Raw genomic sequence first — 57671 nt, forward strand, 5'->3', positions numbered from 1 at the left:
CGGCGCCCTCGGACAGCGCCATGTGCTTGCCCATCGGGGAGATGTCGGCCCACGGCTTGTACCACTTCATCCGTGCGGCCACATCCCACACGCTGAGCTGGTCGTCACCGAACGCGTGATGGAGATGGTCGAGTCGTTCCTCATGGTGTTCGATCAGCTCGCCGGCGCGACCCGCGACATCGTCGATGGGGATGCCGTGGGCGCCGAGACCGCGGGTGATCTCCATCTTCTGCACACGGCGCAGCGAGTCGAAGAACTCGGCCAGGGCATCGCGTTCCTCGAGGGGGTAGACGAAGTTGCCGACATGCGGGGTCGTCTTCTGCAGCACGTGGTCACCGGTGAACATGACGTCGGCGTCTTCGAGATAGAAGCAGACGTGCCCGGGTGTGTGGCCGGGGGTGTAGACGGCGCGCAGCCCTCTGCCGGTGAGGGCGATCAGTTCGTCGTCGACGAGAACGCGGTCGGGAGCCGAACTCGGGCCCGTGGGCGGCTCGGTGGTCGCCGCCTGCTCGAACGCCGCTACCTCGTCCGCGCCGGCGCCGGCACGGACCATGTTGAGCCGCTGAAACTCCAGCCACTCGTCGCTGCGACCCGAAGACATGTGCGCGAACAATTCGTGGTCGGACTCGTGCATCGCGATCCACGCACCCGACGCCTCCCGCACCCGTCCGCACAGCCCCGTGTGGTCGGGATGGAAGTGGGTGAGGACTACGCCCTCCACGTCCTTCACGGAGTGGCCGATCTCCTCCAGCCCGGAGGTGAGCCCGGCCCAGGCGTTGTCGTCGTCCCAACCGGCGTCGACGAGGATCAGTCCACCGGGGGATTCCATCGCGTAGACCAGTGTGTGACCGAGGGGGTTGTCCGTAATAGGGACAGGTATCTGGAAGATGCCATCACCGATGGCCGCCGCACCATTCATCTGCTTTACCTCGCACTAGAAACTGCTCTTGGGTTCCGAAACCAAATCGGTCTATCACTCCTTCATAGCCGCTGCAGACCGGTCGCGAACAGCCGGGTCCCGTTTAGCGGGCGTTCAGACTTTTCTCGATCCCTCGATCCGCCGCGGACCGGCAAACGCTGTGGGATGCTCCGAACCGACACGATCGATTGAGATCAGCCTGCGACGGGGGACGACTGACATGACAGATCAGCACACGAAAACACGGCGCCGCTGGTACGCGAGCGGGGTGTGCGGGATGGCCTTCGTCGGCGCATCCGCGCTGCTCGCGCCCAGTGTCGCCGTGGCCGCCCCGGCACTGCCGGCGGGTTGCGTGCAGGGGGCGGGCAGTGCGGTGACGTGCACCTTCACGTTCACCGGTGGTGCCCAGTCCTTCACGGTTCCTGAGGGCATCACGAGCCTCGACGTGACCGCTACGGGTGCTCGCGGTGGAAACGCCGGTTCCGTTCTCGGAGGCGTCGGCGCTGTCGCAACGCGCGCACTTCCCGTTACGCCCGGCGACGCCCTGTATGTGCTCGTCGGCGGCAACGGTGGTGACGGCACAGGCGCGGCCGGGTTCAACGGCGGCGGCATCGGTGGCACGGGTGCGGGCGGCGGTGGCGGCGCGTCCGACGTTCGGACCGGAACGGGTGAGCTGGCCGGTCGGCAGATCGTCGCGTCGGGTGGCGGCGGGGCAGGCGACACCTACATCGGTGGATCCGGCAACCTCGCTCCCAATGCGCCCGCGGGCCAGGCCGGTGGCGGGGGAGGAGCCGGGGGTGGCGGTCAGGCCGATGCGGGTGGTGTCGGCGGCAACGGTGGTGACAACCCCGACGGATCGGCTGGCCTCGTCGGCGCCGGCGGAGCGGGATCCGAGACCGGGGGCGGGGGCGGCGGCGGCTGGTTCGGCGGTGGCGGCGGCGCCGAGAACTTCGGTGGTGGCGGAGGCGGAGGTGGTTCGTCCTACGCACCGGACGGGACCATCGCTGCGGCGGGTGTCGACGCCGTCTCGTCCGTGGTGATCACCTACGGGACTGGCTCGGGAACCGGGTCGCTGGGCGGCTTGTTCGGTAGTAGCTGAACGACCACCGTCGCGGTAGTTCCGCCCTCGCAGCGGGCGGAAGTGACTGCGGCTCAATGACAACGGCAGCAGCCCGGACTTTTGTCCGGGCTGCTGCCGATGAAAAACGCTGGGTGATTACAAAACACGAACCGCCGAACTAGACAGCGACGGCGGTGGTTTCGTAGATCGATTCGATACGGCGTCTCGTGGCCTCGGGGGTCGTCTTCATGGCGAGGACGAGCTCGGAGATGACGAGCTGCATTGCGTGCTCGAGCTGGCGCTTCTCTCCGGCCGAGAGCGGCTTGGCCTGCGCACGCGTCATCAGATCGCGGATTACTTCACTCACCGTGAAGATGCCGCCGACGGTGATCTTTTCCTGGTTGGCCTTGAATCGCCTGGACCAGTTGGACGGGTCGTCGATCGTCGGACCCTGCAGGATCTCGAAGACGCGGCCGACTTCGTCGAGATTGATCGCGTTGCGCACACCGATCGCCTCGGCTTTCGCCACCGGGATCTCGATCGACAGCCCATTCTGGGCGACTTCGAACTGCACGTATGCAGTGGGTAGATCGTTGAACATCCGGGTCGTGAGCTTCGTTACCGTCACGGACCCATGGTGCGGGTACAGGAAGATTTCACCGATATTGAGATTCATTGACTACCACCCTTCCCTGTCATTATGGCACACGCTGCCATATTGACAACCGGTGACCAGATGGGAACGATGACCGGTGAGTGCCCCTACTGATTGCGAGGGCCGTTGATGACCAGACTTGGAACCCTCCCCGTGTCGCCTGACCTGCCTGCCGGCCCGCTCGGGCTGCGTGAGCGGCGGCGTGTGCAGACGAGTGTGGAGATCAGCGAGGCCGCACTCACCCTGTTCGAGAGCAAGGGTGTCGAGGCCACGACGGTCGGTGAGATCGCGCAGGCGGCGGGAGTGTCTCAGCGAACCTTCTTCCGATACTTCGCCACCAAGGAGGAGGCCGCGCTCCGGGATCACTGGGCCTTCGAGGCGATCCTTGGGGCGGGGCTCGATCGGCTCGATTCCGACGTCTCACCGAGGCTCGCGCTGGAAGCGTCCTTCGCTGCGGCCCTCACGGTGTACTCGGACAGTTCGTCGATCGCTTGCCAGCGACTGTTGCGGGTGAACAGGATCATTAAGAAGGAGCCGACGCTGCGTGCGGTGCTGGCGCGTGCGAGCGTGGCGCGGAACGCGACTCTGGTCGACGCAGTGTCGAAGCGATTCGACTGTTCCGAGCTGCAGATTCGACTGGCAGTCGATGTGTCGATCGCAGTACTCCGAGCTGCCCTGGAAACGTGGGTGGACCGTTCATCCACCGACGAGGCTGCCAACCTGCCCGAAACCTATTCCCTGGCAAGGACACTCGCGTACAAGTGACTGGGAGTTCGTCCCGGCGTCAGCTCATCCGGCGAGGAAGCTGAAGCGGACGCGGCGCACCGGGTTGTCGACGTTGGTGTCGACGAGGCACACGGATTGCCAGGTCCCAGTTGTGAGCGCGCCGTCGATGACGGGCACCGACGCGTAGGGCGGCAGGAACGCCGGCAGCACGTGGTCGCGGCCGTGTCCGTGGCTGCCGTGGCTGTGCCTCCAGCGGTCGTCGCGCGGAAGCATGTCGTCGATTGCCCGCAGGAGGTCGTCGTCGCTGCCCGCGCCGGTTTCAATGACGACGAGCCCCGCCGTGGCATGCGGCACCCACACATGCAGCAGGCCATCGCCGGCGCCTGCCGAGGCGAGGAACTTTTCGATCTCACGGGTCAGGTCGTGCACCACCGGCTCAGCGCCCGTGCGCACCTCGATCTCAGTACTGAACATGCTCCGACGTTAGCGCGGGTGCCGGCGACATTCGATTCGAAGCGGTGCAGCCCGCGCTGCTACTTGCGGCCGGCTGCCCATTTCATGCCCCAGCTGTAGGCCTTGTCGAGGTCGGCCTGGCTGCCTTCGATGTACTTCACTTCGCGGGTGACGGTGATGCCTTGTCCGGTGTTCTGCAGCATCGCGATGGCACAGATGCGAGCGGAGCTGTTCGACGAGTCGAGTCGAACTTCCACCTCGGGTCCGCTGGTGGGGTAGAGGGTGACGACGCCGTCCACTGCGGCCCAGTTGGGTGCACCGTCGTAGATCATCGCGAAGATGAGGATGCGCTTGAACATCTCCGGTCGATCGAGGTTGATGTGCATGTTCTCGCCCCCGGTCACGGTGCCGGTTCGGTCGTCCGCGTCGAGCTTGATGAACGGGGCGTCCTGCAGCGAACCGAACGTGTTGCCGAGTGCCTGGACTACGCCCTTCGATCCGTCGGCGAGTTCGTAGAGGCAGCCGAGGTCCAGGTCGATGCCGGTGTTGCCGCCTGCGGCGGCCGCGAGCTTCGCGAAGAAGCCGGTCTTCTTCGGTTGCGGCGCCGCGCCCGTCGACCAGTTGAGGTTGACCCGCATCGCGCCCTGCCGCTCACCCGACTTGGTGAGGCTGACCGAGGGTGCTGCCTTCGACAACGTCACCTTGCTCAGATTCACCCCGCCCTGCGGTGCGGCCGGGGTGGAGGGGCGACGGGTGTAGTCGATGGCCATGGGTAGAACCTTCCGTTTGACGACCGGGCGCCGTGCGGGATCGCTGTCCGATTTGCATGTTTTCGGTCCAGGGTAGTCATACGTTGGAAACTGCCCGACTCGACCTACACCGGGATCGGCCAGTCAGCTCCGCTTGTTCCACTCGATTGCCGGGCACGTATCCATCACCATGGCCAGTCCCTTTTCGGTCGTGCGTCGGAACGCTTCTTCGTCGATGACGCCGAGCTGGAACCACACGCCCTTCGCCCCCACCTGGACGGCTTGGTCGGCGAATTCCCCCGCAGCGTCGGACTGACGGAACACGTCCACGACATCGATGGAAAAAGGCACGTCCGCGAGAGTGGGGTAACCCTGCTCGCCCAGCACCGTCGGGGCGGACGGGTGGATGGGAACGATGCGTTTCCCGCGTTCCTGCAACAGCTGGGCGATGCGGTACGCCGTCCGGTCCGGGTTGCCGGAGAGTCCAACTATCGCCCACGTCTCCCAGTCGTCGAGCATCGACGAAACGGCGTCAGGGTTCTGCCATGGAGTGCTCATAGCCGCAAAGCTACTACTGGGGTGTCTCGAACAGGTGCCTCTGGAGGCATCCGGCTTCTTCGTGTATCTACCGTCCATCCGTGCTGAGCGCGTCGTAGAGTGCCATGACTTTAGAAGAGATGCTTCTTCTGGCGAGTGCGTTCGATCATGGACTGAACGATGTTGTTCGAAGCAATGAATGAGGTATCTCTTGCAGATAATCGACGACTCCATGCGATAATCCGGTCCGTCCATCCGTCCGTACTTTACCGATTTCGAGTGACGGACGCCGGATCGTCAATCCGCTGGCCGGGCGTGCAGTCCAGGATCGATACTCTTCCTAACAGTCCGCTACTGTCAGTCTGTTGCGGCGGAACTGAGTACGTGGAGGAACGGTTTATGGCGAATATCGCTTTGGGTACCGACGTCGCACCGGATTTTGACACACGCTTGCGCCGCGAGGCGATGAGATTTCTCGCAGTCCGCACGAATGACGGTCTCGATTCGATCAGCAGGCAGGAATTGCTTGACTTTTCTATCGACGGTGAGATGTTCCGACTAATGGATCCCACTCGCGGCATTCGAAAGCCACGTCAGCTTGCCTCCGCGTTGTCGATCAGTACCACGTATCGTCGCGCTGGTGAAGAACGACCGTACGAGGATACCGTCGGTGCAGATGGGCTCCTTCGCTACAAGTGGTCGGGAAAGGACCCCGAGAACATGGATAACCGGGGTCTTCGTGCGGCGATGGAGCTGAAGGTTCCGCTCATCTGGTTCTATGGCGTCGGTCCGAGCCGGTTTCAGCCGATCTACCCGGTATTCATTGTCGCCGAAGAAGCTGAGGCGCATCAATTCGTTGTCGCAACGGAAGTGGCGCGCGATTTGCACCGGACAGCATCGCCTGTGGAGGAGCATCTTCGCCGCTACATCGTGGCGGAGACCAAGCGGCGATTGCATCAGCCTGTCTTCCGGTCCACGGTGATGCGTGCCTATGACACCCGTTGTGCAGTTTGCGCGCTCGGGCACAGCGAGCTTCTCGATGCGGCACATATCGTTCCAGACTCTGACGAAGATGGGATCGCCTCCGTCCGAAATGGTCTTGCTATGTGCAAGATCCACCATGCAGCTTTCGATGCACACATTCTGGGTATCCGACCGGACCATGTTGTCGAAATTCGTCAGGATCTGCTGATAGAGATTGACGGACCGATGCTCGAATATGGGTTGAAGGAACGTCATGGTCAGAAGCTCATGGTAATTCCATCTGTGCGGGCCGAGCGGCCAGATAGAGAATTGCTAGAGGCCAGCTACCAAAAGTTCAGATCGGCGGGGTGACCGGTACCGATTCGGCTCAAATCTGTCGGATCCAGGTTCGCACGTCTGACCGCGTCGCTAGACCCATCGAAACGGAAGGGGATGCTTTCTGATCCGACGTCTGGGCGGCATAATCGAGGGGGCTGCGGACCCGAGAGTCTACGGACTCTGAGGAATGGTTGCCCAGTCGCAACTTTCCCTATGGCGGCGTAGAGCGTCGCGGTCCGGATGATGGCTTCGGTTCTCGGGCAGTCTTAAGACCTTGCCCTCGTGATTTCCGTACTCGGTATGAATGAGGTCGGGTCCGACCCGTATCCGCAGGTCCTGGTCAATGGTTATACGTTGGAGGTCGAACAGGGTGTGAATATCGGCGCGAAGTAATAGCCCGTTGGTCACATGATTTGTGTGGACCCCGTAGTAGCGGTCGATGTGCGCGGCCTCCAATACGGCGAGAACCGTTGATCCAGTAACTGCGCAGGTGCTGCCGTAAGAATTGACCAAGGAGTCGCGGAATTGCCCCTGCCCTTGACGCACTGCGATGTCTCTCTGCGCGCGCTTGCGCAGATCGTCACCGGGCGCATAGACAGCGAGTCCGTCCGGAAAAGCCTCATCAAATGCGGGCTTCTTCTTGAACAGATCGCGCAAATACGCCCGTCCCTTCGGATCCTTCACCTCGATGCGGCCATTGCTTGCCGGCACCGTGATTCCGGCAGACGCGGCCATCTCCTTCCACCGTGGCTGTCGTACCGGTGTGGAGCTCTGCGGCTCTAATGTGAAGCGCCACCGGTATCCGCCGGTGGCCACATCGTGCCAATGCGCAGGTGGATGGGACGAATGCAATTCGAAGGTTGCGGATGTCGCGCGTGCCCATCCGATGAGACCTGTGCCCGCCATCCAGAAGAAGATGTCATCAGCCGGTTCGATCTTGGTGCGGGGTCGAGTATCCCAAAAGCCATCTTTCTGTGCGAGGTCCCAGTGATCTGGATACTCCTTAGAAATAACCAATACCCATGCATTCAACGCTCATGCGCCTATCCGGTATCGCACCGGGTGGAGGCATGTCCTGAAGCGGAAGCCTGTCGGGCCGTGCTCGTGTGCAGTATTCTCTTCGGTAACGCTGTGGCTCAGTTGGTTTCGCTCACCAGTGCGTGAAGAGCGTCTCGTGTCTCTTCGTCCGTCGAGTAAATGATTGTGCCCACCATTCCGCGGGTGAGGAGCACCTTGTAGACATTTCGCACCAATTCGTTGAATCGCACATCGCCGACCTTCCTCACGTTCCGCATGTCGGGGTCGCGGTTAGCTGAGCGGACAGTCTTGAAGTGGTCATCGCGCCACACGAGATCGGGCCCGAGGATTACGCCATTCCAGTCGTATTCGAATCCCTGCGCGGTGTAAATGCATCCGACTTGATTGAAGCCACCGTCCTCGGTGGCCCACAACGGTGCTGGGGGTGCATCTCCGATGCGTCTGTCGCTCTTGCTGTTCCACGGCCGTGACCAGTTACCAATCTGAACGTCGGCAGGTAGCGAGCCATCCTTGTTTGCGTCGCTCCATGGCCAGCAGTATCCGGCTGTCATTCGTGCGGTGTAGCCGCGCTCTTGCTGATGCAAGAGGAGATGTTCTAGTTCTTGCGGTGTATCGGCAACGCGAACCGCGAACTGCGGATCGCCCCTCCAAGCGTACGGCCCACCCTCTACTAACCCGAGGAGGCGCTTCACCCAGAGCACGTACTCCTCACTGCCCCCGCAGCGAAATTGCTCGCCAAGATGGACGTGCTGTGTCTCGAGGCCGATGGACTTCGCGTGACGCTGGATTTGTTCGAGGGAACCCATTTCACCGGGACGAACCACCTGGTGCTCATCCAGGAGGAATACCGGAACGCGAGCAGCGGCGATCAGCTCGTCGATTTGAGGTCGGTCGGTTCGCAGTTCCGCCTTGGTATACCGGTCAACGGACGTTTCACGGATACGGTGGGCCTCGTCGAGAACGAGCACGTCGAGACCATTGCGATCTGCGGTCATGAACTGGTTAAAGTACTTGAACATCTTCTGCACTCGCGGGGCACGTGCCCCCGCGACCTTCCGGAGCGTCTGCGTGAAGGATCGGGATCCGGTCGCGTGCAGGACCGTCCGGCCACGGCGGGCAAGCTCGCCGACGAGAGACAGCGCAATCACACTCTTGCCACTGCCCGGCCCGCCCGTGACGACGATGATGCGTTTGCCATCGTTGGCGCGCGCCTGCTCGACGGAATGCAGCACCAGGTCGACGGCGAGCTGTTGCTCGCCGAGGAGGTGGAACTGTGGCCGCTCTTGAACTTCCGCAGCGGCAACCTTGAGAAGCTGCTGAGAGGGAGCCACCGCTGAGCGGATGAGGGTGTCACCTGCCGTGTGACCTGTGGCGGCGGACAAACGCGATTTGAGGAACGCGATCATGTCGCCCCGATCCGCGGCTGTATATAGTCGTGCGGTCGTAGTTACGGGGAAAGCGCGTAGATCGGCGACTGCGCCAGGATCTGTGGCGTTATGAAGGTACGCGATTCCTGCGAGCGCGTCAGGCTGATCTGCGAGCGCTTTTGCGAAGTCGGAGAGATAGTCACAGTATCCCTTCACCTGAGCGACGGGGTGCAGCTTCGGCCCTCCAGGCATACCTGGTACTTCTACGAGTTCCACGCTGTCCTCATAACGGTGGGCTGCTGACCACTGTTTGAGTTCAACGACCACATACGAGGGCGCCCCCGTTTTTGGGTGAGTGCCGGCGAGCACGACATCGGCCCGCTGTGAAGTCAGTGGAAGGTGATATTCGACGAGCATCTCCACACCGCCTAACCCTGCGTCGGCTAAGTCACGGGCTAAAACTGGGAGACTGCGTCTCCAGGACCTCTGCTCAGCGTCGCTCGCCCGGTGACCGGTCCGAAACAGCATCTGCTCGAGAAGCTGTTCAGCCAAGGACTCGGGATGAGCCATGCCGACGATTCTGTCGGCAGAGGTACGAAGCAAGGTCACAGTGAGGTCCCCCGGGCAGCACGAATCAGTTCGTGCGGGTGGGGGCATGTCCGTGGCTGTGAGTCACAGCGGAAGTCCGTCGGGCCGCAACACACAGATTAGCTGAGTTGGATCCGCTGCTGGTGCAGCGGTGTCTCGCCAGCCGAATGCGCGCGGAATTTAAGCCGTGGCTGATTGGTGGAAAGGTCGCGGCCTTTTCCGATCGCCACCTCAGTACATGGATTCCACTTCGTTGAATGTGTCACGGGTCGGCAGGCGATAGGAGGGACGCGTTTCGAGAATTCGACAACGGTCTGAAATATGCTGCCGGGCGAATTCGCCGGACGTCAGTCGATTCCCTCGATTTCCGATCATTTCGATGGAATGCGGTCGCCAGCGGAGTTGAGTCCGGACCTCGAACTCCGAGGCGTACTAGATATATGGTTGCATTTGATAAGTCTTGAGCGTCACGGGGCCGGAGTTGGCCCGGCAGGTACGCGACTAAACAAGGCGGTCCCGCGCGGCACCGACGTCGTCCAAATCTTCCCCGATCACGCCGGCCTCACTCGAGTCGTCCGAGCTATCCTCGCCGAACAGCACGGCTTGACGTACGCGCCCGACCAGAGCGAGACCCCCGCCGAGGCCGTCACATTTCGACAGGTTAAGCCGACACAAGCAGCAAGCGATACTGAATCAGGACTGTGTCTTGTGCGTTTCAGCCATGACTTGACCTGACTCGGAGCCAGTACGTTGCAGCACCACGAGCAGACTTCATCTTCCTAGCTGTGTGTGCTTCGTGGCCTTGCCCCGCGACTCTTCTTCGGGATACTTCTTGTCGTTCAACTCAACCTTCTTGCTCACGACTTCGGCGAGGTCGATGTCCAGCACCTCAGCGAGCCGCAGCAGGTAGATGAAGACATCGGCGACCTCTTCCTCGACATGCGCGCGCGCCTGCGCATCCTCCCCGACTGTTGCGCTTTGCTCCGGAGTCAGCCACTGAAAGATTTCGGTGAGTTCGCCGACTTCGCCGCTAAGCGCCATTACAAGGTTCTTTGGGGTGTGGAACTGGGACCAGTCTCGGCGCTCCGAGAAGTTCGACACTAGCGCCTGGAGGTCTTCGATTCCCATGCCAGAGTTTTATCATGCAGATCGAGTCTACCTGTGCGCAGACGCGGAACTGCCTCGATGCGCGGTGTCGTGTGGGCCATTATAGGTCCACATCGGTGCGATTCAACATCTGTAACGCGGAAATGTCGTGGTTCTTGGAGGCCTCAGGGTTCCGGAGCTGTCGGTTGCCGTGTCGAAGTGAGCAGGCAGGACCTGTCTGAAGTTCGGTCACAGACGATCAGCATCGAAAGAGAACCGCCCTCATTGGCGGAGTCACACGGGCGTGGAATTTCGGTGAAGGGATTTCCAAACGAGCGCCGTCAACGAAGTTGATCACGTCTAGGTCAAGTATGAGACCGGCCAACAACCGAACAACTTACTCAGTACCACTCGGCGACACCACCGTGGCCGGAGCACGTTCCACGCCTGCTCTCGCTGTACGAGTATGTGCCGTCCTTACAACGGGCACTTGCGCCGGTCGGTGACGCGCCGGGGACGGGTATGCAATTGCCGGCGGAATTTTCGTAATACCCCTCACCGCAGCCGTATCCTCCCCAAGGTTCTGGATCGGGCGCGGGAGCAGGTGCCGGCGGCGGGGGTGGTGGCGGAGGTGGTGCCGGCGCAACGGGCGCTGGTGGCGGCGCGATGGGCGCCACTCGGGGTACTTCCTGTTGAACCGAGGGAAGCGTTGTGGCTGGCGGGGGAGGCGGCGCAACGTTCGTAATCGTCTGTGCGACTGGGGGAGGTGGTGGCGGTGGAAGTGTCGCGCCACATCCACCGAGTACGCGCGCGATCGTGTCTCGTTCTTGTTGCGAAACCGCCAACCGGTAGATCGACTTGACATCCACCTGCTGTGCGACGTAGGTGCAGTGATAAGTCGCATTCGGAGGCAACCAGGCGGAGGCGTCGCGGCCTGCCTTTTGCCTGGATGCCGTGCCATCTACCGCCTGCAAATTACGGGGGTCGTTCGCCAGTGCGCGCACCGTCTGTTCGTCAAGCTGCTGAGCACCCGTCCGCCGAGCATCCGCGAGCGCGACAACACGGTCGATCTCTACCGTTGCAAAGGGGCCTTCGTTGTCGCTCGTGAAGGCCAGTATCTTACCCGAGTATGGGTCCTGCAGTTGGCCTGAACGTACGACGCAGCCGCGACTGCCTGGCACCAGCACGACCGTGGTGAGATCCCGTCTCAAAATGTCATTGCGGGTGTCACAACCGTTCCTTCCGCCCTCGACCGCAACGTCATCGGACCAGGTCGATAGCCCCGCGTCATCGAAACCTGTCATCGGCGCCGGTTCGGCGATGGCCAGGGCGTCGAGCTTTGCAAGTACTGCGTCGGCTGCCACCGATCCATCGATGGGCATGAATTTAGACGCGACCGCTAGAGGGCGCTCCGCAGTTGTAGTCGGCGCAGATGTCGGCGGCGCGCTCGTCGGTTCGGAGACTGCCGAGCCCGCGCTCTTGGTCGCCTGCTCGCTCTCATACAGTTCGGGGTGAATCGCCGAATCAAGGGCCGTCGAGGCTATGAATAACACTGCTACTGCGGTGCCCCACAGAATTCTCCTCCCGACGGGAGACTTGCCCGGATTCTGCTGCTTCCAGGCGCGAACCCGTGACGGCCGCACGGTGGCAAAATACAGGGCGCCTGCCGCGATGAGTAGGCAAACTACGTAAAACGCGATACTGACCTCGCCTTCCATCGCGGCGCCGATGAGACCGATCAGGAACATGATCCCTATAAGTCCAAACACGACGCGAATGACTGACGACAGTGTGCGACCGAATCCTCCGCGGCCGCGCTGGTCAACGGATGGATTTGTTGCGGGGTCGAGAGGGTCGTGCATGGGTATCTCCGAGGCATTGCTAGCAGTGACGCGTGGGCGTTGTTCCTGGTTATCGAGACTTTGTAGTGGACTGTTACGCACGCGTCGGGATAAGCGTCTCGATCTGCGTGCGAAGCGTCCTGCGGCCACTCTGAGTTGGGCCAAATGGATGGATTCCGGAGTCTGGAGTGAGGCGTCGTGTAGCAATCCGGTCGACGATGACGAGGTGTCCGGCGCGCCGTCGACGCTTCTGGAAGTGACGACCGACCGCGGGTTGGTGTAGGGAATAGGTTGGAAGAGCGGCTACATCTACCAGGGGTTCTCCTACCTCATATCGCAGACCCATAGAGGCGACGAACATCGGCGCGCCGAGGGCTTGATGCTCCATCCGGTCGTCGACGGACACTTCGACGAGCAGGTAGTCATTCAAGGGCGCCGAATTCTATCCGCGACGGCGGAATCCTCGCGCTGACGCACGATCGATCGCCGGCCAGTTCTCCGCTGTAACAAACACTGGTCTCAGCTCACTGACATGATTGTGCCGTTCCCGGAATCCGTCACCGTTTCGCGCAACAGCAGGTTCAATCCCCTTCGCCGCAATGGATTCCACCCCAGGTCGGCGAGACGTGCCTCCTCCACCGCGGCGAGGGATCTGTCACCCGCGAGGCCCGGGCGAAAAATTGGACGCAGCGCGCCACGTCATCTGGGTCGGTATCGAAGGTCGAGTCCAGGGTTAGCAGGTCGTCGACCTTCATTTCCGCGACGTAGCCCGACAGGCGGCGCTGAAAAGCCGACCAGGCCCGCTGCACACTGCGGTCGTAATCGAAGTCGTCCCAACAGGGCATCGGCACTCCCGGGGTTTCGTGAGAAGCGAGGCGATGACTGCGCCTCGCGATGATCGATAACTGAAATGTAGCGGCCGGCACCGACATGTTCGGGGCTATCGGGCTCGGCGCGCCCTTGTGCCGCCGAGAGAACTCAGGTCCCCGCGGTGCGCTCGGTTGAGAGCTGAAGTAACTTGATCGGGATACAGAAGTCGGCGTGTGCCGCTTCGAGCTGGTTCGAGTGGGGTTGTGCTTTGTCGATCGGGGTGAACTCGTTCTCTGCCGATGAGCTGAGCGAGACATTGTGGGTGGACCTGCTGCCCTGGTTGGACGACTATGTCTCCGACCGCGCGGTTCTGCTCGAGCCCCTCGCACCCTCACCGGACTGGTGGTTCAGCGAGTCGCCGTCGTTCACCGCACTCGAGGTCGACCTGGAGAAGGTCCTCGAAGAGCTGGCTGAGGTCTACGTCGCCCACCACGGGCCCGCTGTGCTTGCGGAGAGTTTCCCGGCGCTGGATGCTGATCTGCCGGTCGCCGCCTTGGCTCTCGACACCCGCGCCACCACCGCCCTGCGACGCCTGACGTCCGAGTCGACGCTCGCCTGCGTGCTGCCTCACACTGTCACCGATCTGTTCGGGGTCCGCGGCACCAGCGCCCAGACGGTGCAGGACATCGTCTATGGCCTCCTCGTCTGCACGGTGATGCGCGATCCGCGGGCCGGCATTGAGGACGACGCGACACCGGACGCCCCACCCGTCATCACGGCCCTCGTCGATGACCTCCGGCAACTCGCGGTCTGGCGGCGTGCCCGCGGCCAGGGTGACCGCCCCCTGGTCACGGTCGAAATCGACGACGAGTCACCCGAACCTATCCAGGAGCTTGCAGCACGAGTTTCCGCATTGACCCCCGCCGACCTCCCCGACAACGACCGCAACGACGCGGTCGACGAGATCGAGAATCTCGTCGCGCAGCTCGACGAGCGTGAGTCGTTGGTGCTTCGTGAGCGTCTCGTCGCTGTCGACCGCATGCGTCTCGGTGCTGTCGGCGCCAAACTCGCGGTCAGTGCTGGACGCGCCGGTCAGATCGAAGCCGACGTCAAAGCCAAGCTCAACGCGGCGTGCGGATTCGGAACCGGCGTCGGCAACCTGCTGGCGAGCCTGCGCGTCGAGATTCAGCCCGTCGCGTCCCTCGACCGCCTGCTGTCCGCCCACCCGGTCCTGGCCGCCGAAGTCCCCAGTCTCCACGTCCCGCTGTGGCTCGTCCTCGACCGCCTCGATGACTACTTCGAGGTCACTGACAGCTGGGCCGCCGCACCCAGCGTCTCGGCGGCAGTGAAGCGCACGCAGACCCTGCTCGAAGACTATGAGTCACCCAACGGTGTGGTCGCGCTCGACGACGTCGCCGCCGCGGTGTCGATGCCGCGCGCCGAACTGGAAGTATGGCTGACGCGCTGCGGGTTCACTGTCGTCGCCGACTCCGCTCTCACCCACTCCAAGCGGATCGCCGACCTTGCTGTCGGCGCGCTCGAGGCGATCGGTGCGCCGCGGTCGGCTGAGCAGCTGGTGGGTGCGCTTGCATCGGACCGGCCGGCACGGTCGGTCGACACTGCATTGAAGAACGACGAGCGGGTGATCCTTGAAGATGGAGTGTGGCGGCTCGCGGACTGGGAGACAGCGAAACCTGCCGCCGCCGAAGCAGAAGAAGCACCGAATTTTAGCGAGTTCGGCGTCCACGATGACGGTTCGCTGCGGCGCACGCGCGCTTCGAAAGGCAAGACACCGGAGCAGACGCGACAGCTTTACAGGTCGGGCGTCACCTGGTACTTCCGCATCAGGGTGACGGCCGATCAACTCCGCGGCTCGGGATTCGCGGTACCGGCCGGAGTCGCGGCGGTGGCCGGTTGCCGGCGAGGTGAGGTGGCAGAACTGTCCAGTGACCTCGGCGCACAGATGATCCGTTGGACCGGCGCCCAGCCGACGTTCGGCACTATCCGCCGATTCCTCCGCGCCCTGTCCGCCGACGTGGGTGATGTCGTGCTGCTCGAGTTCGGCCCCGAACGCAGCTTCGGCGTCCGTCGTCCGCCGACGGTGCCCGAGGACGCCGAGCCGTTGCGTCGTGCGCTCGCTGAGATGGGCCATCCAGAGCCATTGGAGGTCAGGGGTCGGGACCTACCGCGGGTGGTCGCCGATGCTATCGGCCTGTCCGGCGAGACGCGGCCACGCCGGATCCTCAGCGCCTACCGTGACCGCGGCGAGGACACCATCACCGAACTGCTGGAGCAGGCATGGGTGCACGGAACGGACACGACCGATGACTGACCAAAATGTGGATGTCGTCGACACGCGCACCCTGGCGCCTGACGAATCACTGTCCAGCGCACTCGGACTGCGCCACACCATTCCGACCGCGCTCGCCGACCTGGTCGACAACAGCGTCGACGCCGGCGCCCGCCACGTGCTGATCCGCTTCGTCAGCGAGGGCACCCGCATCGTGGCGATGCGGGTGATCGACGACGGTGCCGGCATGGACGGTGACACCATCGAAGCCGCGATGACTTACGGCCGCCGCCGTGAGTACGCGTCCGGCGATCTCGGGCATTTCGGGGTCGGGATGAAGGCGGCGTCGCTGAGTCAGGCGCGGATGTTGCGGGTGTGGTCGCGGGCTACCGGTCAGCTTGCTCAGGGCCGCATGATCGATACAACGGACGGTCAAGGGCGGCACACGGTGTCGGTGCTCGACTCGGCGCAAGTCGCCCAGCAGTTGGACGACACGGCGCCCCGCTTCCCGTTCACCACGGGCACGATCGTCGAGTGGCGGGGCATCAAATCGTTTCTGATGTCTGCCGACAGGGATGAGCAGGTCAGCTGGCTCGAGCAGACGATCAACGACGTGCGCAGTCACCTTGGCGTCGTGTTCCACCGGCTCATCGACGCCGAACGTGTCAGCATCACTGTCGACGTCTACGACACCGAGGCCGGTCGGGCGGGGGCACCGAGGACGGTCAATGCCCTCGACCCGTTCCGCTACCCGTACCCCGGCGACACCCAGTACCCGCGGCCGTTGACGCTGTCTCTCAGTGGGTCGTTGGCGACGGCTATGGCCCACCTGTGGCCGGCGCGCAGCAATGCTCCGGAGTTCCGGCTGCACGGTATTCCAGGCCGCGAGCATCAGGGGCTATACGTTTACCGTCACGACCGGCTATTGCAGGCCGGCGGCTGGAACGGCGTGGTGCGGGGCCGTCCCGATTACGGGCTCGCGCGCATCGCGATCGACCTCGACGCGCAGCTGATGCGGCACTTCACCATCAACCCGGAAAAGTCCGAGGTGACGCTGGACGCGACCGCGTCAGCCGCACTCGACCAGGCGGTCTTCGCCGACGGTGATGGGAACTTTCAGTCGTATCTCGCCGACGCCGAATCGGTGATGCGGTCGGCCCGCAAGCGGCAGCCGCGACCGATCAGCGTCGTCGAACCGGCCTCGGGCCTTCCTGAGGACGTTCTCGACTCCTTCAGCGATGCTTTGGAATTCACGGTCGCCGACGACCCGGTGTCAATCGGGTGGCGCTCGCTGGCGCGGGACAAGTTCTTCGAGGTCAACCTCGAGACCCGGACGCTGTGGCTCAACGCGCGCTTCCGGCGTGACCTCCTCGGCCGGCGCAGCCTCGACCCCACCGACGCCCCGGTTCTCAAGTCGCTACTCTTCCTGCTCACGAGCGAGATGTTCGAGGGCGTCCGGCATAGTGCCCGGCAGAAGGACAAGATGCAGGCGTGGCAAGAGGTGCTGCTCTCCGCGATGACTGCAGACAAGGGGCGGGTGGCGACGTGAGCGATGAGGTCTATTCGGCGATTGCCCGCGAACTCGGGGACGGCTTCCCGCCCGAGGACGTGCTGTATCCCGTCAACGCGCGTCTCCGCAAGAGCTATCCGAACGGTCTGACCATCGAAGACATCGTGAACGTCTTCCTCGACGAGGACGCGACCGCGGTCCGGACAGCGCTCCGAGCGCGGTTGCGGCAATGGGACGCCGAGAGTGCAGCGTCGTGGGTCGGTTTCACCACGCCGAACACGGACGACCGCCGCGCCATGATCTACGACCTCCTCGGCATCCCCGCCGAGGGACACGCAGCCCTCGACGAGGTGTATGCGCGAGACGGGGGACCGGTGGTAATCGCGGCGCCGCAGCCCTGGGCTCCCTGGTACACCCCGGAACGGCGAAACGAACACAACTTTTACTGGCGCGCCTACCGTCGAGTGCTCGAGGGCAAGAGCTGGGACGACGAGACGATCGGCAAACTCGATGTCGCGACCACCGAGGTGGTGCAACGGCTGGCCGACCCGAGCCGGCCGGAGCCCTACCAGTCGAAGGGCCTCGTCGTCGGATACGTGCAGAGCGGAAAGACCGCGAACTTCAGTGGCGTGGTCGCGAAGTCGATCGACGCCGGTTACCGGCTGATCATCGTGCTCACGGGCACCATCGAGATTTTGCGCAGCCAGACCCAGCGTCGCCTCGACATGGAGCTGGTCGGCAGGCAGAACATCAGCGCCGGTGTGGACGACGACTACGCCCACGACGAGGACTGGTTGCGTGGCAGGTTCCTCGAGCATGAGGTCGACCCGAACAAGACGCACGACGTCCCGGCGATCCGACGGCTCACGACGTCGACGTTCGACTACAAGAGCTTGCTGGCGGGCCTGAGCGCTCTGCACTTCGAGATCAGCGACCACGCGCTTCCGCTCCACGACCCGAAGAACCTGCATACCAGCAACGTCCGCATCGCCGTGATCAAGAAGAATGTGACGAGCTTGAAGAAGCTTGTAGCCGACCTGAAGAAAGTGCCCACCGAACTCGACCAGATTCCGGCTCTGATCATCGACGACGAGGCCGACCAGGCGTCGGTGAACACGATCGACCCGAAGAAGGCGGCGTCACTGGACCAAATCGAGCGCACCGCAATCAACGCGCAGATCGCCGAGATCCTCGGGTTGCTGAAGCGCGCCCAGTACGTCGGCTACACGGCCACTCCCTTCGCGAACGTCTTCGTCGACCCCGACGACAGTGTCAACGTGTTCCCGTCCGATTTCATCGTGAGCCTCGAACGCCCCGGTCCGTACATGGGAGGGGCGGACTTCCACGATTTCGAGGACGAATTCGATGACGCCGAGCGAACACCGGCGAATTCGAACGAGAAGGCCTACGTTCGCGATCTCCGCGCGGACAGTGACGAGGAGCGCACCGCCGAGCAGCTCTGTGCGCTCGATTCCTACGTGCTGGCCGGCGCAATTAAGCTGTTCCGCGAGTCGCGTGGTGCGTCGCCGTTCCGGCACCACACGATGCTCGTGCACGAATCGGTGAAACAGGCCGAGCACGAGGCGGTGGCCGACGAGTTCAAGGCGTTGTGGACGTCTGCCGGTTACAGCCAGCCGTCGAGCCTGGCGCGGCTCGAGAAGCTATGGATCGACGACTTCGCCCCGGTGAGCCTTGCCCGCGCGGAGGCAGGTTCTGCCATCCCGAAATCGTTTGAGGAGATCGAGCCGTTCATCGGCGCGGCCTACGACAAGATCTCCGAGGGCACGAGTCCGGTGATCATCGTGAACGGTGCAGCGGAGAAGGACTACACCCAGGATTCGCTCGACTTCCAAGAACGCGGTGTCTGGAAGATCCTCGTCGGCGGCACCAAGCTCAGCCGCGGGTTCACCGTCGAGGGACTGACGACAACGTACTACACGCGCCGAACCGGTCAAGCTGACACGCTGATGCAGATGGGCCGCTGGTTCGGCTTCCGGCCGGGATACCGGGACTTGGTGCGTCTCTTTATCGGTCGCAGTGTTCCCGGTGCGGCCGGCGCCGACTTCGACATGTACAAGGCGTTCGAGGCCGTCGTCCGGGACGAGGAGGAGTTCCGCGCGGAGCTCGCCCGGTTCAAGGGAACCAACGCCCAGGGTGAGCCGTGGGTAACACCGCGCGACGTGCCCCCAATGGTGTTCCAGCAACTGCCGTGGCTCAGGCCGACCGCCCGGAACAAGATGTTCAACGCGGAGCAAACATACCGGGGGATCGGTGGTGAAAGTTTCAGCTTCACAATGCAGCCGCCGCGAGGTGACGGCTCGAACAATGTCCGGCACTTCAACGCCGTCCGGCCCTTGCTACACAGTCTCACGGAGACGGGCAGTTTCGAGTTTGCCGACAAGGACGGCCGGCGCCGCAGCTTCTCTGCGCGACACGGCATTGTCCCGGCTTCGGTGGTGCTCGAGGCCGTCGACCAATTTGTCTGGGACCGAAAGTGGGACTTCGGTCCGCACCGCGAGGCATTGGTCAGCGCGATGGATCGCGGGCTGCTCGACGACTTCGCCATTCTCCTTCCGCTGCCGAAAACACGCTTGCCAGTCGACATCAAGGGGTGGCCGGAGCAGCTACCGATCGTCAACCGCAAGCGCCAGGAACGTGAGTATCGCACCGGTTTCACCGGAACCGCCGTGCGCGAGCGGGACGCCATCGAGCACATCGCGGGCAGCCCGGACAAGAACGGCGGCACGCAGGCACAGAAGCTGCACCGCCGAACGCGTGGCGCCCTGATATTGGTGTTCGCAAGCGACCCGGAGGCAGGGTCGCGCCAGATGAAGCGGGCGAAGACGGGGCCCGTCGATCCGAGCGACTTCGCGACGTTGTTCTCGTACGCGCTGCCCTATGCAGCGGAACCGCTCGGTCGGATCGGGTTCCGGGTCAAGAAGTCGGGAGCGGGAGCGATCGTCGATGCGCAGTAAGAGAAGGGCGGCCGACGGCCGCAGAAGGAACGGTGCCTGATGGCCAAGACGATTGCGACGATCAACCTCAAAGGTGGGGTCGGAAAGACGACGATCACCGCGGGGCTGGCAGAGTTCATGTCGCTCGAATTCGGTCAGCGGGTGCTGCTAATAGACCTCGATGCGCAGATCAACCTCACCACCATGATGATCAGCGAGGATACCTGGCTCGAGCTGAACAAGCAGGGCCGGACCATCGCGACCCTGTTCCGCGACGCCGTCGATGGCACCTCGCATTTCGACGTCAAAGAAGCAATCCAGCGTTCGGTGTCGCCGGTGAAGCGGGTGACGGGCGTCGATCTGCTGCCGTCTTCGCTCGACCTCATCGAACTGCAGGAGGAGATCAGCGCCCTGCGGGTGGCGGACCGATCGTCGACGAAGCCGGTGGAACTGCTGCGTGACGCGATCGCACCGGTCGCGGACTTCTATGACTACATCCTCATCGACTGCCCGCCGAACCTCGGACCCATCACTCTCAACGGACTGGCGATGGCGGAGGGCTACATCATCCCGACGATCCCGGACGTGTTGTCGACGTATGGCATTCCGCAGATCCAGACGCACATCGCGAAGTTCGGCAAGGAGATCGGCCGGGAGCTGTTCGAGCTCGGCTTGGTGATCACGAAATACAAGTCGAACTCCGCGGTGCACCGGACGACCGTGATGAATTTGCGGCGAGACCCCAACGTCCCGCATGTACTGCCCGAATACCTCGCGGAGTCCAACCAGATTGCCGCGTCGGCAGAGTTCCACCCCTACAGCACCCTGAAGGTGAAGTACGGGAATCAGGGTCAGTTCGACCAGATGCGTGCGATCACGCAGAACATTCTCACGGAAGCGCAGGCGAAGCTATGAGTGCCCAGATCGAAGAAGCCCGCCGACGGGTGCAGGTATCCGAAGCCAGTGCTGCGCTGCTCAAGCTCGATGCCACCAACTCATCCGCGTCGGTCCTACTCGCGAAGCTGGTTCAGGTGGTAGCCGAGGAGGCCGCGCGGACTCCGCGTTTCGCGAAGGCCATCGCCGAGGCGTTCGTCGTCCCGAAGTCGGAAGGTGCCGAGGCGCCCGCACCAGTCGTCGCGGCGCCCGCACCGCGACGGCGTGCGGCCGCCGCCCCGAAGGCCAAGCGTGCGGCGGGTGCGTTCGATCCCTTCGTCGTGTTCCGCGAGTCCGGCGAAGAGGTGTTGCTCGAACGACTCTCGGAACTGGACGCGGACGGCATCAAAGACATCATCGCCGAGCAGGAACTCGACACCCACAAGGAAACCGGGCGCAAGCGGAAAGTGGAAGTCCTCGCCGTCTGGACCGTTGAGCGTGTCAAGGCACTCTCATCGAAGGGGAGTGCGTTTCGCTAGCAGCGCAGGTCGAAGAATCGGCACTGACACTGTATCCGCAACAGGCATGGTTGGCGTGCGTTGGTGACGCACAGGGGGTCCAACCCGTGGCGGTCGGTCGGTCCCCTTGCAGTTGGCCGTGGTCATGTTGGGGAAACCATCGATCGGCTGTGGCATTGCGGCAGGGCGTCCGCCGCTTGGATCAGCTGATCAGGGACGTATGGGCTGTCGGCGTAGGGACCGGTAAAGCACGCAGGATCGCCGGACCTTCGCCTGCCTAGAGGCCCGACTCCAAGTGGCAACGCCGTCGTCAATAGCGGGCACTCAGAGGAGTCCGTCCGGTAGCCCCAATGAGGGAATAAACGACGCGAGATCGATGATTTCGATATGTGCGGCGGGTCCACCGGTAAATTCGGCGATGGTGAATCCTCCGCCAGGCCCGAACTTCTCTTCGAATCGGCGCCGAGTGTGGGGGGATGAGCGTGCCAAGGCCCATTCGGCTGTTGCTTTGGAGGAAGTGAGGAACTTCCTCGGGAGTGGTCCGACGATAAACATCTGCGCGCGCCGATCAGATTCGTCGAAAGCCAGGTGCACAAGGTCCGCGAACACTCCGCGCTTGCGCATTGTGTCAGCGCCCTTCCACTGTGCAACCTTGAATTCAGCCACTCGCCGGTCCGTTTCGACATCGAACGGTCTGCTGGGATCGTTGCCCGCACCGAGAGATGGCCTCACAGTCACCGTCTCACCTGGTTCGAGGATGAGCGGTAAGCAGCGCGCGATTACGGTCGCATGAATAACGTCACTGAGACGCCCGACATGCTGACGAATGGCCAAGGCGGCGTCGAGAAGATCCTCGCTGAAACGAAACTCGGTGACGACGTCGTTACAACCCGTGATCGCGGCACCAGCGAGTGCTTCCTCCGCGGATGCCAAGTGATTTGTGAGTTTGTGGTCGGTGAGAAACGAGAGCAGCGTCGCAAAGGACGCCGACAACTCACCGTCAATCGTCTGCGATTCAACGAGTGTGGCCTTGCGGTGGGGCCCATCCTTACGTGGTTGGTAAGTGCTGGTTGTGAAGCCCATTCTGCGGAGGCGCGCAAGAGCTAGATGTGACGTGAAGGTTGACCGGGGATCTCCGCTGAGTGCTTGGTACACCTGTTTCGGTGGATAGCGCACCCCGCCGGCATCTACCCAATGTTCTCGGATCGGTTCGGGCGTGTGGTTTCCGAGGAGTTTTGTTACTTCCTGAACATCTGCCGGTCCTTCAAGCTTGCCCGTGTATGTCACGTCGAAGATTGAACCATTGCGGGTTCAGGAGCCGGTCGTGCGGTAGGGGTTGCTCGTGGCGTGTTCCCCGTGAGCGGGACCAGCCAGTCCCGATTGGCTGAACCCCAACCTCGGCCCGCATCGACAGGGCGGGGACGCTGGCAATGGGGTGCCATTTCGCGGGATCGGAACCCGGCTCGTCGGTCGTAAGGATCGGCTCGTCATTCGTGAACGAATCTGATCAGACCCTGTCTATTCAACCCTGGTAGTGCTCCTGTCTTTGCGACACTGATTACAGGGATCGTCCGTCTCTACTGTGTCGGGGTGACATGAACGGGGCACCATGGCCCGGTTCCACCGCGTCAAGATTCGTGTGAGCCGGAAGTTGCGGACCCTCGCGGTCCTCGCGATCGCAGCGGGTGTCGCGCTGTTGAGTCCAGTCGCCGTCCAGGCCGCTCCCTCTGACTATCAGTTCCCGAGCCCGGTCTACGGGACCAGCGTAGTTCCGAGCGTCGGCTGCTCAGCTTCGGTGGCGGTTGGGTCGTAGCGCGAACTGATCCGAGCACACCCGGCATCACGCGGTTCCTCAGCGATCCGAGAGTTGAATGTATGTGCGTCGTCCATTGGCAGAACTTGACGACCGGCGCGTCCGGTGTCGCGGAGGTTGGTGCGGACTTGGACTACCTTCCCCAACCGAGATACGGCTTCGCGAACACCGGGTCAGGAGTCGTCGTTGGGTCGATATGGATTACCGGTTATCAGCCGGTCACGTGGCTACCGACCGTGGGGGTTTTGAATGTTCCGTAGCATCGCCGCTGTTGCCGCGGACGCAGTCGCATCCTTCGGGATCGCGTTAGCTGGCACGTCCACGGCTCAGGCCGCTCCATCCGACTACCAGTTCCTACCCGTCGCAGGAATAACCGCAGCCCCGCCGTTCATGTTTGCAACACCAGTGCACGGGTGGTTGTCGGCGCGGACTGACCCCGCAACACCAGGGGGTAACGCGTTTCGTCGCGGGTGATCCCAACTGGGGATGCTATTGCAGTGTCCAATGGCGGAACCTGAACACCGGCGCAACTGGAATCACTGATATTCGGCGAGGTGGCGATCGGGTACCGCTCAACGGCCACGCCAACACTGGCTCAGGAGTTCTGCTCGCGACTGTCGGCCTTACAGGTGGTGCGATGAGTACGACACTCATCCCGTCCGCTGGCATGTGGACGGTTCCGTAAGGTTGAGCGACACGACAACTTAAGGATGTCAGCGTGGCGAGGAACCGCAGGTAATTGCGGTCTGACTCTTCGGTATGTAACGCAGATCACACCCGCGCGATAGGTAGGTGTCGGCGTCAACCTCAATGTGTGGAGGAAGCCATGGACAGTCTGAGCTTCTATGGAATTCCCGAGTGGGCTGAGCCTGGAATTCGTGCGGTTGCCTTCGTGTTAGCGCGAGTCGGCTACTGGTGGTTCAGCGTCACCTAAGGAGAACAAGCACGGACGATCCACGGTTCGACGGACCGCCCGACGCGTTGTACTCCAGTTACGTGGCGGTTACGCAATGGTTGTCCGAACCACGCAGACCCAACCACTTTTGGTGGACAGAAATCACGGTGTGAAGGAGACAGTTATGCATGTAAACGCCCTTCCGACAGCATTCTTCCGTACCCAAGGACTTGACTAGGACGACCTTCGTCTCTGGGGCGTCCCAGAATTCATGATCCCAGCGATCAACGATGGATTCTACTGGATCGCGCAGACATTCGGCCCCGCCATCGTTTGGTGGCAACAGAACATGATGTGACCTCACTGTTCATACCAGGCGCGGCGCATGAGACCGCGCTTCCGCCGACAGCCGCAGACGGAGTGATTTGACATGGAAACGCAAGGCTTTTCGCCATGATCCCCGGCATGATCTGACGTAGTGCCTTGGGTGCCTACTGAACTCACTGTTGACTGCTAGCCGTCCATCCACACGGCTCGGTGCGGGAGATGGACGTTGGCTGACCCGCCACCGAGTCCACCACCGCCGGATGCTCCCTTGTTCCTGCGTATATGCCACCGCTGTCACCACGACGACGGCTCGGCACATCGTGGCGTTCAACCGCGAGGAGAATCTCGATGCGGATGTTTTGGCCGGGTTTATATTCGGCACGGACTCCAGTGCGTGTGACCCATGGTGGAGCCGTTACGCGATCTTCAGGACGATCTCTGTTTCTATTGCTGCAGGCCGATGGCCGCGACCTCAACATCGATCACATGTTGGCGTGGTCCTGAACTCGATAGACGGTGTCGCCAACTGGTTGCGACCGAACGCCGCTGCGTTCTGGACAAGTTGATCGTGGTGGCGGCGTGCGTGGATTTGAAATCCAGGAGCAACCCGTCGACGAGTAGGTCCGCATCGGCACCCCACCAATGAGGCCGGAACCAGTCAAGGACCCCGGCGAACAGTATCTGAAGACTTCGGCGAGAGTAGCCACTACAAATCAGATTGCCAGCCTCTCCTGGCCTTGTTTCCGTCAAGCGGGGGCGCATAAGGAGTTGTTCGGTACAAACTTAAGTAGTCAGCCGTATTTTAGTTTGTATTCCCATTTGGGGGGCGGAGGTGACGTCGGAGCGGCTCGACCCGGCGCCCGGTCGGTTGATGTGTTCGCGCATCGAAGGGTGGCGGACCCCGAACTGGTCGAGGTCGGTGAGGTCCCCGGTTACGAACCGGGCGGGACTTGGTGGAGGCGGTGGCTGCGCTGGGGTTCGTGGTGGTGTTTGACACGACAAGGCCCGTCTCGTCCGCGGAGCAGGCCGGGATGTGGCCGAAAGAGATTGGATTTCCAGCGGGCCGGGCCCTGGGTCTGTGTTTGTCGGCGTTCTCGACGAGGAACCGGCGACCGTGGACGCTCGGCGGTCCCGCGGGGTGAGGACGCACTCCTTCGACGTCTTGTCCGGGGCGCGGGTGCGGGAGCTACGGGCGGGAGGCAAACCGGCCACAAGGTGCACCAGCCACGTCGGCAGCGACATAGGGGCAGCCGTACCGCAGGCACGGCACGGTGACACAAAGAGCGGCTGAGCCGATCCTGCTGACTGGGGGTGGACCGCAAGGAGAGGCCGGAGCACGAGGGCTGTGGTGCCGCCGCGGTGCTGCTGGCCTCCGCGGCACGACGTCACCGGAGGCTTGCGCTGAGCTCTTGTGGCGGCCCTTTACTGCCTGGAGCTTCACCTATAAGATTGCTTATAGAGGAGGTGCGGGTTATGACGATCATGATCGACCGGGACCGGTTGTTCTCCAGCATGGCCGAGAACCGGGCGCGTGAGGTGGTGGCGCATATCGGATTCCTCCGTAACCTGCGGCAACTGTACGAGGGTGGAGTCACCCAGACACGGTTGGCGGAGGTCAATGGCGTCAGCCAGCCGGCGATCAGCCAAATGCTCCAGCGTGCCCGGATTGAGGCCCCGGATGTCCGTCCGGGCACCCACGGCGGCACCGCCTACGAGGTCGCCGCGCGGTGCGCGGCCGGTGAGATCGATCCGGAGACGATGCGCGCCGAGCTGATCGGCTGGGAGTACGACAAGCCCCTCGCTTCGACCGGTTACCCGGACGTCGACGACGTCCGCCCCCATACGGAGGGTGGCTTCAATCACCAGGTCGGTCGCGCGCTGGCCCACGGGTTCCTCACCGACGAGGACTACGACTTGATCCTCGACGCACTGGCTGACTGACCTGTGCCGACCCGTGAATCCGAGGATCGCCGTGCCTTCCTCGCCTCGCTGTCCACCCCGGGTGGCCCGCTGACGATCGATGCCCCCCACGCCACGGTCAATGACCGCCGCTATTTCCGTCGGATCGATGGCGAACCGATCCCCACCCGGGCACGGTTGCGGTTACATGAGCGGATCCTCGCGGAGGGGCGTGCATCGCGCACTCAGGTGCGCCGCGACCGGGTAGCGATCCTCATGGCCGGCCCGCCCGGTGCCGGCAAATCCACTGCCCAAGCCCATCTGGTGGGGGAGCATTCGCAGGGGTGGCGGCATCTGGATGCGGACGAGTTCAAGCTCCGCCTCCTCGCGGCTGCCGTAGAGGACGGCTCACTGCAGGAACTCCTACCCGAGCAGGTTCGGGCGCAGCCTGGGCTGCCGAGCCGGTTCCATCCGAACGAGCTGTGCGCGCTGGTGCACATCGAGTCCAATCTTCTGCTCGAAACGGCCGTGGCGCAGTCGTTATCGGTCGGTGAGAACGTGATCATCGACGGCACGATGGCCTGGAAGCCGTGGGCGACCGAGCTGGTGTCCCGCCTCGAGCGGGACCACTACACAATCCACATCGCCGACGTCGAAGCCTCTCGGGAACTCGCCGCCGCCCGGATCGTGCACCGGTGGCAGCAGGGCTTCACTGCCGCTTTGCACGCGTCAAAGGACGACCCGGCGGCGCGGATGGGTGGGCGGTGGCTTCCAAACTCGGCCGTCGATCGTCTGTTCACGGAAAATCGGCTGCCCGACGGCAAACCGCTCCACGGCAGCTCCGTCAGTGAGGTCAACGCCCGGGAGGTCAGCGAGGAATCGCCGGCCGTCACCCGTTACGACCTGTACCGCACCGTCGAGGTGGACCGGGGACCACAGCACATCGAACGCCGTGAACGCGCGGCGGGTGGACAGTTGGAATTAACGTGGGGCGCAACGGACACCCAGGACCGCGAGTGTGCAGACCGAATACCGGAGCCCGAGATCGACAATCGGTAGCAGACTACGGGTTGGTGACGCGCTCGCGCGTTCCGCAGGGATAAGCCGGATGTGTGAGTGCGGAGCTCTGCGTCGACTCACTGTTCGTGCACCCCTGGTGTGATGACATGTTCCGTCAGGTTCTCCACCTCGCGGTCTCCCAACGACAGCCCGCCCAGATCCACTAGCAAACTGCGCGCCTCGGAGGGAGTGCAGTCGTACAACGTCGTCGTGCGGAACTGGACGCGACGTTCGGCAAAAATTCGGCTCGTCAGCGGCCGGACGTATCGACGCCTGCGGCTTGACGTGTCAGAGCAACCGTCGCCGCCCGCAGCTGGTCGGCCGAGTGAAGTGGCTCCGCGTACCCCACCCGCGTCATGGCGGCGCCGCGCGGAGTGACGACGCGCAGGTCCAATCCGTAGCGATCGGCGCCCTCACATGTGGCGGTGGTGGCGTCCGGGAAACCACCCAGCGCCTGGGCCATAGACAGCAGCGCGTCGGCGTGGTCGGCGTTGAGGTGCTCGACCGCGCGGCCGGCGTGCGGAGTGACCGGGTCCGGGGCTGCGTTCACATACGCCTCGGCGGTTGCTGAGTCCATACGCCCGTACCCGCCGACCCACCGCACGCGCTGAACGCGCAGCACCCAGAGGGCGAAGTCGCTGAAGTCGATGTAGACGTGCGCGGCCGGGATGGCTGCCAGATGCGCCTCGCGTGCGGCGGCGAGCTCGTCGCCCTCGGGTCGTTCGACGAACCCGGCAAGGGTGATGCGGGTGCTGGCCAACGGATCGGAAGGTGGATTGGGTGCGACGATGGCGATGCTGGCCCGGGGATCGTGCGCGAGGTTGCGGCCGTGCTCGGCCATGTGCGACACACACAGCACGGGGGAGCCGCCCAGCAGACCGTAGGTCACGAACGACGCCCAGGGATCACCGTCGGCGGTGAGGCTCGCGAGGGTGCCGATGTTGGTCGAGGCCGCCACCGTCCGGGCTTCCTCGGCCGCGGAGGGGCGGGCCGGATTCACGACCTCTGCCAGCGGCGGCGGCACAGTGGGGGCGTCGCCCGGATCTCCGTGATCTAAGTTGGTCATTCCCGAACGGTACGCCCGCATCGAATCTTCGCTCACCATGCCTCGAACCGTGCGTGGACGTCGGCGCTGAGCGTGATGTTCTCCGGCTTCAGCGCGATGGCGTCGTTCGAACCGCTGGCGGCGAAGGCGCGGGCCCCCACAGCGGTGTATGACGACCCGGCGTCGACCCCGAGCATGCCGGGGTCGGCGATCGCGACGGGGTGAACGGTGTTGCGGCCGAGACTGCGGGCGTAGGTTTCGGCCTTCGACTGCGCGTCGCGGATGGCGAGTTCCCGCACCTGCACGATGCGGGCCGCCCGACTCTTGCTGGTGAGCGCCCAGTCGAAGTTTCCGACGTTCACGCCTTCGAGCGTCGACACCGAATCGACGAAGCCGCCGACGGCGCCCAGCTGGCTGAATTTCACTTCCAACGCGGCCTCCGCCCTGTACACATACGGCAGCTGGAGACCGTCCTTGTTGTACGGGCGGTGCCGCGAATGACGGACCTGATCGAGCGACCACCAGTTGATCGGACCGTGATGGCTGTCGAACTGCGCGTTGATCAGCTCGGTGAGCCGGCTGACGGTGGCCGAGGCCGCCTTCACCGACCGTTCCACGTCGCCCGTCTCGATGCGGACGACGACCGTCACCGTGCACCGCTCGGGCGCAAACGTGGCCTCACCGTGGCCGGCGACGGTGACGACAACAGGGCTCGTATGCATGAGAAGGAGTGTGCCATCCGGGCCGGAAATTGCTGGTGGCGTGACCCCGCGCGCTCGCATACCGTGGATACCGAGGGCCCGATCGCCAGGTGGCTATGCGATGCGGCCGGGCCCTCGCGAAGCGTGATCGTGGGTGATGCGAAATGGCCGCGTTGGGTGTGCTGGCACTGATACTCGGTGTGCTGCTGATCGTGATCGAGGCACACGCACCGACCGCGGGTGTGCTCGGCGGGCTCGGTGCCCTGGCCTCCGCGGCCGGGGTGTGGCTGCTGTTCACGTCCAGCGACACCGCGCAGATGATCGCCGTCCCGGCGGCCGCGGGAGTCGCGGTGGTCGGACTCGGCAGCGCGGCCGTGATCGGCCGAAAGGCATTGTCGGCGCGGCGTATTCCCATCCGCTCCGGCCCGCAATCGCTGATCGGCACCGACGCCACGGTCCGCAGCTGGGCCGGGCGGCAAGGACAGGTGGAAACGGCCGGGGGACTGTGGAAGGCGCAGACCCAGTTCGGCGACGACGAGGAACCGACCGCCGGTGACGCCGTCATTGTCGAACAGATCCGCGGCCTCACCCTCACCGTGCGCCGCCGCGAACCGTGGGAGCTGTTATGACCGAACTCATCGTCATCCTGTGCGTCGTCATCATCCTGCTCGCCATGCTGGCGAGCAGCTCCATCCGGGTGCTCCGCGAATACGAGCGGGGCGTCGTGTTCAGGCTGGGCCGGCTGATCGACCTCAAGGGTCCGGGGTTGGTGCTGCTGATCCCGGCCATCGACCGAATGGAACGCGTCAGCCTGCGGACCGTCACACTCAAGATTCCGGTGCAGGAAGTGATCACCCGCGACAACGTGCCTGCCAAGGTCACCGCCGTCACCTACTTCCGGGTGATCGATGCCGATCGGGCCATCGTCGAGGTGGAGGACTTCCTTTCCGCCACTTCGCAGATCGCGCAGACCACCCTCCGCTCGATCCTGGGCAAGGCCGACCTCGACGCCCTGCTGTCCGAGCGCGAACGGCTCAACGAAGACCTGCAGCAGGTGATCGACCAGCAGACCGAACCGTGGGGTGTGAAGGTCACCACCGTCGAGATCAAGGACGTCGAAATCCCCACCAACATGCAACGGGCCATCGCCCGGCAGGCCGAGGCCGAACGCGAACGCCGCGCCAAGGTGATCAACGCCGAGGCCGAATTCCAGGCGTCTGCAAAACTCGCCGAGGCCGCCGACGTCATCAGCCGCAACCCCACCACCCTGCAGCTGCGCTACCTGCAGACGCTGGGGGAGATGGGCGGCGACAACAACTCGACCATCGTCTTCCCGCTGCCACTCGACCTGGTCCGCCCGTTCCTCACCACCCCAACTGCCAACGGCCAGGACAAGGATCGGCCCGACGAACCGTCACAACTCGAGGCCAGACCCGACGTCGACCCGATGCGGGCCATGACGCGACCGGAACCTGTAGCGCACCCGCTGCGTAACTGAGTACAAGCGAACTCACGCCCGCGACTGCAGCAGCTGTGAGAGGACGTGCGCCTGCTCGAGGAGCAGGGTGCCGAGTTCGGGGTGGCGTTCGGGGCGGAAGCGGGTCTCGACGCCGGTGAGGCTCAGCGCCCACGCCGGCCGGCCGTCCCGGTCGAACACCGCCGCACCCATGCCCCAGCTTCCCTCGACGATCAGACCGGGGTTGACCGCGTACCCCGTGTGGCGGGTGAGGGCGATGCGTTCGCGGAGTGCGTCCGTGCTGTGGTTCTCGCCCCAGCGTTCGGAGAGGTCGGTGCGCGCCAGGTATTCGTCGATGTCGCGGTCGGGGAGATGCGCCAAAATCACCAGTCCCGCGGAGGCGACGCCGAGCGGAAAGCGGATGCCCTCGTGCAGGACGTGGGAGCGAAGGGGGAAGCTGCCGTCCTCGGCGGCGATGCACACCGTCTCGTCGCCGCGCCGGGCCGAGAGGAAGGCACTCTCCCCGGTTTCGCGGGCGAGCCGGTCGAGGACGCCGCGGGCGTGCCGGGTGATGTCGTAGCGGGTGGCGGCCGCCGCGCCCAGCAGATACAGCTCCGGGCCGAGGGTCCACCGGCCCGTCTTCGCGTCGCGGTCGAGGAGACCCTCGTCGGCCAGCGAAGACAGCAACCGGTGCGCGGTGGGACGGGCCAGCCCGGCTGCGCGCCCGAGCACCGTCGTGGATGCGCCGGCAGGCTCGTGTGCTCCGACTGCCCGCAACAGCGCACCCACCCGTCCGACCACGTGCGGTCCGCGTGTCTCCTCCGTCATGATGCCATCGTAGCGTTCACTCAGTGAACGCTCAGCGCTCCGGTGTCCAGGCTGCGAACAACCTTGCCGAACTCCTTGAAACGTGAGGAAGAGCACGTTCTACTAGGGCTTACGCGTTCACCACGTCGGTCAGTGAAGCCCGCCAGGCGGGAGATCAGCGTCTGCTGGATGAACGCATTGAAGTGAACACCGGCTCGGAGGTCGAGCGGTAGCGAAGGGAGACACGATGACAGGAAAGGTTTCCGAGTCCGCGGCAGCGGCGGTCGCGGGCATCACCAGCGGCTCGTCACTGGCGGTAGGAGGGTTCGGGCTCTGCGGCATCCCCGATGCACTCATCGCCGCACTCGAAGAAGCGGGCGTCGACGAGCTCGAGGTGTTCTCCAACAACTGCGGAGTGGACGATCATGGGCTCGGAATCCTCCTGTCGGCGGGCCGGATTCGCCGCGTCACCGCGTCGTACGTGGGGGAGAACAAGGAGTTCGCCCGTCAGTACCTGGCCGGGGAACTCGAAGTGGAGTTGACCCCGCAGGGCACGCTCGCCGAGCGGCTGCGGGCCGGCGGCGCGGGTGTTCCCGCCTTCTTCACCCCGGCCGGTGTCGGCACCCCCATCTCGGACGGCGGCATGCCCTGGCGTTACGGCCACGACGGTTCCGTCGCCATCGCGTCACCGCCCAAGGAGACCCGCGTCTTCGGGGCCAAGCGGTACGTGCTGGAAGAGGCGATCAACGCCGACTACGCGCTGGTCCATGCCGCGATCGGCGACACCGACGGCAACCTCGTCTTCGACAAGACGGCCATGAACTTCAACCCCCTCGCCGCGATGGCGGGCAAGGTGACCATCGCCCAGGTGGAGACCCTCGTCGAGCCCGGCGAGATCGACCCGGCCCACGTGCACCTGCCGGGAGTGTTCGTCCAGCGGATCGTGCACACCGGACCCCAGAACAAGCGAATCGAAAAGCGCACCGTGCGCGCGGAAGGACGCCCCTCGTGACCACACTTGCTGCCACCGGCTGGACCCGCGATCAGATGGCGCAGCGCGCCGCCGCCGACATGATCGACGGCGAATACGTCAACCTCGGTATTGGGCTGCCGACCCTCATCCCGGGCTACCTCAACGACGACGTGCGGGTGATCCTGCACTCGGAGAACGGGATCCTCGGCACCGGCCCGTACCCCACCGAGGAGGCCGTCGACGCCAACCTGATCAACGCCGGCAAGGAGACCGTGACCGTCAATTCCGGTGCGGCCTTTTTCGATTCGGCGTTGTCGTTCGGCATGATCCGCGGCGGCCACATCGACACGGCCGTACTGGGCGGCATGCAGGTGTCGCGCACCGGCGACCTCGCCAACTGGATGGTCCCCGGCAAGATGGTCAAGGGAATGGGCGGGGCGATGGATCTGGTGCACGGCGCCGAACGGGTCATCGTCGTGATGGAACACACCGACCGCGACGGCAACCCCAAGATTGTCGACGCGTGCACCCTGCCGCTCACCGGTCAGGGAGTCGTGAACCGGATCATCACCAACCTGGCCGTGATCGACGTACTCGGCGACGGCACCCTGGCCCTGCGCGAACTCGCGCCCGGGGTGAGCGTCGACGACGTGCAGGCCGCGACGGGCCCCACACTGATCGTCGACCTGGAGACCGCTGCCTGATCGGCACTCCAGTTCGACGACCCGCGGGATCGGGGTCTAGACGCTGTCGTCGACCGTGTACTTCGTGAGGACCGGTGCGCCGGCCAGCAGAGGTCCGAGGTCGGTGATGGCGCCCGGTCCCGCGCGGAAGGTGCGGTAGGCGGCGTCGTGCTCCTCCGACTCCCACTTCTCGATCAGCAGCCAACGGGCGGGGTCGGCGGCGTCGACGAGCACCTCGACGCCCAGGCAGCCGTCGAATGCGCGGGTGGCCTTCAGCTCGCGGGTGAAGATGTCACGGGCAGCGTCCACGGATTCGGGCTTGAACTTCAGTTCCAGTGTTGCGGTGATCGGCATCTGGTCTCCTCGAAATCGATGTAAATGATATGACGTCGATCACGTTAGAGAACGCCCGCTCAGCATCGGTGGGCGGGCGGTCGATCAGCCGGATTCCGTCTGCGCCAATCGGTACGCGGGATCGTCGTGCCACGTTCACCCGGCATCCGTCCGGCGTGCCCCTGGACGTTGCTTGCACGCACTTGTCTAGTGTGGATACCCAGCGGGAGTCCGCCTGGCTCCTGTCCCTCCGGGCGAGCGGAAGCGAGAGACCGATCAACGGTACCGAGGCAGCCGACCTACGTACGGCCGAGTATCCACGGCCGTCGCACTTCGTGCTCCATCTCAGCGACACGCATCTGGTCGACGAAACCCTGCTCTACGGGGCTGTCGACAGCGAAGCCAAACTGCGCCAGATTTTCGCCGAGGTGGAGGCATCCCACGCCGCGCCGGACGCTCTGGTGTTCACCGGCGACCTCACCGACAAGGGGGAGCCGGGCGCCTACGAGAAGCTGCGCGACATCGTCGAACCCGTCGCGGAGTCGCTCGGTGCGCAGGTGATCTGGGCGATGGGCAACCACGACGACCGCGGCCATTTCCGGACCGCGCTGCTCCGGGAGGAGCCGTCGTACGCGCCGATCGACCACTCCTACGACGTCGACGGGCTGCGCATCATCACCCTCGACACCACCGTCCTCGGACACCACCACGGCGAGCTCGAGCAGGACCAGCTGGACTGGCTGGCCGCGGAGCTGGCCGTTCCCGCGCCGCACGGCACCATCCTGGCTCTGCATCACCCGCCGGTTCCGTGCGTCCTCGACCTGTCGGTCCTGGTGGAGCTGCGTGACCAGCCACGACTCGCCGACGTGCTCCGCGACAGCGACGTGCGGTCCATCCTCGCCGGGCACCTGCACTACTCGACGACGGCCACCTTCGCGGGCATCCCCGTCTCCGTCGCCTCCGCCACCTGCTACACCCAGGACCTCAACGTCCCGGCGGGAGCGCTGCGCGGGCAGGACGGCGCGCAGGGCTTCAACCTGGTGCACGTCTACCCCGAAACCATCGTCCACTCCGTGGTCCCGCTGGGCTCCTACGACACCGTCGGTGAATACGTCACCGCCGACGAGACCGCGCGCCGGCTCGCCGACAAGGGTGTGCGGATCCCGGACGCCGGGGAAGACGTCGTTCCGCGCCCGACCGTTCGGGTGTAGTCAGCTTCGACGCGGAAACTGCTCACGATGCGCCAGCACATCGGAGAGCCGGAACCGGCGGTGGGTGCCGCGCATCTCGATGGGCAGCGCCCCCGAATCGGCGAGCCGGCGCACATACGTGTCCGAGACACCCAGAACCTCCGCCGCCTGTGAGGTGGTGAGCAGATCCGCCACTGTCCCGAGTGCCAGGCTCTGGCCCTCACCGAGCAGCGTGAGCAGTTGGACGACGGCGTCGCGGACGGGGGCGGGTAGTTCGACGCGGTCGACGCTCACCGTGGGAGTGGCGTCGCCGGACAGCGCAGCGAGGACCGATCGGAGCTCCGTGACAGTCTCGGCGTCAAGCGCGGGAACGATGTGGTCGATGCTCATGCTGGACGCTTCCTGCCGGGGGACGGACATTTCACGATCTCATGACACCCGCAGACGGACCGTCGCGGCGGTAGCCTTTCCTTGTGGACGAGCTGCACGCTTCCGACCGATTCGAAGCCGCCGGCGACAACGACATCGATGTGACGCCGGAAATCGACGAGATCGGTGAGCTGCTGCGCAAGTCCGGCCGCAAGCGGGGCATCGCCGAGGTGGACCAGCCGTGGAAGCACGGATACCCGTACGACGAGAAGATGACCCGCCGCCAATACGAGGCCCGCAAACGCAAGCTGCAGATCGAACTGCTCAAGCTGCAGGCCTGGGTGAAGGAAAACGGCGAGAAGGTGGTCATCATCTTCGAGGGCCGGGACGCGGCAGGCAAGGGCGGCGCGATCAAACGGTTCACCGAGCACCTCAACCCCCGTGGTGCGCGGGTGGTGGCGCTCGAGAAGCCCACCGAACGCGAGCGCACCCAGTGGTACTTCCAGCGGTACGTCCAGCACCTCCCGGCGGGCGGGGAAATCGTCCTGATGGACCGGTCCTGGTACAACCGCGCCGGCGTCGAACGCGTCATGGGCTACTGCACCCCCAACGAGTATCTCGAATTCACCCGGTCGGCCCCCGAGTTCGAGCGGATGCTGGTGCAGTCGGGCATCCGCGTCGTGAAATTCTGGTTCTCGGTGGGCAGGGAAGAACAGCACGCCCGGTTCGTCGCCCGCAGCACCGACCCCGTCAAGCAGTGGAAGCTCTCACCCACCGACCTCGCGAGCCTCGACAAATGGGACGCCTACACCGAGGCCAAAGAGGCCATGCTCTTCTACACCGACACCCCGCACGCGCCGTGGACCGTCGTGAAATCGAACGACAAGAAACGGGCCCGCATCGAGGCGATCCGGTGGGTGCTCCACAAGTTCGACTACACCGGCAAGGACGAGAAGGTGGTGGGCACGCCCGACCCGCAGATCATCGGCCCACCCGCCACCGTCTACGACGAGGGCGAGCGGCCCGGCGACTCGATCCCCGCGGTCTGACGGAGCCTCCCCGGGGGCGGTCGCTCAGGCCCCGGTCTCCCACGGCGCCGGGATGGGAAAGTAGCTTTCCAGGAAATCGGTGACCCTCTTGGTGCGCAGTTCGAGGTCGATCTCCGGTGCGCTGCCGTCGTTGAGGCAGAAGAAGTCCATGGACCGCTTGGCGAGCAGTGAGTCCATGTCGCGCAGTCCCGCCTTGACGGTGGTGTCGACGTACTTCACGCGCGCCGACGTCTGCACCACAGCGCGCCCGCTCATCAACGCGTAGTAGTGATACAGCGAGTTGGTCACCGAGATGTTGGAGCTAGCGCGGAAGGTGCTGGCCGCGGTGGCGGCGAACTCGTCGGGGAACTCCTTTTCCATCTCCTCGAGTACGCTCCGGCGGAGCGGGGTGGCGGCATGTTCGAGGTGCCGGGTGGTGGTCACGCCGAAGCGGTTCTGCAGCAACCGCCGGTTGACGCGGGCTGCATTCTCGAAACCGCTGCGCTGTTCGTCGTTGTGGCCCAGCCCGATTCGGGTGGTCGCTTCGATGAACATGCTGATGCCGCCGGGGGAGAAGAACATCTCCGGTCCGACGGGACGGCCGAAGAACATGTCGTCATTGGAATACAGGAAGTGCTCCGACAGGTCGGGGATGTGGTGCAGCTGGCACTCCACCGCCTGCGAGTTGTGGGTGGGCAGCACCGACGGGTCGGCGAAGAATTCCTCGCTGGGCACGAAGGTGACGCGGGGGTCGTCGGCCAGCCACGCCGGACGATCGGAGTCGGTGGCGACGAAGATGCGGCGAATCCACGGCGCATACATGTGCACCGAACGCAGCGCATACTTCAGTTCGTTGATCTGCCGGAACCGGGCCTCGGAGTCGTCGCCCTCGCCCACCACATAGTTCTGCATCCGCTTGGCGCGTTGCGCCTGAAATTCTTTGGACGATCCGTCCACCCACGAGAACACCAGATCGATATCGAAGTTGATGTCGGAGGCGTGGTCGGCGAACATGTTCTCGATCGTCGGCCACACCCGGCCGAACCGCTCGACGGTGCCGCGGACCGCTTCTTCCGGCCGCACGACCCGGCGGGTCAAAGAGTTCTCGATGGGCAGCACGATCTCGTCGTCGGCGAACTTCCACAGTTCGATCTGCACACCCGTCGCCGCCCCGTAGCTCAGGCCGCTCGCCACGTGCACCCGCGGCCGGAACAGCCGGAAGATTCGCGCCTTCGAGTTCGCGGAGAGGGCGCCGTCGGCGACGAGAACGGCCGAATCACGCTTGGCGTCGACGGGTTTCGAGTAGAACGGGCGGTTGCGGCACGCGGCCACGAGGGCGGTGCGCAACTGCTTGCGCAGAGCCCAGTCGATCGCGATTACCGGACGTTCGTCGTTGCCCCGCACCAGCAGATAGTCGATGCCCGCGCCGTCCAGCACATCGCGGATAAACAGCAGATCCTCCACCATCGCCTCGTGCGGCGTCGTGGTGGTGATGGTCAGCGCGAAGCGACCCTTGACCCGCACCACATCGGGTCGGTGTTCCAACCTGGACTGTGCCGCGGCGGAAGCGTGAGCGACGGCGTCGCCGCTCTCCTGCTCGGGTGGAACCAGGTAAACATCGTGCGGAGCAGAAGAATGTGTAATCTTGGGGGCCTTTCAGGTGACGGCTGCGAGTGCGGCGAGGCCTATTCTATGCCCTCAACCGGCGTTCCGAAGGACGGCGCCCTGCGAAGCTTCCGCCCTAATCTGTTAGACAGGGTAAATGCCGCATAACGGGAATTCCGATACGACGCAGCACGACGCCGGACAGGCGTTCGAGGATGTCGTCGCGTTGCTGAACTATCCGATGTTCGTGGTCACCACCCGCTGGGAAGAGCAGCGGTCGGGGTGCCTGGTCGGGTTCGCGTCGCAGGTCAGCATCAACCCGCCGCGATTCTTGGTGGGGTTGTCGAACAAGAACCACACCTACGGGGTCGCGGTGAACGCCGAACACCTCGCGGTCCATCTGCTGACGCGGGAGCACCTCGCGCTGGCGACTCTCTTCGGCGAACAGACCGGTGACGAGATCGACAAGTTCGCGCAGTGCGAGTGGCGCACCGGCCCCCACGGGCTGCCGATCCTCGACGACTCCGCGGCCTGGTTCAGCGGCCGAATCCTCGAACGCCTCGAACTCGGCGATCATGTCGCGTTCCTCCTCGCACCCGAAAGCGGTTCGGCGCCGGATGATCTGGGTGAATTGATCACCTTCTCGGACGTGCGGGACCTCGAACCCGGACATGAGGCATGATGCCGACCATGCGCAAGTTGAACATGGGCACGGACGAGGTGTCGGCCGAGGAGTTCTACCGCGACCCGCCCGACGGCGTCCGGGTGAACATGGTGGCCAGCCTGGACGGCGCCGCTGCCTTCGACGGCCGGGTCCGGCCGCTGTCGGATGCGGTGGATCACCAACTTCTGCGCGCCCTGCGCACCTACGCCGATGTGGTTCTCGTCGGAGCCGGAACCATCCGGGCGGAGCGGTACGGACCGGCGGTGCTCACCGAGGAGCAGTCGCGCTATCGGCTCGAACGGTGGGGACTCGGCGCACCACCGCCGATCGCCGTCGTCACCCGCACCGGAAACATTCCGCTCGACACGCCGCTCTTCACCGGGGACGTGCGGCCGCTGGTCATCACCTCGCAGAGAACTGCGACCGAGCGCGGCTCAGCACTCGAAGAGGCCGCAGACATCGTGGTCGCGGGCGAAGACACCGTCGAGATGCCCACCCTGATCGCCGCACTCCGGGACCGCGGACTCCGCAGGATTCTGTGCGAAGGAGGTCCCACGCTGCTCGACGACCTCGTCTTGCACGACCTCGTCGACGAAATGTGCCTCACCGTGGCGCCGAGGCTGGCCGGACCGCAACCCCAGCAGGCAGCTGCAGGCCCCACCCTCGGGGCGCCGCGGACGCTGTCACTCCAGCACGCACTGACCCACGACGACTTCCTGTACCTCCGATACGGCCGGATTCGCTGAATCAGTCGACGACGGTGAAGAACGAGTCGCCATCCTCCGCGGCGCCGTCGATCTGTCCCCGGTCTGTGCGCGAATCCTCGACGATGACACCCTCCACCACATCGGCATGCTTGGTGCCCAGCACCGGGATCACGATGTCGTCCTCCCCGTCGATGATGCGGTCGACGTCCTCGGACAGCTGATCATCGGGCAGCTCGGCGATCGGGATGTCGAGTTGCTCCTCGAACACGATGTCGGGCTCCTCCTCGGCCAGCTTCTCGTCCAGCGACTCGCCCTCGCGCTCCTCCCGGGCCGTGGTGCCGAATTTGTCGGCCTCACTCCAGCCGTCGGGAGGATCGACCACATCGTCTCCGTCGTTGTTGCGCACATCGTCGGAGTCGAGGCTTTCGCTGGGGCTCAGCGTCTCGCCGGGGCCGTCTTCGATACTCATGGTGCAGAAATGCCCAGTTCAGGCGCTCTCGAAACGCGGCGGTCGTGAAACCGACGTCATCGCGACGGTGTGACTGATGCGGTGCTCAGTGTCTCCAGAGCTGCAACCTGAGCCGGTGACCAGGGAGCCGAACCACGACGGCTCGAATCGAGTTGAACGAGTGTGGCGGTCACCTCGGCTGCCTGCGTGCCGTCCTGCTCGATGCCGATCTGCAGGGTGAGCGAGGTGGTGCCGATCCGGGTGGCGGTGACGTCGACGTACGCCTCCTCGGTGAACAGTTCGCGGCCGAAGTTGCTGACGACGTTGACGACGGCGATCTGCGTGACCGGGTCGAGGAGCTCGCCGCACGCCTCGCGGAGCGCTCGCACCCATGCTGCGGCGGCCGCCTCGTGCGCGACGTGGAACGGCACGTGCCGGCTGATGGACGCCGGCGCGTCGGGGGCCGCGCGGTTGTGCAAGGTCGTCGTGTATCGGGGCATGCTCCGGACATTACTCAGCACCGGCGGCGACCCTCGCGCCCGACTCCGTCTCGGCGAACAGGACCGAAGTCGACCTCATTCCCTTCCAGTTTCGAAATCGACGTGAAGGCCGCGTTCAGAGTTCGGTGCGGATGTGGTCGGCCAGCCGGGCGATCGTCTCCTCGTCGCGGCGGTAGTGGGTCCATTGGCCGATCCGATGGCTGGTGACCAGTCCGGCGCTCTGCAGGGCGGCCATGTACTGCGAGGCCGTCGACTGGGAGACCTCGGCCCGCGCCTGAATGTGTTTCAGGCACACGCCGACCTCTTCGACTGGTTCGAGCTGCGGGGGAAAGGTGTCCGGCTCCTTCAGCCACTGCAGGATGCGCACGCGGGTCGGGTTCGACAGCGCTTTGAAGACCGAGGCCAGGTCGGTCGGGTCCGGAAGTTCACTCACGGTGTTCATCGTACCGCTATATCGCGATTTTCCGATATGTGTGCTTGACTCGATATATCGCAACTTCGCGATATGCCGATAGGAGTGAGTGATGACGAAGCGCAGAGTGGCAGTGGTCGTCGGTGCGCGCGGGGTGATCGGCGGCAATCTGATCGACCATCTCGAGGCGACCGGGGAGTGGGACGTCGTCGGACTGTCGCGCCGAGGCGGACTCGACACCGACTGGGTGCGGCACATCGCGGTCGATCTGCTCGACGAGCGCGAGGCCGCCGACAAGCTGGGCGAACTGCGCGACGTGACTCATATCTTCTACGCCGCCTACCAGGACCGCCCGTCGTGGGCGGAGCTCGTCGCGCCCAACGTCGCGATGCTGGTCAACACGGTGAACGCGCTCGAACCGGTGGCTGCGGGACTAGAGCACATCAGCCTGATGCAGGGTTACAAGGTCTACGGCGCCCACCTCGGCCCGTTCAAGACGCCGGCGCGCGAGAGCGACCCGCCGCACATGCCGCCCGAGTTCAATGTGGACCAGCAGCAGTTCCTCGAGGACCGTCAGCGCGGCAAGCGCTGGACGTGGTCCGCGATCCGCCCGTCGGTCGTGTGTGGGTTCGCGCTCGGGAATCCGATGAACCTCGCTCTGGTGATTGCGGTTTACGCCACGATGTCGAAGGAACTCGGAGTACCGCTGCGGTTTCCGGGTAAACCCGGCGCGTACACGAGTCTGATCGAGATGACCGACGCTGGACTGCTGGCAGAGGCCACCGTCTGGGCTGCGACCACGCCCGAGTGCGCCAATCAGGCATTCAACATCAACAACGGCGATCTGTTCCGCTGGGACGAGATGATGCCGAAGATCGCGGACTTCTTCGAACTGGACGTCGCACCGCCGCTGCCGATGTCGATGGATGTCGTCATGGCGGACAAGGAGCCGGTATGGAACGAACTCGTCGCGAAGCACGGACTGAAACCCACGCCTTACGCGGATGTCTCGTCGTGGGCGTTCGGCGACTTCGTCTTCGGCTGGGACTATGACGTCATCGCCGACGGATCCAAGGCGCGCAGGCTCGGTTTCCACCGTCACGTCGAGACCGAGCAGATGTTCCTCGACATCTTCCGCGACCTCCGGGCCCGGAAGATCATCCCCTGAGGGCGGCCGCAGTAACAGCACAGCCGGCGTTTGCGACGTTGAACGTGTGCGGACACTGACATTGATCGGAACGGCCCTCGGTCTCGGTGCGGGCCTGGTGTGTATCGGCCTGTTCTCCTGGTGGCTGTCGTACCCAGTGCACTTCTACGTGGGCAGCTACGAACCCGTCGGCGCCGGGGGAAGCGCCGCGCACATGGACTCGGTGGATCCCATGCCGTTTCTCGCGGCAGGCCTGATTCTCAGTGCACTCCTCGGGGCCGTGTCGGGTTTCATTGCCGCACGCCGTGGCTGGCGGCTGACCCGACTTGCTGTCTAAACCGGTGAGCCGACTGGGCACGACCAAGTTTCGGGCCACTCGGCGCGCACGCTGACTCGACTGGGTGTTGATGCCCGGGATCGGGCACTCTTGGGTATGGGATCGAAGGCAGGTCGTCCCCACAGCCCGTCGGCTGCAGCTTTGGGTGGTCGACTGATGAAACTGGTCGGTGACCGTGACGCCGCCCTGTTCTCGCGGGAAATCTCCCAAGTGTGCGCCGAACCGCAGGCGACCAACGGTCGGCCGAACTACGGCGATGTGCTGGCCTGGGTTGTCGATGCCATCGTCGGCGTGATCACCGCCCGGCTGGGCGCCGCGGGGCCAGGGGAGACGTTCGTCCTTGATCTCCACTTCACGGACGGGACGCATGTCGACGTGGATGACTTGGCGGCCTCGGAGCGTTGGGTCCTGCAGACTGTAGCGGCCTTCCTCGCCGAAGAAGTCGCGGCCGGGGAACAGTTACTCGCCGTCGCCGAACAATTCGACCCCACCCAGCGGGCGGACACCCTGGCCGACGCGATCATCTGGCTCGACTTCGTTCTCGACGTCGATCTTCCCGACCCACCCGACGTCACCACCACATAACTTGACGATGGGCGGCGGCGGGCTCTTCGTCCGGGGGGACACACCGCGGGGCGTACGAACGGTGCAGCCCGGTGGAGGGTGCCGGAGACTGATCAGTCATGACCGATCAGCTGCATGCCGACCTCATGAACGCCTCGGCAGGGCCGTAGCCCGCGCTGCGATGGATGGTGATCCCCTGTTCGGCACCGTCGAAGTCACCATTGCCGAGCTGGCTGAGCTGCTCGAACGCCGAGTTCATTCCTGCGAATGACCGCGTTATGTGGGAATGTCAACGAAACTGAGGGGCACCGTCTGCGTGTTGATGGAGAGAAGGTCCCGGCGGCGGAGCGGGGCGACCGCCGTACCGATTCACTGCGGACGAGTGGTCGCGGTGGCGTTCCCTCGGTTGTGGTGCTGCCGTAGCGGGTGTGTTACCGCGGTGACGAGCCGTTCGGCGGGTACGCCGGGTGTGGCGGGCGCGCTCATTCTCGGACATGCCACCCCAGATGCCGTACGTCTCGACGGCGGTGAAGGCGTGGGCGCGGCAGTCGGCGAGCACGGGGCAGTCCTGGCAGATCTGTTTGGCGGCGCGCTCACGCTGGGCCCGGGTCGAGCCGCGTTCACCGTCAGGGGAGAAGAAGATCTCGGTGTCTGCACCGCGGCAGGAGGCGCGGCCTTGCCAGGCAAGGTTGATGAGGTGGTGCGGATGATCAGGCACTGCGGGATAAGTCGCTTTCGGAGTCGAACGGTCACACGATTCGCCGGCAAGAGCGGGCACGCACTAGTGCGAATGGCGGGGTTGGGCCAATCGCCGACGGTGGGTGCGCAGAAAATCGATACGGGTATGGGTGGTGTGGCCTCCTTAGAGAGAGGGGAGTCAGACCGAGTCCGCGCAACAGCGCTCGCAGAAGCGTGGTGCGACACGACTCCGCGAACGCATCACGGTTTCACTCTCGACGCTGAAGAGGAGTTCGCCAGGCAGCGACCGCTGCAGTCGCTGCGGCACCTCGTCCGCAGCCGAAGCGGGAGTGTGTTGCGCTGATGCCTGTTCTCGACATCGGGTGGGCTGGGAGGCGTCCGGATTGTCCGGGGGTCTCCACACACCGTCCTTCGTCTCGCGAGGAAGTGAAACGGTGTGATTTCGAGGCTATCGACACTTCGGTGGACAATTCAGGGAAATCGCTCGAAAGTAACTGGCGTCACATCGGAGGCTCCGATACACCAGCTCGCCGCGAGGCAGCCGAAGCCGCCCGTAGTGGACACCAGTGCCCTCGTCACCACGGCTGAAGCGTGTCGTTATCCGTTCATATGATGTGGAACGATCTCACGCGGGCACCGCTTCGATGACGGAGGAGCGGGGGCCGGGTGTGATTGATTCCAGCGTGAAACCGTGACCACTCAACAATCGGCGCCATTCGGTGGCCGTCCGTTCCCGACCACCCAGCAGAACCAGCATGTGGAGGTCCAGTAGGGCCATGGGGTGGGCTGTAGCCACTTCGGGCAAGACTTGCTCGACGATCAGCAGGCGGCCGTTTCCTGAGATCGCTCGCCGACAGTTGCCGAGGATCTTGCCAGCGGATTCGTCGTCCCAGTCGTGCAGAATCTGGGACAACACATATACATCACCATTCTGCGGGACTTCTTCGAAGAAGTTGCCGCCTACAACAGTCGTTCGGTCATCGAGGTCGGCCGAGCGGAACTTCGATGCCGATTCCGCGACGACGTGTGGCAAATCGAACACTGTGCCCCGCAGGTGGGGGTGACTCCCGAGTAAGGTTTCGATCAATGTGCCGGCCCCGCCGCCGATGTCGACGACGGTCGTTGTTTCCGTCCAGTCGCGGTTGAGCAACGGCAACAGGCGCACCTCGACAAGTCCTGCTTGGCACCGGTCGAATTCATCGGAAGCCGAGGGGTTATCGGACAACCACTCGAAGTATGGCCGTCCGAACGCCTCGGTGAACGACTCTTTCCCGGTTCGGACAGAGTGGAGCGAGTGTCCCCACACGGTGTAGGCCTCCTTTGACATCAGTCCGACCAGGTGACGCAGTGAACCGGAAGTGTCGACCCGTAGGAGCTCGCCGGCATCCGTCAACGCAAATCGTCCCGCGGCCTCTTCCGTGAATAGTCCTTCTGCCACGAGAACCCGCATGAATCGACCGAGAGCATCCGCGTGGGCGCCGACACTGGTTGCAAGATCGGGCAGCGAGCGGGATCCATTCGACAGCTTGTCGGGCACCCCCAGTTCGCATACGGCAGCAATAGCCTGGGACACGATGTATCCCATGATCTGCTTTCTGACCCGGTTGTTGATGTCGCTCATGCTCATGCCACCTCGGGGAGTCCGGGAAAGAGTGACACCTTTGCGGCACTCTGCAAATACGACGCGCCTGCCGTGCCACCGGTTCCAGGTACTGTGCCGATGACCTTCAAGGTGATGCCCCAGTGGCCACGCTTCATCGCACCCCACGCGCGGTCGAGACGGCGCATCGATTGCTCGAGAGGCACTGCATCAGGGAGTGCATGCCGCATCGCCAGAAACACGGCCTCCAGAGTCGGCTGCTCGTCGTGGACCTTCGAAACGTGGTCAGTGCTGCGTTGGCTACGCGGCGCGCACGCGAACTCGACGTCGCGGAATGCGCGCGACTGAACAGCGCTCCGCCCATGGGTGAAGCCGCGAATGATGGAGAAAGCGTCAACCGGCATCGTCGTCAGAACCCGGAAGAGAGTAGGTATCGCCTCGAGGCGACCCGACGCCCGATCGAGGCGATCCTTCGCATCAGCGGCGTTTCCGTCGAGGAGGTCCGTGATCGCCGTCGATATCGCCGTTGCAATCTGCCGGTACAGTCCCTCGAATATCTGGATGCAGCGGATGAACATCTGCTCGTCGTGCAGACGAGTCGTCGGCAGCAAAGTCAACCGAACTGCGGCTCCGATGTCTTCGGGAACACTTCTCAGCGCCAGCGTGGCAGAAGAACCAAACGAGTCGTAGGTGGCACCGGCCTGGGCAAGCGCTGCGACACCCTCCGCAGCCACGCTGGGATGGAGCTTGAAATCGGGTGCGAGCCGGGAGAGTTGCGACACGACTCGGACGGCCGCACGCGTCCTGACCGATTGGGGAGGTCGGGGCGCCGCCGCTAACGCTCTTGTCTCCAGCAGAGCGAGGTCGATGGCTGTCGCGGCTACGAATGCGTCGACACGCTGGCAGTCGACCGATCGGACGACCTGATCGAAGTAATCGAGTCCGACATACGACGAATAGGACGCATCGTTGTCGTCGAACGTCATCGGTAGCCATTCGGCGAGCACCGGGTCGGATCGGGATTTGCCGTGGATATCGCGCAACATGGTCGCCACGTGTGGCCGCACACCGTTTCGTCCGACCACCTGATAGTGGTCGACGACGGCCGTGAACGGAAAATCGGTGTGTCCCGCGGCCCATTGCCGAAGCGCTTCCGGTACCTTGCGACCGGAACGGGTATCGGGTGACGCGTCAGCGGCCTGGAAGCACGTGCCGCCGACACCGATCGGGGCGCTGTGGACGAGTTCGGCCTCAGCTTCGAGCAACGTTTCGGAAATCAACAAGGGATGTACCTTTCATCCGTTCTGCTCAGCGGTATTCCGCAATCTTGTGTTCCGACAGGCAGAAACGATAGGCACCCTAGGGAGCCGCATCGGCCACCCCTGCTGCTGGGGTGAAGCTTCGGGCCCCCTAGGGTGCCTATTCGCCGGGCCGACGCGCGCTGACCATTGGGTATCAGAGAAGCCAGGGTTTGGATAGCGAGGGCAATTGACCACCGACGACGGGCAGCGCCGGCGACACATCGTCCTGATCGGCGGGCATGATGAAACGTTCCCGCATTTCGCGGGGCTGGGCTTCGAGTTCACCGTACTACAGCTGCACGGCGCGATCGGTCCGAACCTCCGCGGCCTTACCGAACACATCAGTCCCGTGGCTGATTTCGGACCGGACACCGTGTTCGCTGAGATCACACGAATAATGAGATCCGAACGGGTCGACCACATTTTCTCCTTTACCGAGGGCGGGTTGCTTTCCGCGGCCCTTGCAAGCCACCGCCTGTCTGTCCCGGGTCTCGACCTCAGCGCATGCGAGCTGTGTATCGACAAGCAATTGATGCGGACATTTCTCGACAGCACGGAGTTCGCCGTCGCGAACACGATATGTCGCACGCCGGCCGAGGTACGAGCCTTCCTCCTCCATCACCCCCGGGGGGTCGTTCTCAAGGATCCGGCTGGGTCGGGCAGCGAAGGCGTGTTCATCGTCCGCGACGAACGTGAGCTGACCGCGGCGCTCGCCGAGCTGACAGCGGACGGTTTCGTGATGCTCGCCGAAGAGTACTTGCCCGGACGCGAAATCAGTGTCGAGACCCTGACCATCGACGGCAATCATCGAGTTCTCGCTGTGACGAACAAGAAGCTGCACAGGAATTCCCTTGCAGAAGAACAGCACGTCATCTCACCGGATGCCGTGGATGACGACATGTTCCACATTGTCAGTGCCTACTGCGAAAGACTGCTCACCCGAATAAATTACCAGCACGGGCCGTGTCATATCGAAGTGAAGATCACGGCTGGCGGGCTTCGCCTGATCGAGATCAACAACCGGGTCGGCGGTGACTACATCGGACTTCTGGTCGAACTCACGACCGGCGTCAGCCAATTCAGAGAAACGCTTCGTTTCTGGAGTGAAGTCGACAACTCCGGCGTCGGCCGGGAACAGGCGCGGTATGCGTACGCCGCGTCGCACCAATTCTACGAACCCATCGACCCCGAGTGTCTTCGGAGCGCGCTCCGAGGCGTCGACATCATCAGGCTCCATATCGAGCCTGCACCATCGCGACTCGACAGACCCCGGACAAACGACGACAAGATCGGTTGGATTGTTTTCGCCTGCAACGAGAGCGAGCCATTCAAGCGAGCCATCGACTATCTCGACGTCAACTGTTCCTGAAAATCGACGCGATCATGAAAACCGCATCCTCTCATCAAGAAGGGAAGAAATCGATGCAGATCATAGCCAGAAGCGCACTCGACACGATCAACGAGGTGGTGGTCGACGGCCACGCCCACAACCTGGGTGTCGTCAAGATCTTCTCCCAACATCCCGAACTGGCCCAGTTCATTCCCGCGTCTAGCAATCTGGCGATCAGCTGGGTCAGGTTGGAATGTGGTCAGGTGCTCTCTGTGCACAAACACCCGGAAGCGAGCCTCATCCTGGTCTGCGAGGGTTCCGGACGAACAATGGGGAGCGCAGAGCAGGACGTCGCTGCGGGAGATATGATCCTCGTACCCGGCGACTCATGGCACGGCTTCGAGGGAACTCGCAACGGGTTCTGGGCGCTGTCGATCCAGTTCAACGGCAAGGCCCTGTACGAGGATACCGACAACCCGAATGCCATGTTCGCAGCCGCTGAGTCCGATCCCGCGGCCGCGCTCCTCGAGGACAACGAGAAGTACCTGGAGCAATTCAGGAACAGCAGTCTGCTGCGGTTGATCGACACCCCTTCGATGACCGACTCGGGCGTTCGCGAAAGACTACTCGACTGCCAGCAAACCTGGTCGGATGTGTTCCAAGATCTGCTGCACCTGCGTGTGGCGATGACTACTGACCCGCAACACAAGCATGTCGCACTCGATCATCTAGTCGAAGAACTGGGACACAACAACAACCTCAGACAGCAACGGAACTCGTCGCACTCGCCGGTCTCCGACGCGACGTTCGTATCGACAATGGACTGGTTCAGGCAGCAGATGCTCTGCAGGAGCGACATGGTGCGAACATTGCTGATGCACGTGGTGCTGGAAGGTAGTGGCGAAATCTGGCACCGAGAAGCGGCGCGCGCGTTTCCCGACATTCCACACTTCGAAGAGCACGGTGAAGACGACGGCCACCATGTGAGCATGGGGATCGACCTTCTCGATCGAGCAAACCCAACGGAGATCCACGAATTACGGGAAGCGCTCGGCGAGGGATGGACGATGATCACACGACTGTGCGACCGAATCGCTTCCATCGCCGTAGACGACACACTGTCCACATGCTGAGTGTGCTCGAGAGAGTCGTCTGGTTCGAGGTTCCTCGTTCTGGAACCCAGTTCGACCGGCATACCAACGCATTTCACCTTTCGCGATGGCAGCGCTGGTGCGATGCTGCGCGACGAGACGACCTGAATGCGCCCCAAGACGAGCGACTCCACAGATCCGTACTCAGAGCGCTCCGTCGCGATGTTCTGCTTGCGCTCCTCGCCATAGCCTTCAACGCTGGTTGCGCATTCGGTGCAGCCGTCACGCTGCGATCACTGATCCAGCACCTCGTCGAACCCGGCACACCGCCGATGGTGAACCTGACGCTGGGGATCACCTGCATACTATTGACGTACTCGGCGTGGTTGGCTCTCAATCACACCTTCCTGTCAGCCGAACTGGCAGGCATCGGAGCCCGGACCTACATCGAGCAAAGACTGCTACGGAAGAAGCGCGGCGGTGGCAATTCCGACCGACCCTCCGGTGTTGTCACGCTAATGGACCGTGAGGCGGCGCGCGTCGAAGCTGCCTGGTCCGGCCTGGTATTCATGATTCTGTCGCTCGCCACGTTAACTTTCACCTCTGCGTTCTTCTTCGTGGCGCTGGGGCTGAGTGCATTGTCGGCGCTGGCGATCATTGTCATCAGTTCGATGGCGATATTCTGGATCGCCACACAACTCACCAAGGCCCACACAGAACTATCGGCAATTTCGGCGGAACGCATCGACGTCGGCATGTTCTCGATCAACAACCGAGGGGTTGCGTGGCTGAAGAACTGGAACCACGAACTGATCCGGCGCTACGCCGACAAGCGAGATGGCGAAGAGCGCTCACTCGCGAGGGCGGCGCGTCTTGTCGCGGCGATCAACCTCATATCTACTCTGACACCGGTCGTAGGGATGCTCGCTGCAGCATTTACCCAGCTGGCTTATCTAGGTCATGTGGATCCAGCGGGCCTGCTGTCGGCAATGGCGTTGATCGGGGGTCTGAGATCGGTCGCCAACAATGTGCCCGAAATTGCCCAGAGCATGTCCCAAGGCGTAGTCGGGCACACCAACGTTGCGAAATATCTGTCCGGCACCGGCCCGTCAGACGCCGGTGCGAGCGCCGTCCAGCTGCCGACGACAACGGCAAAGCACATTGCCGTCGTCGGCGCAGCGGGCAGTGGCAAAACATCGATTCTGAAAGCCGGCGCACGGCTGAACAACCGACTCGATACGACGATAATCTTCGTCCCGGACGAACCATGGATCTACCCGGGCGGACTGTACGAGAATCTGTGCCTCTATCGACGCGACGTTTCGGACGACGAAGCGGTCCGAGCACTGGCGCAGTCCAGACTGCCCGACACCTTCTATGCCGAGTACCTCGAGAGCAAGTCGCCACCTCGAACCGAGGCCTGGGACGTATCCCGCGGGCAAGGAAAGCGGCTGGAACTGGCGCGGGCATTGCTGGCCGAGCCGGCGTGCGTTCTCATTGATCAACCCACATCAGGTCTGGACGACGACCTGGGGAGAGGGTTGCTGAGCTCACTCCTCCGGGGGCCGTGGAGCGACACCACCGTTGTCTATGCAACAGACAAACCCGACGAGATCGACTCGGCGGAGGAAATCTGGGTGGTGGCCGACGGCGCAGTGGTCGAAGTCATACGTAATCTGACAACGCAGTCGGAACTGCTACCCGAAAGCTCGGGGTGGCGCACTCCCGACGAACGTCCGCTCCCTCGCCACCCTTCCCGCCGCACGGATGTGGCCGAAGTCCGGACGCCGTCCAGGCGTAGCTTGATCAGGTTCGGCATCGCGAGAATCGCATTCGTTGCGTGTGTCCTGTTCATGTGCCGAGAAGTTCTGACGATCGTCGGTGACTACGTGGCTGCGAGTGGACTGTCGACCGCGAATGTGGGTGCGTCGTCGATGATCCTGGTCTGCGTGGTGGCGGCAGGTGCACTCTTGTCGATCTGCGGCGCCTTGCTGACCGTGCGGCGCAGTATCGGTGCGGCATCCCGACAGTGCGTGCGGTACTTCTCGTCGATCATGAGCCCGACGCTCGATGACTCGGCAGTCGATCAGGTCAACCAAGACTCGCAGAGCAAGCTCACGTGGGATCAACGACGTGTCGACGAAGTGTTGCCCGCCATACTGCTGCATACGTTGGGTGCGGCGGCGCTTCTGATCACAACCACCGGTTTCGTCCTGAGCAAGAACATCTTTGCGCTGCTTCCTTGTGCTGTGATGTGCCTCGGCTACTGGCACACTTCCCGTCGATCAGGCAACCGACTGCGGTACTTCAACGAGTGCGAGATCGGAACGACGTCGGCTTTGTTCGCGCGGGTCGAGGCAACGACACGGAGTTCGAGCAGATTCGAGTTGGCGAGAGACAACGCGGTTCTCGTGAGTTGGCTGAACAGCAGCCTGATGGATCGCGCCCTGGCTTCGATGAACAATGCGGCGGCGCGGCGATGGTTTACCTACAAGCTCGATCTGATGGGGGTGCTGTTCCTGTCGGCCATCGTGGGTTCAACGGTATTCGTCTACGCCCAGGGCGGCCTCGGCCTGATCAATGTCCTGGCGCTGAGTCTTTCCTACAGCCTGATTGCACTCTTCGCACGGTTGGGTAGTTGCCTGGTCGAACTCAGGCAGGTGCTGGACAGCGCGGATCGTCTGCTCACACCTCCGCTCCCCGCCGCGCCGAACCGAACGTGTCCGGCGATGAAAGACGACGCACTCGTGTCCTTCACCGATGTCGCATTCGTCGCCAGGCACACCGGCGCAGTGCTGCTCGAGAACCACACGGAGTCGTTCTATCGCCGTGACATCGTGGTGATCACGGGAGCCAGTGGGGTGGGTAAGTCGACGTTCGCAAAGCTTGTCGTGGGTACGTTGCGCCCGACCACGGGTGTCGTCTCTACGTTGGGCCGTACGACAGGATACGTGTCGGATTCGCACGACCAAGACGTCCTCCTCCTGACATCGAGCCCGATATTCAAGCCAGGACGATTGTCCGAGCACTTCAACAACCCGTCACGTCAGGAACTGGCTCGCGTGGTCCGCTACCTCGACGCTGAGGATGTCGTCGAGCGACTACCTTCCGGGTTCGACGAGATAGTCCCCAGCAGCGGTCTGTTGACGCTGAGCAAGACGGAACTGCAACGACTGGCACTGCTCGACGTGATGATCAACCCACCCGCGATCGCGATTCTCGACGAAGCCACGTCGGAGTTGTGTGCCGCAGCAGAGCTCTCCGTATTGCGTGCCCTGACCTCTGCACTTCCGGACACCCTCTTCTTCATCATCACCCACAATCGCGAGCTGGCGAGACTTGCCAACCGAATCTTCCATTTCAACGATGAAAGACGTCTACTCGAGATTTCGGGCGAGCCGCCCGCAACAGCCATCGATCGACGCTCGACCGACAAGGAGGAAGTCGATGGAATGGCAACCCCAGCGAATTGCGTTCTGTGACAGCCATAATGTTTCGCAGCCGCACCTCCCACTGATGGATATCGCTCACTGGGATGCTGTCCTCCAGAGAAGGGAGGTCAGGAACTACGCGCTACACCAAGAGCGCGCCTATGTCGGCCCGGGGTACTTCTATATGCCGGTGTCCGACGAGCCCGACGAAGGGAGACTGGCGGAGTTGCTGGAGCTGGCTTCCGCCGCCGACTGGTTGTTGATTCCCTCTCTTCTCAGATCCCCACGCGTGCCCGATTCCCGCGTCATCGCGGTTCCGTTCATGCAAGCAGCGTACTTTCGGTCATCCGGACGTGTGGATTCGACTCTGCGAGCAACCGTCGGAGATCGGCAATACAAGGCAATCAGAAAGCTCACCGCGAAAGCTGAGGCGGCGTGTGAAACCCAGATACACCGCCTGTCAGAGCTGCCGGACGGTGACCGCGCCCTGCACGATTTCGCCGTTCTACAAGCCCTGAATGTGGCGAAGTATGGGCACTCCAGGAATTTATATACTGCCGACGTTCTGCGAATGTTGGCACGTTCGTCGGAAGGAACAAAATACTATCTGAAGCTGGACTACGAGAAGTCGACCAATGCCCCCGTGAACGGATCGCTGAGCTATGCCGACGACGAGCGCGGTGTCTTCACGATGCTCGTCCAGGGGCTGGACCGTGATCGAATCCCGCGGGGGCTCAACCTGTATATCACCGACTACTACCAGTTGTACCAATTCGCCGATCGGCTGGGTTTCGAAGACATTTGCCTGGGCCGCGGCGCAATCGAGAGCAAGGTGCGGGTGGGCGCAAACCATATTGTCGACCTGGACAACTGGCTGATTCCGCTCAACACACGCCAGAGGCAAGCGATGCACGATTATGCGAGATCGGGTAGGGAAACAAGATGATCAGCGACATGTCCTGGGCGGACGGTAGCTTCGTCCGATACGACGATATGACTCTGTCACCGGCGACTCATTCATTGTCCTATGGGTCCTCGGTGTTCGAAGGTATCCGTAGCTACGGCGGGAACATCTTCAAGCTCGACGATCACTTGGACCGGCTGCGGCGGTCTGCTGACGTGTTCGGGCATACGGTGCCGTATTCGAATGCAGATCTGGCCGATGCGTGCTACGAGTTGCTGAGAGTGAACGGGCTGAACGACGCTTACCTGAAGTGCCTGGTTTTTTACGACGATTCGGATGTCAGCTTCCGGGCGCAAGGATGCTCGAGTCGGGTAGTCGTTTTTGCGCTACCCTTTCCTGCGAATTCTGCACCAGGGAATTATCGGCTTGCGACGGCGACGTGGAGGCGTGCGCCGGCATCGTGCCACCCCTATCAGGCGAAGACATCGTCGACTTACGCGTTGAGCTACTTGAGCTACCATCAAAAGGCCGATGGTTATGACGACGTCATCTTCCTCTCGACCACCGACACGGTCTGTGAGTCAAGTGGTTCGAATGTGTTCTTCATCAAAGGGGACGCTTTGCTCACACCCACCACGGAATTGGCGCTCGCCGGAATTACCAGAAAGGTGATCATCGACGAGCTGTCTCCACGGTTGGGCGTATCTGTCACGGAGCGCAATATTTCCTACGCCGAGCTCGAATCGTTCGACGGCGCATTCTTGTGCGGAACTGCAATGGAAATCACGAAGATCTCCTGCATCGACGGGATCCATTACGAGACAGCTTCGTTGGCTGACGCGCTCGCAACCGAGTATCAGCGCCTGACGAACAAGAAGTCGGCGCTGTGAAACCCGGGCTTCCGACCTCAGGTCAGGTGCCGGGTGAAGAAGCGGTTGCCGTCGTCCCCCTCAAACTGCGGGACGCCGGTATGCCCGCCCATATTGGCGTGCAGCGTCTTTTCCCTGGAGCCGAAGGCGTCGAACAGGTCCAGGGCCTGCCGCCGGTCGTTTCCTTCGTCGTCCCACTGCAGTAGGACCTGCAGCGGAATCGTGACCTGCCGCGCCTCGTCGAACATGCTGCGGGGCACGAAGCTCCCGGCGAACAGGAGGGCGGCCGAGATGCGTGATTCCACCACCGCCAACCGGATGCCGATGCCGATCACCCCTCCCGAGTACCCGACCGGGCCGCTGATCTCGCGCAGCTCGAGGAGAGCGTCCAGGGCGGCCCGCCATTCCGGGACCGCCTTGTCGACCAGCGGGAGGACGAGCCGGTCGACGATCTCGTCACTGACCGAATCACCGGCCTCGAGCGCCCGGCGCAGGTCGACGCGGGCCTGCTCGGCGGCGGCGGAACGGGGCCGGTCACCGCTCCCGGGCAGTTCGATGGTGGCCGCGGCGTAACCCGCCGCCGCGGCGTGCCGGGCCCGGGCCGCCAGTCGCGGGTACATCGTGTGCAGTCCGCCGGGATGGCCGATCAGAATCAGCGGCGCCGGTGTGGATGCGAATCCGGGCGTCCACAAGATGCCAGGGATCTCGCCGAGGGTGAATTCGCGTTCGAGGACGCCGTCGTCGTGGCGTTGCTCGGAAGTGAAGTGCATGATGGTGCCTTTCGGGAGTGCCCTTGAATGGCGCTCCCGGACGACCTATCGCCCGACCGTGACCCCGGAGGGGAGCACCCATGTCGATACTGCGTTCACGGGTACCACCTCCTCGTTCTCGAGCACGGTCTCCGAAAGGTAGCAGTGGCCGCCGTGGTCCGCCAACAGGTTTTTCTGCGCGACGCCAGGGCGGACCTCGATGCCCATGCCATAGCTGAGAACCTTGACTGTACTCGCACACCCTGCCACTGGAAGGCCCCTGATGACCGTTCTCACCGTCAGCACCGATGCAGGGGAAATCTCCGGAAGTCGTACCGACGGGGTGGCCCGCTTCCTCGGAATCCCGTACGCCGCGGCTCCAACGGGCGACCGCCGCTTTGCACCGCCACACCCCACCGAGCGATGGGAAGGCACCAGGGACGCCACCGAGTACGGTGCCACCGCACCGCAACCGGGATTGCACCCTGCCCACACGCATCTGGCGCCACTGACCGGGCCCGGATGGGTCATCGGCGACGGCCATTACCTCAACCTCAACGTCTGGACACCCGACCCGGGCACCAGTGGGATACCGGTGATGGTCTACATCCATGGTGGTGGATTCATGATCGGTTCGGGCAGGGCCCCTGCCTTCGATGGAGCCGCGTTCGCGCGCGACGGCGTCGTCCTGGTCACCATCAACTACCGACTCGGCACGGACGGCTTCCTTGCCCTGTCCGGTGGAAGCACGAACATCGGGCTGCGCGACCAGATCGCCGCACTTCACTGGGTCCACGACAACATCGCGGGATTCGGCGGGAATCCCGACAACGTCACCGTCTTCGGAGAATCCGCAGGCGGCACGTCGGTCGCATTCCTGCTGCACTCCCCGAAAGCTTCCGGCCTGTTCCGACGAGCGATCGTCCAGAGCGGCCACGACGAAATGGCCCGTCCGCTCGCACTGACCGAGAAGCTGACGCACGGTCTCGCCCGGCGGCTCGCGATCCCCGCCACCGCAGACGCGTTCCGCGCACTGCCGGAGTCCGAGTTGTTCCGTGCCCAGGCAGCGCTGCTCAGAGGCGAGCCCCGCCTGGATCTGCGCGACGACAGCGGCGTCGACCCAGGGCACGGCCGCGCGCTGTTCCTCCCGACCACCGGCGACGACGTCTTACCCGACCCGATCGGAGTCCCGGGCGCACACTCGCACGACGTCGCCCTCCTTGTCGGCACCACAGTCGAGGAGGCCAACCTCGGTCTCGGTGCCGAGGAGTTCGCCGGCTTCGACGCCCACCGTGCCGTCGCCGAACTTGCCGCCACCTATCCCCGCGCTGAGGCGCTCCTCGACCGTCACGGCATCCGCGACCCGGCGGTCACCGCCGCGCAGGCCCTCACCTCCGCCTATACGGACTTGCTGTTTCGATCACCGAGCCGGCGCACCGCGCTGCGCCACCCAGGCAGCAGCTACGTCTACGAGTTCGCTTGGCGTGCACCACACCACGGCGCCGCACACGGCCTCGACGTCCCCTTCGTCTTCGACACCACCGACGCCTGCCGAGGCCTCATAGGCGATGCGGCACCAGACACCCTCACCGACGCGATGCACAATACCTGGATCGACTTCGCAACCCACGGCACTCCGGGCTGGCCCGGCTACGGCGACACCAGAGAAGTTATGATGTTCGACGAAAGTTCGCACGTCTGCGAGGACACCGCGCCCGTCGGCATCGGTGCCGAGAACCTCCCGGTGAGACAGGATGAGTGTGGCGACTGATGCGCGGGGCGCTCACCCCGGGAGTAGGGCGCGCACGGCGTCGATGGTGTCGGCGTCGGCGGGGTCCTTGTCGGGCCTGTACCGCAGAACCCGGGCGAATCGGAGCGCGACGCCGCCGGGGTAGCGGGAGCTGACCTGCACGCCGTCTAGTTCGATTTCGACGACGATCCTCGGGTGCAGGAACACGGTGTGGGAGTCGCGGGCGCGTTCGTGTCGGGGAAATTCGTCCGTCTGCCACTGCAACAACGCGTCGGTGAGACCCTTGAACGTTTTGCCGACCATGACCGGATCACCGCCGTCGGGGTCGCGGGCACCGAGATGCAGATTGGAGAGGTAGCCGGTACGCCGGCCGTAACCCCACTCGGCACCCAGGACCACCAGGTCCAGGGTGTGCTCCGGTTTCACCTTCTGCCACGCCCGACCACGACGCCCCGCCGCATAGGGGGCCGACAGTGACTTCACCATGACTCCTTCGTGCCCGGCGGCAAGGGCGTCGTCGAAATGTGTTGCTGCGGTGTCGGCGTCGGGTCGGCGCAGTCCTGGGATGCGATGCTGCGGGGCCACGCTTTCGAGGGCGTCGAGACGCTGCTCGAGCGGGGCATCGAGCAGGTCGATCCCATCGAGATGCAGACAATCGAAGAAGTACGGGTGCAGCAGTAGCTCGCGGGCACTTTCCGCGCCGAAACGACTCATCGTTTCCTGGAAGGGGCGGGGACGACCGGAGTCGGTCAACGCCAGTGTCTCACCGTCGAATACCGCGGACTCGCAGGGGAGGCCGGTGACGAGTTCGACCAGTTCGGGGACACTGCCGGTGATCTCACGCAGCGTGCGGGTGAAGATGTGGACTTCGTCGCCATTGCGGTGTACCTGGATTCGGGCGCCGTCGAGCTTGTACTCGACGCTGACGTCGCCGCCGAGTTCCGTCCAAGCGTCCACGAGGGATTCGGCGGGAGAGGCCAGCATCGGACGGATCGGCCGCCCCACCTCGAGTCGGAACGCGCCGAGTGCCTCCACTCCGCCGGCGAGCGCCGCGGTCGCAGTGGCAGGCAGTCGTCCCGACAACATGAAGGCGCGCCGAACCGGCTCGACGGGCAGAGCGGCCGCGGCGGCGATGGCGTCGGTCATGATTCCTTCGAGTGCGCCCTGTCGCAGATCTCCTGTCAGTAGTCGAACGAGGAAGTCGCGTTCGTTCGGCGTCGTTCGGGTGAGCAGGTCGGTGAGCAGAGTGCGTCGTCGTTCCGTCGAGCCCGATCCGGAAGTCCCGGCCACCTCGGTGAGCAACCCGTCGACATCGGCGACGGTCACGGTGGAGTGATCCGCGGGCGTGGCGGGGAGGTCGGCGAGCGTCCGCCAGCCGATACCGATACGGCCCTGCCGCAGTTCCCCGGAGAGCCAGGCCACCACCGGTTCGACCTCTTCGGGCTCGAGGTCGGCGAGCAGTGCGCGCAGCGCCTCGATCTTGACCTTGCGGGACCGGGTGGCCCCCACCGCACGCGACGTGTCCACGATCCGCGAAACCAGCATGCCCCGACGGTAGCGGGATCGATGCTGCGGCGCGCGGCGTTTCCGGCCTCGCGAGGATCAGGGGTCGGCGTGCAGCACCTTCGGTCCGAGCAGGTGACACACCTGCAGGCGAGTGCCACGTCGAACCGATCGTCACGGATCGTGCCGCGGTCGTGCAGCACCTT

General features: G+C 63.7%; 54 protein-coding genes (1 of these 54 running past the window's edge). 27 read left to right on the forward strand and 27 right to left on the reverse strand.

From position 1 onward, the window contains the following. A protein-coding gene (locus tag GFS60_RS10170) for an MBL fold metallo-hydrolase (RefSeq protein ID WP_159920930.1) crosses the window boundary here: on the reverse strand, positions 1-919 show its 5' portion. 80 nt of this gene lie to the left of the window's left edge; 919 of the gene's 999 nt are visible here — the first part of the coding sequence; it begins with the start codon at positions 917-919; the stop codon falls past the left edge of the window. 277 nt (positions 920-1196) lie between these two features. Between GFS60_RS10170 and GFS60_RS10175 the strand changes: the two genes are divergently transcribed. Next, positions 1197-2018: a glycine-rich protein gene (locus GFS60_RS10175; protein ID WP_159927036.1), complete on the forward strand. Its 822-nt coding sequence runs from the start codon at positions 1197-1199 to the stop codon at positions 2016-2018. A 139-nt stretch (positions 2019-2157) separates the two neighbouring features. On the opposite strand, the gene GFS60_RS10180 is transcribed toward GFS60_RS10175, so the two are convergent. Continuing rightward, positions 2158-2607, reverse strand: a complete 450-nt coding sequence (locus tag GFS60_RS10180; protein WP_236603428.1) for a CarD family transcriptional regulator — start codon at positions 2605-2607, stop codon at positions 2158-2160. 156 nt (positions 2608-2763) lie between these two features. On the opposite strand from GFS60_RS10180, the gene GFS60_RS10185 reads away from it, so the two are divergent. Next, positions 2764-3399: a TetR family transcriptional regulator gene (locus GFS60_RS10185; protein ID WP_201453544.1), complete on the forward strand. Its 636-nt coding sequence runs from the start codon at positions 2764-2766 to the stop codon at positions 3397-3399. 24 nt (positions 3400-3423) lie between these two features. On the opposite strand, the gene GFS60_RS10190 is transcribed toward GFS60_RS10185, so the two are convergent. From GFS60_RS10190 to GFS60_RS10200, 3 genes are all read right to left on the reverse strand, one after another. After that, positions 3424-3834 carry a secondary thiamine-phosphate synthase enzyme YjbQ gene (locus GFS60_RS10190; protein WP_159920936.1) on the reverse strand — a complete coding sequence of 137 codons (411 nt, stop codon included), beginning with the start codon at positions 3832-3834 and terminating at the stop codon, positions 3424-3426. A gap of 59 nt (positions 3835-3893) precedes the next feature. Continuing rightward, entirely contained in the window at positions 3894-4583 is a 690-nt protein-coding gene (locus tag GFS60_RS10195; RefSeq protein WP_159920938.1) for a TerD family protein, read from the reverse strand. A 123-nt stretch (positions 4584-4706) separates the two neighbouring features. Next, positions 4707-5120 carry a CoA-binding protein gene (locus tag GFS60_RS10200; protein WP_159920940.1) on the reverse strand — a complete coding sequence of 138 codons (414 nt, stop codon included), beginning with the start codon at positions 5118-5120 and terminating at the stop codon, positions 4707-4709. 378 nt (positions 5121-5498) lie between these two features. Between GFS60_RS10200 and GFS60_RS10205 the strand changes: the two genes are divergently transcribed. Beyond that, on the forward strand, positions 5499-6434 hold the full coding sequence (locus GFS60_RS10205) for an HNH endonuclease (RefSeq protein WP_236603429.1): 936 nt from the start codon (positions 5499-5501) through the stop codon (positions 6432-6434). A 138-nt stretch (positions 6435-6572) separates the two neighbouring features. Here the strand turns inward: GFS60_RS10205 and GFS60_RS10210 are convergent, their stop codons facing one another. The 5 genes from GFS60_RS10210 to GFS60_RS40350 form a co-directional block, all read right to left on the reverse strand. Then, positions 6573-7433, reverse strand: a complete 861-nt coding sequence (locus GFS60_RS10210) for an HNH endonuclease (RefSeq protein ID WP_159920942.1) — start codon at positions 7431-7433, stop codon at positions 6573-6575. A 104-nt stretch (positions 7434-7537) separates the two neighbouring features. Continuing rightward, positions 7538-9415, reverse strand: coding sequence for a DUF2075 domain-containing protein (locus GFS60_RS10215; protein WP_328799826.1), 1878 nt, complete (start codon positions 9413-9415; stop codon positions 7538-7540). 750 nt (positions 9416-10165) lie between these two features. Beyond that, the gene (locus GFS60_RS10220) at positions 10166-10522 is read right to left on the reverse strand and encodes a nucleotide pyrophosphohydrolase (RefSeq protein WP_159920946.1); all 357 of its coding nucleotides are present in this window, start codon (positions 10520-10522) and stop codon (positions 10166-10168) included. A gap of 359 nt (positions 10523-10881) precedes the next feature. Continuing rightward, on the reverse strand, positions 10882-12342 hold the full coding sequence (locus GFS60_RS40345; protein WP_442972183.1) for a DUF3761 domain-containing protein: 1461 nt from the start codon (positions 12340-12342) through the stop codon (positions 10882-10884). 560 nt (positions 12343-12902) lie between these two features. After that, positions 12903-13448: a TY-Chap domain-containing protein gene (locus GFS60_RS40350; RefSeq protein ID WP_442972184.1), complete on the reverse strand. Its 546-nt coding sequence runs from the start codon at positions 13446-13448 to the stop codon at positions 12903-12905. Between GFS60_RS40350 and GFS60_RS10230 the strand changes: the two genes are divergently transcribed. Genes GFS60_RS10230 through GFS60_RS10250 form a run of 5 tightly spaced genes read left to right on the forward strand, consistent with a single transcriptional unit; the run spans position 13412 to position 21297 of the window. After that, complete coding sequence (locus tag GFS60_RS10230) at positions 13412-15463, forward strand: hypothetical protein (protein WP_236603430.1); 2052 nt, start codon at positions 13412-13414, stop codon at positions 15461-15463. The genes GFS60_RS40350 and GFS60_RS10230 overlap by 37 nt on opposite strands. Continuing rightward, positions 15456-16970 (forward strand): ATP-binding protein, encoded by a 1515-nt coding sequence (locus tag GFS60_RS10235; RefSeq protein ID WP_159920950.1) that lies wholly within the window; start codon positions 15456-15458, stop codon positions 16968-16970. Before GFS60_RS10230 ends, GFS60_RS10235 begins: the two co-directional genes overlap by 8 nt. Continuing rightward, positions 16967-19906, forward strand: a complete 2940-nt coding sequence (locus GFS60_RS10240) for a Z1 domain-containing protein (protein ID WP_159920952.1) — start codon at positions 16967-16969, stop codon at positions 19904-19906. The genes GFS60_RS10235 and GFS60_RS10240 overlap by 4 nt, the downstream gene beginning before the upstream one ends. 39 nt (positions 19907-19945) lie before the next feature. Further along, a complete protein-coding gene (locus tag GFS60_RS10245; protein WP_159920954.1) occupies positions 19946-20800 on the forward strand; it encodes a ParA family protein in 855 nt (284 codons plus the stop codon). Beyond that, the gene (locus GFS60_RS10250) at positions 20797-21297 is read left to right on the forward strand and encodes a hypothetical protein (protein WP_159920956.1); all 501 of its coding nucleotides are present in this window, start codon (positions 20797-20799) and stop codon (positions 21295-21297) included. Before GFS60_RS10245 ends, GFS60_RS10250 begins: the two co-directional genes overlap by 4 nt. 303 nt (positions 21298-21600) lie before the next feature. Here GFS60_RS10250 and GFS60_RS10255 read toward each other — a convergent pair whose 3' ends face one another. Beyond that, positions 21601-22563 (reverse strand): hypothetical protein, encoded by a 963-nt coding sequence (locus GFS60_RS10255; RefSeq protein WP_159920958.1) that lies wholly within the window; start codon positions 22561-22563, stop codon positions 21601-21603. A 3221-nt stretch (positions 22564-25784) separates the two neighbouring features. Here GFS60_RS10255 and GFS60_RS10260 point away from each other — a divergent pair. Beyond that, positions 25785-26252 (forward strand): hypothetical protein, encoded by a 468-nt coding sequence (locus GFS60_RS10260; RefSeq protein ID WP_159920960.1) that lies wholly within the window; start codon positions 25785-25787, stop codon positions 26250-26252. Between the two features lie 3 nt (positions 26253-26255). Further along, positions 26256-27269 carry a zeta toxin family protein gene (locus GFS60_RS10265; RefSeq protein ID WP_159920962.1) on the forward strand — a complete coding sequence of 338 codons (1014 nt, stop codon included), beginning with the start codon at positions 26256-26258 and terminating at the stop codon, positions 27267-27269. Between the two features lie 250 nt (positions 27270-27519). On the opposite strand, the gene GFS60_RS10270 is transcribed toward GFS60_RS10265, so the two are convergent. Then, positions 27520-28335 carry a HugZ family pyridoxamine 5'-phosphate oxidase gene (locus GFS60_RS10270; RefSeq protein ID WP_159920964.1) on the reverse strand — a complete coding sequence of 272 codons (816 nt, stop codon included), beginning with the start codon at positions 28333-28335 and terminating at the stop codon, positions 27520-27522. 32 nt (positions 28336-28367) lie between these two features. Continuing rightward, complete coding sequence (locus GFS60_RS10275; protein WP_159920966.1) at positions 28368-29036, reverse strand: SIMPL domain-containing protein; 669 nt, start codon at positions 29034-29036, stop codon at positions 28368-28370. A 143-nt stretch (positions 29037-29179) separates the two neighbouring features. Here GFS60_RS10275 and GFS60_RS10280 point away from each other — a divergent pair, with 143 nt between their 5' ends. After that, on the forward strand, positions 29180-29644 hold the full coding sequence (locus GFS60_RS10280) for an NfeD family protein (protein ID WP_109328458.1): 465 nt from the start codon (positions 29180-29182) through the stop codon (positions 29642-29644). Beyond that, entirely contained in the window at positions 29641-30513 is an 873-nt protein-coding gene (locus tag GFS60_RS10285; protein ID WP_159920968.1) for a slipin family protein, read from the forward strand. Before GFS60_RS10280 ends, GFS60_RS10285 begins: the two co-directional genes overlap by 4 nt. A 12-nt stretch (positions 30514-30525) precedes the next feature. On the opposite strand, the gene GFS60_RS10290 is transcribed toward GFS60_RS10285, so the two are convergent. Beyond that, positions 30526-31299 (reverse strand): IclR family transcriptional regulator, encoded by a 774-nt coding sequence (locus GFS60_RS10290; RefSeq protein WP_159920970.1) that lies wholly within the window; start codon positions 31297-31299, stop codon positions 30526-30528. Positions 31300-31525: 226 nt separating this feature from the next. Between GFS60_RS10290 and GFS60_RS10295 the strand changes: the two genes are divergently transcribed. Beyond that, complete coding sequence (locus tag GFS60_RS10295) at positions 31526-32290, forward strand: CoA transferase subunit A (protein ID WP_159920972.1); 765 nt, start codon at positions 31526-31528, stop codon at positions 32288-32290. Next, positions 32287-32955, forward strand: coding sequence for a 3-oxoacid CoA-transferase subunit B (locus tag GFS60_RS10300; protein ID WP_268962577.1), 669 nt, complete (start codon positions 32287-32289; stop codon positions 32953-32955). Before GFS60_RS10295 ends, GFS60_RS10300 begins: the two co-directional genes overlap by 4 nt. A gap of 36 nt (positions 32956-32991) precedes the next feature. On the opposite strand, the gene GFS60_RS10305 is transcribed toward GFS60_RS10300, so the two are convergent. Continuing rightward, complete coding sequence (locus GFS60_RS10305) at positions 32992-33288, reverse strand: putative quinol monooxygenase (protein WP_159920974.1); 297 nt, start codon at positions 33286-33288, stop codon at positions 32992-32994. 254 nt (positions 33289-33542) lie between these two features. Here GFS60_RS10305 and GFS60_RS10310 point away from each other — a divergent pair, with 254 nt between their 5' ends. Further along, positions 33543-34478 (forward strand): phosphodiesterase, encoded by a 936-nt coding sequence (locus GFS60_RS10310; RefSeq protein WP_159927044.1) that lies wholly within the window; start codon positions 33543-33545, stop codon positions 34476-34478. On the opposite strand, the gene GFS60_RS10315 is transcribed toward GFS60_RS10310, so the two are convergent. Next, the gene (locus GFS60_RS10315; protein WP_159920976.1) at positions 34479-34847 is read right to left on the reverse strand and encodes a helix-turn-helix domain-containing protein; all 369 of its coding nucleotides are present in this window, start codon (positions 34845-34847) and stop codon (positions 34479-34481) included. An 83-nt stretch (positions 34848-34930) separates the two neighbouring features. Between GFS60_RS10315 and ppk2 the strand changes: the two genes are divergently transcribed. Further along, positions 34931-35875 carry a polyphosphate kinase 2 gene (gene ppk2 / locus GFS60_RS10320; protein WP_159920978.1) on the forward strand — a complete coding sequence of 315 codons (945 nt, stop codon included), beginning with the start codon at positions 34931-34933 and terminating at the stop codon, positions 35873-35875. Between the two features lie 24 nt (positions 35876-35899). Here ppk2 and GFS60_RS10325 read toward each other — a convergent pair whose 3' ends face one another. After that, on the reverse strand, positions 35900-37399 hold the full coding sequence (locus GFS60_RS10325) for a stealth family protein (protein WP_442972185.1): 1500 nt from the start codon (positions 37397-37399) through the stop codon (positions 35900-35902). 217 nt (positions 37400-37616) lie between these two features. Here GFS60_RS10325 and GFS60_RS10330 point away from each other — a divergent pair, with 217 nt between their 5' ends. Both GFS60_RS10330 and GFS60_RS10335 read left to right on the forward strand, forming a co-directional pair. After that, positions 37617-38141 (forward strand): flavin reductase family protein, encoded by a 525-nt coding sequence (locus tag GFS60_RS10330; RefSeq protein WP_159920980.1) that lies wholly within the window; start codon positions 37617-37619, stop codon positions 38139-38141. Next, positions 38141-38869: a pyrimidine reductase family protein gene (locus tag GFS60_RS10335; RefSeq protein ID WP_159920982.1), complete on the forward strand. Its 729-nt coding sequence runs from the start codon at positions 38141-38143 to the stop codon at positions 38867-38869. The genes GFS60_RS10330 and GFS60_RS10335 overlap by 1 nt, the downstream gene beginning before the upstream one ends. Position 38870: 1 nt before the next feature. Here GFS60_RS10335 and GFS60_RS10340 read toward each other — a convergent pair whose 3' ends face one another. The 3 genes from GFS60_RS10340 to GFS60_RS10350 all read right to left on the reverse strand — a co-directional run bounded on the left by GFS60_RS10340 (position 38871) and on the right by GFS60_RS10350 (position 40211). After that, positions 38871-39299, reverse strand: coding sequence for a hypothetical protein (locus GFS60_RS10340; RefSeq protein ID WP_159920984.1), 429 nt, complete (start codon positions 39297-39299; stop codon positions 38871-38873). 56 nt (positions 39300-39355) lie between these two features. Beyond that, positions 39356-39778: a hypothetical protein gene (locus GFS60_RS10345; RefSeq protein WP_159920986.1), complete on the reverse strand. Its 423-nt coding sequence runs from the start codon at positions 39776-39778 to the stop codon at positions 39356-39358. A 115-nt stretch (positions 39779-39893) separates the two neighbouring features. Further along, positions 39894-40211: an ArsR/SmtB family transcription factor gene (locus tag GFS60_RS10350; RefSeq protein ID WP_159920988.1), complete on the reverse strand. Its 318-nt coding sequence runs from the start codon at positions 40209-40211 to the stop codon at positions 39894-39896. A gap of 91 nt (positions 40212-40302) precedes the next feature. Between GFS60_RS10350 and GFS60_RS10355 the strand changes: the two genes are divergently transcribed. From GFS60_RS10355 to GFS60_RS10365, 3 genes are all read left to right on the forward strand, one after another. Beyond that, positions 40303-41358, forward strand: coding sequence for an SDR family oxidoreductase (locus GFS60_RS10355; protein ID WP_442972186.1), 1056 nt, complete (start codon positions 40303-40305; stop codon positions 41356-41358). A 46-nt stretch (positions 41359-41404) separates the two neighbouring features. Then, positions 41405-41674, forward strand: a complete 270-nt coding sequence (locus tag GFS60_RS10360) for a hypothetical protein (RefSeq protein WP_159920992.1) — start codon at positions 41405-41407, stop codon at positions 41672-41674. Positions 41675-41830: 156 nt separating this feature from the next. Next, positions 41831-42259 carry a hypothetical protein gene (locus GFS60_RS10365; protein ID WP_236603431.1) on the forward strand — a complete coding sequence of 143 codons (429 nt, stop codon included), beginning with the start codon at positions 41831-41833 and terminating at the stop codon, positions 42257-42259. Between the two features lie 106 nt (positions 42260-42365). On the opposite strand, the gene GFS60_RS39920 is transcribed toward GFS60_RS10365, so the two are convergent. From GFS60_RS39920 to GFS60_RS10380, 4 genes are all read right to left on the reverse strand, one after another. After that, a complete protein-coding gene (locus GFS60_RS39920; protein WP_268962578.1) occupies positions 42366-42497 on the reverse strand; it encodes a hypothetical protein in 132 nt (43 codons plus the stop codon). A gap of 30 nt (positions 42498-42527) precedes the next feature. Then, the gene (locus GFS60_RS10370; RefSeq protein ID WP_159920996.1) at positions 42528-42956 is read right to left on the reverse strand and encodes a WhiB family transcriptional regulator; all 429 of its coding nucleotides are present in this window, start codon (positions 42954-42956) and stop codon (positions 42528-42530) included. A gap of 606 nt (positions 42957-43562) precedes the next feature. Beyond that, positions 43563-44558, reverse strand: a complete 996-nt coding sequence (locus GFS60_RS10375; protein ID WP_159920998.1) for a methyltransferase — start codon at positions 44556-44558, stop codon at positions 43563-43565. A 2-nt stretch (positions 44559-44560) separates the two neighbouring features. Further along, a complete protein-coding gene (locus GFS60_RS10380; protein ID WP_236603432.1) occupies positions 44561-45820 on the reverse strand; it encodes a hypothetical protein in 1260 nt (419 codons plus the stop codon). 205 nt (positions 45821-46025) lie between these two features. On the opposite strand from GFS60_RS10380, the gene GFS60_RS10385 reads away from it, so the two are divergent. From GFS60_RS10385 to GFS60_RS10405, 5 genes are read left to right on the forward strand one after another with little or no spacing between them, the layout of a single operon-like run. Further along, a complete protein-coding gene (locus GFS60_RS10385) occupies positions 46026-47207 on the forward strand; it encodes an ATP-grasp domain-containing protein (RefSeq protein ID WP_159921000.1) in 1182 nt (393 codons plus the stop codon). Next, positions 47132-48301, forward strand: coding sequence for a cupin domain-containing protein (locus GFS60_RS10390; protein ID WP_236603433.1), 1170 nt, complete (start codon positions 47132-47134; stop codon positions 48299-48301). The genes GFS60_RS10385 and GFS60_RS10390 overlap by 76 nt, the downstream gene beginning before the upstream one ends. After that, positions 48295-51741 carry an ATP-binding cassette domain-containing protein gene (locus tag GFS60_RS10395; RefSeq protein ID WP_159921002.1) on the forward strand — a complete coding sequence of 1149 codons (3447 nt, stop codon included), beginning with the start codon at positions 48295-48297 and terminating at the stop codon, positions 51739-51741. Before GFS60_RS10390 ends, GFS60_RS10395 begins: the two co-directional genes overlap by 7 nt. Next, the gene (locus tag GFS60_RS10400) at positions 51707-52636 is read left to right on the forward strand and encodes a hypothetical protein (protein WP_159921004.1); all 930 of its coding nucleotides are present in this window, start codon (positions 51707-51709) and stop codon (positions 52634-52636) included. The genes GFS60_RS10395 and GFS60_RS10400 overlap by 35 nt, the downstream gene beginning before the upstream one ends. Continuing rightward, a complete protein-coding gene (locus GFS60_RS10405) occupies positions 52633-53484 on the forward strand; it encodes an aminotransferase class IV (protein ID WP_159921006.1) in 852 nt (283 codons plus the stop codon). The genes GFS60_RS10400 and GFS60_RS10405 overlap by 4 nt, the downstream gene beginning before the upstream one ends. Before the next feature lie 17 nt (positions 53485-53501). On the opposite strand, the gene GFS60_RS10410 is transcribed toward GFS60_RS10405, so the two are convergent. Beyond that, positions 53502-54233 carry an alpha/beta hydrolase gene (locus GFS60_RS10410; protein WP_159921008.1) on the reverse strand — a complete coding sequence of 244 codons (732 nt, stop codon included), beginning with the start codon at positions 54231-54233 and terminating at the stop codon, positions 53502-53504. A 45-nt stretch (positions 54234-54278) separates the two neighbouring features. Then, the gene (locus GFS60_RS10415) at positions 54279-54440 is read right to left on the reverse strand and encodes a hypothetical protein (protein WP_159921010.1); all 162 of its coding nucleotides are present in this window, start codon (positions 54438-54440) and stop codon (positions 54279-54281) included. 55 nt (positions 54441-54495) lie between these two features. On the opposite strand from GFS60_RS10415, the gene GFS60_RS10420 reads away from it, so the two are divergent. Next, positions 54496-55983, forward strand: coding sequence for a carboxylesterase/lipase family protein (locus GFS60_RS10420; protein ID WP_159921012.1), 1488 nt, complete (start codon positions 54496-54498; stop codon positions 55981-55983). A 12-nt stretch (positions 55984-55995) separates the two neighbouring features. Here the strand turns inward: GFS60_RS10420 and GFS60_RS10425 are convergent, their stop codons facing one another. Next, on the reverse strand, positions 55996-57507 hold the full coding sequence (locus GFS60_RS10425) for an ATP-dependent DNA ligase (protein ID WP_159921014.1): 1512 nt from the start codon (positions 57505-57507) through the stop codon (positions 55996-55998). Between the last annotated feature and the right edge of the window lie 164 nt (positions 57508-57671).

The sequence above is a fragment of the Rhodococcus sp. WAY2 genome (assembly GCF_009859915.1).
GTDB lineage: Bacteria > Actinomycetota > Actinomycetes > Mycobacteriales > Mycobacteriaceae > Rhodococcus_F > Rhodococcus_F oxybenzonivorans.

Coding starts and splice junctions, on each gene's coding strand:
- GFS60_RS10330 (WP_159920980.1), top strand. CDS start 37,617: ATGCCGCATAACGGGAATTCCGATACGACGCAGCACGACGCCGGACAG.
- GFS60_RS10425 (WP_159921014.1), bottom strand. CDS start 57,507: ATGCTGGTTTCGCGGATCGTGGACACGTCGCGTGCGGTGGGGGCCACC.
- GFS60_RS10185 (WP_201453544.1), top strand. CDS start 2,764: ATGACCAGACTTGGAACCCTCCCCGTGTCGCCTGACCTGCCTGCCGGC.
- GFS60_RS10245 (WP_159920954.1), top strand. CDS start 19,946: ATGGCCAAGACGATTGCGACGATCAACCTCAAAGGTGGGGTCGGAAAG.
- GFS60_RS10295 (WP_159920972.1), top strand. CDS start 31,526: ATGACAGGAAAGGTTTCCGAGTCCGCGGCAGCGGCGGTCGCGGGCATC.
- GFS60_RS10365 (WP_236603431.1), top strand. CDS start 41,831: ATGAAACTGGTCGGTGACCGTGACGCCGCCCTGTTCTCGCGGGAAATC.
- GFS60_RS10395 (WP_159921002.1), top strand. CDS start 48,295: ATGCTGAGTGTGCTCGAGAGAGTCGTCTGGTTCGAGGTTCCTCGTTCT.
- GFS60_RS10410 (WP_159921008.1), bottom strand. CDS start 54,233: ATGCACTTCACTTCCGAGCAACGCCACGACGACGGCGTCCTCGAACGC.
- GFS60_RS40345 (WP_442972183.1), bottom strand. CDS start 12,342: ATGCACGACCCTCTCGACCCCGCAACAAATCCATCCGTTGACCAGCGC.
- GFS60_RS10340 (WP_159920984.1), bottom strand. CDS start 39,299: ATGAGTATCGAAGACGGCCCCGGCGAGACGCTGAGCCCCAGCGAAAGC.
- GFS60_RS10260 (WP_159920960.1), top strand. CDS start 25,785: ATGACGATCATGATCGACCGGGACCGGTTGTTCTCCAGCATGGCCGAG.
- GFS60_RS10335 (WP_159920982.1), top strand. CDS start 38,141: ATGCCGACCATGCGCAAGTTGAACATGGGCACGGACGAGGTGTCGGCC.
- GFS60_RS10405 (WP_159921006.1), top strand. CDS start 52,633: ATGATCAGCGACATGTCCTGGGCGGACGGTAGCTTCGTCCGATACGAC.
- GFS60_RS10305 (WP_159920974.1), bottom strand. CDS start 33,288: ATGCCGATCACCGCAACACTGGAACTGAAGTTCAAGCCCGAATCCGTG.
- GFS60_RS10270 (WP_159920964.1), bottom strand. CDS start 28,335: ATGACCAACTTAGATCACGGAGATCCGGGCGACGCCCCCACTGTGCCG.
- GFS60_RS10195 (WP_159920938.1), bottom strand. CDS start 4,583: ATGGCCATCGACTACACCCGTCGCCCCTCCACCCCGGCCGCACCGCAG.
- GFS60_RS10375 (WP_159920998.1), bottom strand. CDS start 44,558: ATGAGCGACATCAACAACCGGGTCAGAAAGCAGATCATGGGATACATC.
- GFS60_RS10280 (WP_109328458.1), top strand. CDS start 29,180: ATGGCCGCGTTGGGTGTGCTGGCACTGATACTCGGTGTGCTGCTGATC.
- GFS60_RS10220 (WP_159920946.1), bottom strand. CDS start 10,522: ATGGGAATCGAAGACCTCCAGGCGCTAGTGTCGAACTTCTCGGAGCGC.
- GFS60_RS10275 (WP_159920966.1), bottom strand. CDS start 29,036: ATGCATACGAGCCCTGTTGTCGTCACCGTCGCCGGCCACGGTGAGGCC.
- GFS60_RS10420 (WP_159921012.1), top strand. CDS start 54,496: ATGACCGTTCTCACCGTCAGCACCGATGCAGGGGAAATCTCCGGAAGT.
- GFS60_RS40350 (WP_442972184.1), bottom strand. CDS start 13,448: ATGTCTCGCTCAGCTCATCGGCAGAGAACGAGTTCACCCCGATCGACA.
- GFS60_RS10355 (WP_442972186.1), top strand. CDS start 40,303: ATGACGAAGCGCAGAGTGGCAGTGGTCGTCGGTGCGCGCGGGGTGATC.
- GFS60_RS10415 (WP_159921010.1), bottom strand. CDS start 54,440: ATGGGCATCGAGGTCCGCCCTGGCGTCGCGCAGAAAAACCTGTTGGCG.
- GFS60_RS10345 (WP_159920986.1), bottom strand. CDS start 39,778: ATGCCCCGATACACGACGACCTTGCACAACCGCGCGGCCCCCGACGCG.
- GFS60_RS10400 (WP_159921004.1), top strand. CDS start 51,707: ATGGAATGGCAACCCCAGCGAATTGCGTTCTGTGACAGCCATAATGTT.
- GFS60_RS39920 (WP_268962578.1), bottom strand. CDS start 42,497: ATGAACTCGGCGTTCGAGCAGCTCAGCCAGCTCGGCAATGGTGACTTC.
- GFS60_RS10250 (WP_159920956.1), top strand. CDS start 20,797: ATGAGTGCCCAGATCGAAGAAGCCCGCCGACGGGTGCAGGTATCCGAA.
- GFS60_RS10315 (WP_159920976.1), bottom strand. CDS start 34,847: ATGAGCATCGACCACATCGTTCCCGCGCTTGACGCCGAGACTGTCACG.
- GFS60_RS10290 (WP_159920970.1), bottom strand. CDS start 31,299: ATGACGGAGGAGACACGCGGACCGCACGTGGTCGGACGGGTGGGTGCG.
- GFS60_RS10235 (WP_159920950.1), top strand. CDS start 15,456: ATGACTGACCAAAATGTGGATGTCGTCGACACGCGCACCCTGGCGCCT.
- GFS60_RS10175 (WP_159927036.1), top strand. CDS start 1,197: ATGGCCTTCGTCGGCGCATCCGCGCTGCTCGCGCCCAGTGTCGCCGTG.
- GFS60_RS10205 (WP_236603429.1), top strand. CDS start 5,499: ATGGCGAATATCGCTTTGGGTACCGACGTCGCACCGGATTTTGACACA.
- GFS60_RS10190 (WP_159920936.1), bottom strand. CDS start 3,834: ATGTTCAGTACTGAGATCGAGGTGCGCACGGGCGCTGAGCCGGTGGTG.
- GFS60_RS10200 (WP_159920940.1), bottom strand. CDS start 5,120: ATGAGCACTCCATGGCAGAACCCTGACGCCGTTTCGTCGATGCTCGAC.
- GFS60_RS10285 (WP_159920968.1), top strand. CDS start 29,641: ATGACCGAACTCATCGTCATCCTGTGCGTCGTCATCATCCTGCTCGCC.